Below are 49,436 nucleotides of genomic sequence, written 5' to 3'. Positions count from 1 at the left end.
ACCAGTACACAGCCGCGCACGGGGCGGGTCGCCGCCGCGGCGTGCCCGGTCGCGTGCACCCGCAGCGGCAGGCCCCGCGCGGTCGCGTACCGGATCGCCGTCCGTACGTCCTCGACACCGCGGGCGGTGAGCGCCGCGGCCGGTTCGGCCGGCGCCGCCAGGTTGAAGACCTGTGCCGCCTCCGCGTACGCCGGCTCACCGGGCAGGGCGATCCCCGTCATGACGTGCTCCCCTTTCCTCCGTGACCCCGGGCGCCGTTCACCGGGTCCGCTCGGCCGTCAGGAACAGGAAGGTGCCCGGACCCGACTCCTCGCGCACCGTCAGCCCCGCCTCGTCCACCCACCGCCGGACCTCGGCGCGCGTGAAGAGACGCAGGCCGTCGGTGTGTTGCGGGAAGCGGTGGGAGCGCTGGAAGTAGCGGTAGACCGGGTCGGCGGCGTAGGTGAACGTCATCAGGGTGAGGGTGCCGCCGGGACGCAGGCAGCGGCCCGCCTCGGCGATCGCCCGGGGCGCGGCGGCGGGGAACGCCTGGAGCGCGTTCCAGCACAGCACCGCGCCCAGCGACGCGTCCGCGAAGGGCAGGTCCGCCGCGTCGGCCAGCACCGCCGGCACCTCGGGCAGCCGCGCCCGCAGGACGTTGAGCATGGGCGGCGCGTTGTCGACGGCGATGACCCGGTCGGCGCCGACGGCCTTCGCCAGCGTCGTCGTCCAGCGGCCCGCCCCGGCCGCCAGGTCGAGCACCGGGCCGGCGACCGGCCGCACCTGGGCGGCGATGTACCGGTCCTCGTCGTCCGGCGTCACCGGCAGACCCCAGTTCATCCCGGACACCCGCAGGAACGCCGGGCGGGCCACCGCCTCGTAGAACAGGCCCATGCTGGGCATCTGCGACAGCTTCAGCAGGAAGTCGTCGCGGCCGCCGTCGCCCGCCCCGGGGGTGAGGTCGAGCAGTCCGCCGGCGGCCGGGTACACCGCCGCGCAGCCGGCGCACCGCGCGCCGTCGTCCCGGAGGTCCAGCGCGCGCCGGCAGGACGGGCAGCGGAGCGCGGCGGAGTGCCGGGCGAGGAGGCCGGTGCCGGAGGCGGCGTCCGCCACCGCGCGGTCCCGGGGCGGGAGCACGGGGGCGGGGACGGTGGCGACAGGCCCGTTGCACACGGACCAGTACGCCTTGGCGCCGGAGTAGCCGCGGACGGTGCGGGTGTCGTTCTCCCAGGCGGCGGCGGCCTGTTCGGGGGTCAGCGCGTCGATCCAGGCGCGGTCGAAGCCGCGCTCGTCGTCGGTGAGGCACCACGCGGAGGGGGACGGCCAGACCCGGCCGAGGTCCGGTGCGCGCGGGTCGAGGCGCCGCAGCGCGCGGTCGAGCCGCGAGGTGTCGTCCGCGTCGAGACCGAGGGGCGCGACGGCGGCGAGCACGCGGTCGCGGTCGTCGGGGAAGTGCGACAGGAGGTAGAGCAGCGCCGGCGTCAGCGGGTGGCCCGCTGTCTCCGGGCGCAGCAGGTCCAGGTACAGGCCGAGGCCCGCACGGACCGCCCGGAAGGTCTCGGTGCCGGGGGAGGCGGGCCGGCCCTCGGCGAGCAGGCCGAGCAGGACGGCGAGATGGCCCTGGTGGGCGTCGTCGGCGAGGGGCAGCCGCGCCACGAGGGCGCGTGCGCCGTCCGCCGCGTCCTCGGTGAGGGCGCCGTCCCGCCACAGGGCGGCGGCCAGGCGCTGGAAGGGGGCGTCACGGGCGTCGGGCGGCGCGTCGGTGAAGGCGTCCAGCAGGGCGGCGACCGCCGGCCGGACCGGGGGAGCACTCATCGGACCGTGTCCTTTCCTCGGAGGCGGGCCGCTCCCGGGGCGTCGCCCGGTACGGGGCACCCGCAGACCAGATCGTGGCACCGGCGCCGCGCCACGGCTTCTCTCCCCGTGCTCACCTGTGAGCGGAACAGGAACGGAACGGGGCGGGCGGACTGTCGATTCCGGTACCTCCCCGTTCGTCGTCACGATGGGGGACGGTTCCGCCGCCGTTGCCCGCGTGGCTGAAGTGGCCGCTGCGCGGCAGACGCGGAAGAATCGTCGAGGGCACGGCCGTTGCGCATGCCCGGTCCACGCCGGCGGTGCCGGCCGGAGGAAGCAGAAGGAGAAGAAATGCCCCAGTACGCGGTCCTGATCTTCGAGCAGGTGCCCCCGGAGGAACTGCCGCCGGAGGTCCTGGAGGAGCACGGGCGGGTCGCGGCGGGAGTCGAGCGGCTGGGCGCCAGGATCGTGAACGAGCAGGCGATGCAACGGCCGGGAACGGCACGGACGGTCCGCGGCGACATCGTCACCGACGGGCCGTTCATCGAGACCAAGGAGGCCCTGGGCGGTGTCTTCGTCGTCGAGGCACGCGACATGGACCACGCGGTGGCCGTGGCCAAGCTGGTGCCCATCGTCCGGGGCGGCGTCGAAGTACGGCCGCTGATCCAGGAGTAACGCCCCTCCATGTCCCCCGTGGAACACGCCGTCGCGGAGGCACACCGCCGCGAATGGGCCTTTGTGCTGGCCGCGACGGCGCGCGTGGCACGCGACCTCGACCTCGCCGAGGAGTGCGTGCAGGAAGCCTATGTGACCGCGCTGGACGCCTGGGCCCGCGACGGCGTGCCCCGCAACCCCGGCGCCTGGCTCACCACCACGGCCAAACGCAAGGCCCTCGACGCGCTGCGCCGCGAACAGACGCTGCGCGCCAAGCTGCCGCTGCTGGTGGAGCCCGACGTCGTGGACGACGCCGACGACGACCGGGGCGCGGTCCCCGACGACCGCCTCCGCCTCATCTTCACCTGCTGCCACCCGGCCCTCGCCAGGGAGGCGCAGGTGGCCCTGACCCTGCGGCTGGTGTGCGGGGTGAGCACCGGCGACATCGCCCGCGTCCTGCTGGTGTCCGAGACCACCATGGCGGCCAGGCTCACCCGGGCGAAGAAGAAGATCTCGGCCGCCGGCATCGCCTACCGCGTCCCGGACGAGGAGGACCTGCCCGAGCGCCTGGACGCCGTCCTCACCGTCATCCACCTGCTCGGCACCGCCGGGCACACCGCGCCGTCCGGGGACCGCCTGGTCCGCGGCGACCTGGTGGAACGCGCCCTGGACCTGGCCCGCATGCTGCGCGGCCTGATGCCCCATGAGCCGGAGGTCCCCGGACTGCTGGCCCTGCTGCTGCTCACCGACGCCCGCAGCGGCACCCGGACCGACGCCGGCGGCCGGCTGCTGCTCCTGTCCGAGCAGGACCGCTCGGCGTGGGACAAGGACGCCATCGAGGAGGCGCATCTGCTGGTCGTCGAGGCGCTGCGGGCCCCCGGCCACCCGGGCCGGTTCGCGCTCCAGGCCGCCATCGCCGCGCTGCACGCCACCGCGGACAGCTACGCCGAGACGGACTGGCCCCAGGTGCTGACGCTCTACGACGCGCTGATGCGGGTGTGGCCCTCACCGGTCGTCGCCCTCAACCGGGCCGTCGCCGTCGCGATGGTACGCGGCCCCGGCGCGGCGCTCGCCGAGGTCGAGTCCCTGGAGGACGGGGGACGGCTGGCCAACTACCGCTACCTCCAGGCGATCAAGGCGGATCTGCTGCGCCGGCTCGACCGCCGCTCCGAGGCCGTCACCGCCTACCGCGCGGCCCTGGACTTCGCCGACAACGAGGCCGAACGCGCCTTCCTCACCGAGCGCCTCACGGAACTCGCGGGCGGCTGACCGCCGGGGCGTGCCGTCACGGCCCGCCCTCCGGGCCGACGGCGGGGAGGTGAACGGGCCCCAGGGAGCACATGCGGAGATGCGCGGGGCAGCGGCCGGGCCGGACGATGCAGGGGCAGGGACGAGCGGCCCGGTGCCCCGTCCCCCGTAGTGGAGCACCTCGAACCGAACGGGGTCACACCATGCGACCTTTCCGCGTCCGCGTCCCCCAGGAGGACCTCGACGACCTGCGGGCCCGCCTCGACCGCACCCGCTGGCCCGACCAACCGCCCGGCACCGGCTGGGAACGCGGCGTCCCCGCGGACTACCTGCGGGAACTGGCCGGGTACTGGCGGACGGAGTACGACTGGCGGGCCGCGGAGGCCCGGCTGAACGGCCACCCGCAGTTCCGCACCACCATCGACGGCGCCACCGTGCACTTCCTGCACGTCCGCTCCCCGGAACCCGTCGCGACGCCCCTGCTCCTCACCCACGGCTGGCCGGGCTCGGTCTTCGAATTCCTCGACGTCATCGGCCCGCTGACCGACCCCCGCGCCCACGGCGGCGACCCCGGCGACGCCTTCCACCTGGTGATCCCGTCCCTCCCCGGGTACGGCTTCTCCACCCCGCTGCGGCAGACCGGCTGGCACGTCCCCCGCATCGCCGCCGCCTGGGCCGAACTGATGCGGCGGCTCGGCTACCCGCGCTACCTCGCCCAGGGGGGCGACGCCGGCTCGGTGGTCTCCCTGGAACTCGGGCGGTGCGACCCGGACCACGTGATGGGCGTCCACGTCAACATGCTGATGACGTTCCCGACCGGGGAACCTGGCGAACTCGACGACCTGAGCCCCTCCGACCTGGAACGCCTGGCCCGGCTCAGCCGCTTCGAGACGGACCTGTCGGGCTACATGAAGGTGCAGCAGACCCGGCCCCAGACCCTCGCCTACGCCCTGACCGACTCACCCGCCGGCCAACTCGCCTGGATCGTCGAACGGTTCCACGACTGGACCGGCACCGACAAGCTCCCCGAGGACGCGGTCGACCGGGACCGGATGCTCACCGTCGTCACGCACTACTGGCTGACCGCCACCGCCGGCTCCTCGGCCCAGTTCTACTACGAGGGCGCCGCGGCCGTGCGCAGCGCGGCGAGCGGACAGCGACCGGAGCCCCCGGCCGTCCCCGTGGGCGTCGCCGTCTTCCCCCGTGACATCTTCGTGCCCCTGCGGCGTCTCGCCGAACGCCAGCTGCCCACCCTCACCCACTGGACGGAGTGCGACCGCGGCGGCCACTTCGCCGCGATGGAGCAGCCCGGCCTCCTGGTCGGCGACATCCGCGCATTCGCCCGCTCGCTGCGACGGCCCCCCACCGGCGGCCGGTGACCCACGGAAGGACGCCATGGCCCCCTCGACCCTGCACGGACGCTTCGCGCTCCAGGCCCGCCGGACCCCCGACGCCACGGCGGTGTCGGCGGACACCCTCCGCCTGACCTACCGCGCACTGGACGAACGGGCCAACCGGCTCGCCCACCGGCTCCGGGGCCTCGGCGCGGGACCGGACGTCCCCGTGGCCGTACTGATGGAACGCTCCGCCGACGTCGTCGTGGCCTTCCTCGCCACCCTCAAGGCCGGCGGCTGCTACCTGCCCCTGCACGAGGCGTACCCCCTGGAACGCATGCAGCAGATCATGGACCGGGCCGGCCGGCCCGTCCTGCTCACCGACGCGGCCATGCGGGAACGCGGACTGCCGCGCGCCCGCGAGACCCTCCTCCCGGCCGAGGACCCCGCGCTGCCCGCACTGCCCGCCACCGACCCCGGCGCGCCGGTGCGCCCGGAACACGCGGCACACGTGATGTTCACCTCGGGCTCCACCGGGCGGCCCAAGGGCGTCGTCGCCACCCACCGCGGCGTCCTCGACGCCGTACTGGACTCCTGCTGGGACGGCGGCCGGCACACCCGCGTCCTCCAGATCGCCCCGCACGCCTTCGCGGTCTCCTCGTACGAGATCTGGGTGCCGCTGCTGCACGGCGGGCGCGTCGTCGTCGCCCCGCCCGGAGCGCCCCTCCAGGCCACCACCCTGCGGCGCCTGATCACCGAGGAGGAGATCACCGGCATCCATGTGACCGCCGGGCTCTTCCGCGTCCTCGCGGACATCGCGCCGGACTGCTTCACGGGCGTACGCGAGGTGCTGACCGGCGGCGACGTCATCGCGCCCGCCGCGGTGCGCCGGGTGCTCGACGCCTGCCCCGGCACCGTGGTCCGCGCGATGTACGGCGCGACCGAGACGACACTGTTCGCCGTCAGCGCGCCGATGACGGCCGAGGACCCGCCCGAGGAGTACGTCCCGGTCGGCCGCCCCATGGACGGCGTACGCGCCCACCTCCTCGACGACACCCTCACCCCGGTGCCCGACGGCGCCGCCGGCGAACTGTACCTGGCCGGCGAGCGGCTCGCCCGCGGCTACCTCGGCAGCCCCGGGCTGACCGGCGAACGCTTCGTCACCGACCCGTTCTCCGGCGGGCGGATGTACCGCACCGGCGACCTCATGCGCCGCACCCCGCAGGGCACCCTCGTCTTCGCCGGCCGCGCCACCGACCAGATCAAGATCCGCGGCTTCCTGGTGGAGCCGGGCGAGGTCGAGGCCGTCCTGGAGCGCCACCCCGGCGTCGCCCAGGCGGCGGTGGCGGTACGGGAGCACGGCACCGGCGGCAAACGCCTCGTCGCCTGCTTCGTCCCCCGCACCGAGGACTGCGACGCGGCCGCGCTCCGCGCCCACGCCCGCGCGCTGCTGCCCTCGTACATGCTGCCGTCCGCCTACGTACGGATGGACGCCCTGCCGCTGAGCCCGAACGGGAAGCTGGACCGCGCCGCCCTGCCCGACCCCGCCTCCCCGGACGCGCCGGCCTACCGGGCACCGCGCGGCGAGCGCCAGGAGACGCTGTGCGCCCTGTTCGCCGAAGTGCTCGGCACGCCCCGGGTGGGCCTGGACGACGACTTCTTCGACCTCGACGGGCAGTCCCTGCTGGCGGCCCGCCTGGTCGGCCGCATCCGGGCCCGGCTCGGTGTCGAACTGTCGGTCGGCGATGTGTTCGACGCCCCCACGGTCGCGGACCTGGACGCACGGATCGCCGCCCTCACCGCCTCCCGATGACCCGCGGGACACGTCCGTCCCGCCCCCCGAGACCACCCGCCAGGACTGGAGAGACATGGAAGTGACGCAGACGCCCGCCGTCCCCCTCTCGCTGAACCAGGAATTCCTGTGCTCCTACGACAAGGGGGACCACGCCGGGGCCTTCGGCCACCGGCACACCCTCGTCTGCGGCTGGCGGGTCACCGGAGCACTCGACCGCGCGGCACTGCAAGGCGCCCTGGACGACGTGGTGGCCCGCCACGAGGCGCTGCGCACCTCGGTCGGCCGCGACGGCCGCGACCGGCACCAGACCGTCCACCCGCCGGGCCCGGTGCGGCTGACGGTCACCGACCTGGACGGCGCGGACGCCGCCTCGCGCGACGCCCGCGCCGAGGAATTCCTCAACGCCGTCGACTCCCGCACCTTCAGCGTGCGCGAACTCCCGCACCTGCGGGCGTTCCTGGGCCGTTACGACGCCACGGACGCCGTCCTGGTACTGGCCGTGCACCACACCGCGACCGACGCCTGGTCCATGGACGTGATCGCCCGCGACCTCGCGGCCCGCTGCGCCGCACGCCAGGGACACCCCGTGGCCGCGCTGCCGGAGCCGGTCCCCTACCGCGCGTTCGCGCTGGCGCAGCAGGAGTCGGGCGGCAACCCCGCCACGGCCGCCGCCCGCGCCCACTGGCGCGCGGCGCTGGCCGGCGCCGAGATCCCCGCCCTCCCCACCGACCGCCCCCGCGACCTGGCGACGGAACCCGCCTACGGGGTGCACCGCTTCGCCTGGGACCCCCAGCTGTCCGCCGCGGTCCTGGACTTCGCCAGGAGCGTGCGCAGCTCCCCGTTCATCGTCATGCTGGCCGCCTACAACCTGCTGCTGCGCCGGCGCACCGGGGCCGCCGACGTGGTCGTGCCGACCTTCACCTCCGGCCGCTACGAGGAACGCTTCCTGCACACCGTCGGCCCGTTCTTCAACTACCTTCCGCTGCGCACCGACACCACCGGCTGCCGGACGTTCCGCGACCTCGTCGAGCGCACCCGGGCCGGCTGCCTGGAGGCGTACGCGCACGACATCCCGTTCGCCCATATCGTCGCGGAGGTGCCCGGACTCGTCCGGCAGTTCGCCGACCCGGCCCGCGCCGTGGTCGCCTTCGAGGGGCTCCAGTACCCGCCCGGCACGGCCGGCGGCGACGGGGGCGGCTCGGAGTTCACCGCGATACGGCGGCGGGTGCGCTCCCAGGAGGTGAGCTCCGCCATCCCCGACGGGGTCCTGTGGGCGATGGACGTGCTGCCCACCAAGGAGATCGTCGGCAGCGTCAAGTACGACCACACGGTGTTCGACCGCGCCACGGTGACGGCCCTGGCGGACGGGTTCACCGCCGTCCTGCGCCACGGGGTCGCCGACCCCGGCACCCCGTTGGAGGACCTGTGAACACCAGGGAAGCGGCACCCCCCACGGACGCGCCGGCCGGGCCCGGCCCCACCGCGGAGGAGGTCGTCGCCCGCGCGGAGGCCCTCGCCCCCACCCTCGTGGCACGGCAGGCCGAGACCGAGCGCCGCACCCACTACGCCCGCGACACCCACGAACGCTTCGCCGACGCCGGCTTCTACCGCATCCTGGTGCCCCGCCGCTACGGCGGACACGAACTCGGCGTGGAGACCTTCGCGCGGGTCGCGATGGCGCTGGCCCGCGGCTGCCCCTCCACCGGCTGGATGTACCTCTTCGGCGCCGCCCACGCCCTCGCCGTCGGCACCCTCTTCGACGAGCCGGCCCAGGCCGAACTCTTCGGGTCCGGCGACTTCCTCTGCCCCGCCACCGTCGCACCCTCCGGCACCGCACGGCGCTCCCCGGACGGCGGCTGGAGCGTCAGCGGCACCTGGAAGTACTGCTCCGGCGCCCCGTACGCCACCCACTTCCTCGGCCACACCCTGGTGACCCCGCCCGACGGCGGCCCCCCGGCACCGCTGCTCTTCGTCGCACCACGGGAGAAGTGGCGGCTCCTGGACGACTGGGGGCACCAGCTCGGGCTGCGCGGCAGCGGCTCCCACGGCATCGCCATGGAGGACGCCCGCCTCCCCGCGCACTTCACCCTGCCCGCGCACCTGAGCCAGGTCTCCGTCCCCGACGGGCTGCCGGGGCGTGCCCTGCACGGCCCCGAGTACGGCGGCGGCCCCCTCAGCTTCATGCTGCTGGAACTCGGCATCCTCGCCGTGGGCATGGCCAAGGGCGCCCTCGACACCTTCGAGGAGCTGATGCGCACCCGCAAGACGATCTTCCTGCCGATCACCGACCGCACCGAGGACCCCGACCACCAGTTCCGCTACGGCGAGGCCGCCGGGATGATCGAGGCCGCCGAGGCCGCCGTGCTCCACGCGGTCGGGCAGTGGAGCGCGCTGTGCGCCGGGGACCCCGCCGGCTTCACCAGGGAGCGCGAGCTGCGGCTCGCCATGATCGGCCGGGAGGCGGTCCGGCTGTGCTGGCGGGCCGTCGAGGGGCAACTGCTCCCCATGGCCGGCTCCAGCGCGGTACGCCACGGCGAACGCCTCGAACGCGTGTGGCGCGACATGTCGATGCTGCACAGCCACGCCGGCCTCGGCGTCTTCCTGTCCGGCCGGGCCAACCGCGAACTGGCACAGGAGCGGTTCGGGACCGGCCCCGCCTAGGACCCGCGCACGTCCCGGCCCGGCGCGCACGTCCCGTGCGCCGGGCCCCCGTCCGATCCGCCCCCGGGCGTCCCGCGCGGACGCGGCCCGGTCCCGCGGCACGCCGCCGGGACCGGGCCGGTCCGTCCCGCGGTACCCGTCCGGGCAGACCTGTGGGAGACCTCCATGAGGAACCGCTGTCCCGTCGCCCTCGACCCCAGCGGCCGGGGCCTGCACGCCGAGGCGGCCCGTCTGCGCTCGATGGGCCCCGCCGTCCGGGTGGAGCTGCCCGGCGGCGTCCTGGCGTGGTCCGTCAACAGCCACGCCGTCGTCAAGCAGTTGCTGGCCGACCCCCGGGTCACCAAGAGCGCCCGGAACCACTGGCCGGCGTTCATCAACGGCGAGATCCCGCCCGACTGGGAGCTGATCAGCTGGATCGCCATGGACAACATGGTGACCGCGTACGGCAAGGACCACGTCCGGCTGCGCCGGCTCGTCGGCAACGCGTTCACCCCCCGGCGCACCCAGGCGATCCGGCCCCGCATCGTCCAGCTCACCGGCGAACTGCTCGACGGCCTCGCCGCGGCGCCGGAGGAGGTGGTGGACCTGCGGGAGCGGTTCGCGTACCCGCTGCCCGCCCGGCTGGTCGCCGACCTGATCGGGATGTCCGAGGAGGCCAGGGCCGAGACCGCCAAGGTCATCGACATGATGGTGGACACCACCGTCACCCCCGAGCAGGCGCAGGCCGTGCTGAAGGGCTGGCGCGGCGCGATGGCCGAACTCATCGCCGCCAAGCGCCGGGAGCCCGGTGAGGACATCACCAGCGACCTGGTCGCGGCGCGGGACGAGGACGGCTCCCGGCTGAGCGAGGAGGAACTGGCGGACACCATCTTCGCCGTCCTGGGCGCCGGCTCCGAGACCACGATCAACTTCTTCGACAACGCCATCACCGCCCTGCTCACCCACCCCGACCAGCTCGCCCTGGTGACGTCCGGGCGGGCGTCCTGGGACGACGTGATCGACGAGACGCTGCGGGTGGAGTCACCGCTGGCGCACCTTCCCCTGCGGTACGCCGTCGAGGACATCGCCCTCGACGGGGTGACCATCCGCCGCGGCGACCCCATCCTCGTCAACTACAGCGCCGTGGGCCGCGACCCGGCCCTGCACGGCGCCGACGCCGAGGTCTTCGACCTCACCCGCCGGGACAAGCAGCACCTCTCGTTCGGCCACGGCCCGCACTTCTGCCTCGGCGCGGGCATCGCCCGCTCGGTGGCCACCATCGGCCTGTCCTCGCTCTTCGGCCGCTTCCCCGGCCTGCGCCTCGCGGTCCCGAAGGACGAGCTGCGGGCACTGCCGACGTTCATCATGAACGGCCACCGCAGCCTCCCGGTCCGCCTGGGACCCTGACGCCCCGCCCCGCACACGGAAGCGCCGCCCCGGAATCCACCGGGGCGGCGCACCTGTGCCGAGACGGTCAGCCGCCGCGCGGGCGCGCACCCGCCGCGGCACCGGGCCGCGCGGCCGGCGATGCGGCCGGCCCGCCGCCCTTCCCCCCGCGCAGGACCCGCCACACCGTCGCGGGCCGGGTGAGGACCTGCGGCGGATCGATGAGCCCGGCCACCCGCATGAACGTCCGGGTCAGCTCGCCGTCGCGGGTGGCCGCGGCCCGGACCCTGGCCATGTACGCGTTGGCGAGCCGGATCCGCGCCGTACGGCGCCCCCGCACCTGCGGGAAGCCGAGGTCGCCGCCGGCCGAGATGTCCCACGCCACATCGATGGTCCGGGCGATGTCCCGGAAGAACTCCGCGGGGCGCGGCGGGCCGTCTCGCAGATGGCCCCGCAGCGCCAGCGCCTCCAGGGCCGCGACGGTCATGCCCTGCCCGTACACCGGGTTGAAGCTGCACACCGCGTCGCCGACCGCCAGCAGCCCCCCGGGGAAGCGGGGCAGGCGCTCGTAACGGCGCCGGACGCTCGTCGGGTAGCGGATGACGACGGGTTCGTCCAGCGCCTCCGCGTCCTTGATCACCTCATGGATGTCCGGCACCGGCAGCGACCGCACCCACGCCAGATACCCCTCGGGGTCGGTCGGCGCGCTGTCGCCGAGCACACCGGTCAGCGACAGGACGCACCGGCCGCCCCCGATCCGGGAGAAGAACGCGCCGCGCGGATGCGCGGGCGACGACACCGGGTTGATCGACAGGTCGCCGTGCAGCACCGACTCGTCCGGCAGGCGGTAGTGCCGGGTCGTGTACGACAGATCGACCTTGATCCGCTCCTCGGACGGCCTGCCGTAGCCCAGCTCCTCCAGCCACACGGGCGTACGGGAACCGCGGCCGGTGGCGTCCACCACCACATCGGCGTCCACCACCTCCTCCGCGTCCCCGCGCGCCAGCCGGACCCCGGTCACCCGGCCGCGGTCCGGCGACGCCACCAGGCCGACGACGGAGCACTCCTCCGCGAACGCCACCCCGGGCAGCGCCGCCACCCGCTCCCGTACATGGCTCTCCAGGACGGGACGGGCGGCCGACACGCAGGTCAGCCCGGTACGGGCCGGTTCGAGCCGCCGCCCGTCGAAGAACCAGCGCAGTTCGCCCAGATCGCCGGTCGGCACGCCGGCCGCCGTCATCTCCTCGGTGAAGCCCGGGAACAACTCCTCCAGGACCTGCTGGCCGCGGGCGAGCAGGCCGTGCACATGACGGCCCTGGGGAACGCCCCGCCGTGCCGTCGTCACCCCGCGCAGCCGGTCACGGTCCACCACCAGCACCGCGGCGTACGACTCGGCGAGCACCCGGGCCGCGAGCAGGCCCGCCATGCTTCCGCCCAGCACGACCGCGCGGTCTCCCACCGGCTTGCCCATGGCAAGCACCTCCTGTGTCGTCGGACGGGTCAGGCGCTGCTGCCGGGGCTGTTCTGATAGGCGGCCAGCAGCCACCGGCCGTCCTGTCTGGCCAGGACCCAGGACGCCCGGACGGCGCGCTCGGGGGCCACTTCCGTCTCACCGGGGGCGAGGATGCCGCCCTTGGTGATCAGGATCGCGGAGTCGGGGCCGGGGAAGCGGACGTCGACGGGCTGCCCGGTCACCCGGGTGCCCCGGAACCGCGACCGGAAGGCCGCGGCCATGAAGGAGCGGATCTCCTGGCGGCCCTTGCTGTAGACACCGGGCAGGATCATCGTCGCGTCCTCGGTGAACACCGCGGCGAACGCGTCGGCGTCGTGGTCGGCCCAGGCCGCGACGATGCGCTGGGGGACGGCCGCCGCGGCGGCCCGGTCGGCCTCGGACGGGCCGGTGGTCCGGGAAGGGGTGCTGCTGCTCATCGGGCGTACTCCGTTTCCGGTGGAAGGGCTCTCAGACGTAGGAGGTGTCGGGTTCCAGCCCGCACAGCACACGGCCGTGCAGTTCGGTGTTGGTGTCGGGGTGCATCAGGGCGTGGAGGCTGAGGGCGTGCGCGTCGCGGGCGATGCGCTGCATGGGGGCGTGCCGGTAGAGGGACGAGGCGCCGCTCGCCGTGGCCAGGACGTCGACGGCCTCCTTGGCGCGCAGGACCGCGGCTCCCATGCCGGCGCGCGCGGCGACGCGTTCGCCGAGGGACCACGGCGCGCCCTCGGCCGTCTTGGTGTCGACGAGGGCGGCGAGCCGGTGGGCGTGGAACTCCGCCTCGTCGGCGTACTGTGCGGCACGCGCGACCTGATGGTGGGTCAGCGGCGCCTCCGCCTGGTGCGCGTAGCCCGTGTAGGTGATCCTGCGGTCCGGCATCCGCTCCAGGAACGCCTCCTTGGCGGCGAGCGCCAGGCCCAGCATGGTGCCCACGGACGAGGCGGAGGCGACCGGGAGCAGCGGCGCGCGGTACATCGCCGTCCCCGCGCCGCGCACCGAGGCCGACCGCCCCTCCAGCACCGCGGGCAGGGGCAGCACCCGCGGCTCCGGTACGAACACGTTCTCGGCGAGGGTGGTGACGCTGCCGGTGCCCCGCAGCCCGGCGGTGTCCCAGTCGTCGTCGACGCGCAGATCGGCCATCGGCACCAGGGCCATGACCGGCGGCGGCGCGCCGTCCCCGCCGGTACGCACCGCGATGACGACCTGCCAGTGGCTGTGGTGGGCGCCCGTGATGAACGACCAGCGGCCGTCGAGGGTGACACCGCCCTCGCACGGAGTGGCGGTGGCGCTGGGGCTGAGGGTGCCGCAGATACGGACGTCGGGGGTGGCGAAGACCTCGTCCTGGACCTCGTCCGGGAACATCCCCGCCATCCAGGTGGGAATCCAGTAGACGGACGTGGCCCAGGAGACCGATCCGTCGGCGCGGGCCAGCTGCGCGGCCACCTCGATCAGGGTGCGGGTGTCGGCCTCGTAACCGCCGTAGCGGGCGGGGACGCGCAGCTTGAAGAACCCGGCGTCGGCGAGCGCCTCGACGCTCTCGTCGTGCAGACGCCGGTTCTCCTCCGCCCATCCGGTGTGGTGCCGCAGCGCCGGTACGAGACCGGCGGCACGGGCGACGAGTTCGTCGCGCGTCGGTGCCTTGCGGGTGAGCACAGCGATCCTCCTGGGGTGGGTGGGAACGGCGGTCAGTGCAGTGCGGCCGTGTAAGCGTCGAGCAGGCCCTGGGCCTCGCCGGTGGCCCGCGTGAAGCGGTCCTCCGGGACGGCGTCATGGAGCAGGACGTCCTCCATCGCCCGCGTCATGAGCACCTGGATCGCCGCGAACCGGCCCAGCAGCGCCCCGCGCGCCGCCGCCCCCGGAGTCCGGGCGAGCTGGTCGCTGCCCACGCGGTGGGCGGGACGGCGCGCGAACCATCCCTCCCGGTCCAGAAGGCCGAGCGCCCCCTCGGTCACCGGAAGGAAACTGTTCGCCTGGTGCCACGCGGCGGCATTGCGCGGATTGTTGAGGAACTGGAGGAAGGCGAGCGCGCCGTCACGGGTCCTCGCGTCCAGTCCGGCGGTCAGCCAGAGCGAGGTGCCGGCGATCATATGGCCCGCGCAAGGAATGTCGTCGTTGTGGGGGAGAGGGGAGACCGCGAGCCCGAAACGGCCCTCCTCGGCCGCTGCCATCATCGCGGTGACATCGTTCGAGGAACTGATCCGGAAAGCCACCCGCTGTTCGGCGAACGCCCGGTGGGTGCCCGCCCAGTCGGCGATCTCCCCGGTATAGAGATAACGGCCGTCCCGATGGAGCCCTTTCCACCAGGTGACCCAGGCCAGCATTTCCTTCGACGCCAGGTCCAGGCGGCGCGCCCGGCCCGCGCGCCCGTTGCCGTGGTCGGCGAGCGGCCCGCCCTGCACGGCGAGCGCCTGCTGGAAGCAGATGCCGTGATTGGCCCAGGTGACGGCGTGGGACGGCCCGCCGGGCAGGGCGGCGACCGCCGCGCAGGCGTCGGCCAGTTCGCCCCAGGTGCGCGGCGGCCGCGGCACGCCCGCCGCCTCCAGCAGGTCCGTGTTGCTGAACAGCAGACTCGTCGTGGCCACGGTCGGCCAGGACCGCAGTGAGCCGTCATACGTGTAATAGGCCCGTACGGCCGGGACGATGTCGTCGTGCACGGTCGGCTCGCCGAGGATCTCCGCCCGGCCGCCGATCTCCTCCTCCACGGACGCGAACAGCGGCCCGCCGTCACGCGACACCGCGTCGTGGGCCTCCTGCGAGGCGTCGTAATAGTATTCGGCGATCGCGGGCGGATTTCCCTCCGCCGCGGCCCGCGCGATGTCCCCGGGAAGGCGCTCGTAATGCACCCCCCGGATGTTCACCGTGTATTCCGGATGGGCCCGCTCGAATTCCTCTCCCAGGCGTGTCAGCCGGGCCATGTAGCCCGGAAAGGTCAGATCGGCGAGCCAGACGTCGATGACGGATTCCCGTGACATGCGGCCTTCCCTAACGTCGGAGCGGGGCGGATGTCGCAGCGGGCCGGGCCGGCCCCGTACCGGTGATGACGGACCCGATGCCGGACAGATAGGGCGCGACCACGCCCGGCAGCACCTTGCAGTCCAGGACGAGGACGCCCGGACACCCCCGCTCGCGCCAGGCGCGTACGGCACGGAGGTCACCGGGCGCGCGCACCGTGACGGCGGCGGCGCCCAACGCCCGCGCGACCCCGGCGAAATCGGTGGGGCCGAAGACGGCCGCGCCCACGTCCACGCCCAGCGGGCGGTAGAGATGGACCTCCGCACCGTAGGCCCCGTCGTCGAAGACCACCACCAGCGCGGAGACGCCCGCCCGCACCAGCGTCTCCAGCTCGGGCAGCCCCATCAGCGCGCCGCCGTCCCCCAGCGCCACCACCGTGGTGCGGTCCGGCCGCCCGACGGCCGCGCCGACGGCGCCCGCGAAACCGAGCCCGATGCTCTGGAACGCGGCCCCCGTGAACACGAACGCGGACGGATCGGCCACCGGCCAGTACATCGCCGGCCACCCCACGAAGTGCCCGCCGTCCGTGACCAGCGTCCGCTCCGGCGGCAGCAGCGGCGCCAGCGCCGACGCCAGCGTCCTCGGATCGACGCGGTCCCCGGTGCTCCTGTCCTCGTACGGCTCGTCCGCCCACCCGGCGCGCCCGGTCTCCGCCGCGACCTCCGTGCGCCACGGCGCCGCGTCCGCCCGGCGGCGGTCCACCGCGTCGAGCAGCTCCGAGGCGGTCACGGACGCGTCCCCGCGCACGAACCGGTCCACCCGTCCCGCCGTGGCGGCCGGCGCGTCATCGACCTGGACGACCACGGCGGCCGGACCGAGCAGCGAACCACCGTGCAGCGTCCACTCGTTGAGGCTCGCCCCGAACGCGACGACCACATCCGCGTCGCCGATGATCCGCGCGGTACGCGGGGCGGAGAAGCCCCCGCAGACCCCCAGGGACCAGGGATGGCCGTGGAACATCCCCCCGGCCATCACCGTGGTCGCCAGCAGCGCCCCCGTGCGGTCGGCGAGATCCGCCAGCGGCTTCGCGGCCCCGGAACGCCAGGCGCCCAGGCCGGCCAGCAGCAAGGGACGCCGCGCACCGGCCAGGACGTCCGCCGCCCCCTCGACGTCTGCCGGCGGCGGCGCCGTCCGCACCCGCGGCCGTGGCACCGTGACGACGGGCCCATCGGGCGCCGGGACCGTCGCCAGATCGCTGGGCAGCAGCAGGACCACCGGCCCCCGCCCCGCGCGCGCCCGCTCCAACGCGTCCGCGGTCGTGGCACGCGCGGTGTCCGGCGAGGTGATCCGTACGACCTCCGCGCCGAGCGCGCCCGCGAACGCGGTCTGGTCGATGTCGATGCGCCGCCGCCCCCGCAGGGGCTCGTCGCCGCACAGCACCAGCACACCGCTGCGGTGCTTGACCGCCTCCGCGAGTCCGGTGGCCGCGTTGGTGACACCGGGACCGTAGGTCGTGGTGCAGACCGCCACGTTCCCGGTGGCCCGGAAGTACGCGTCCGCCATGGTGATCGCGCCGCCCTCGTGACGGGCCGACAGATAGCGGGCCCCGGCCGCGACCAGCTCGGCCACGGCCACGAAGTTCCCGTTGCCCACCACGCCGAAGACATGTCCGACCCCGCGTTCGGCGAGCGTCCGCCCGACCGCGGCTGCGAGTGTCGCCCTCATCCGTCCCCCTGCCGCTCACGACCGGCCTACGCCAGCTCGAAGACCACTTCGCCGACCGCCATCCCGATCCGCTCGGTCCGCAGCAGCCGCCAGCCGCCCTCCGCGAACACCGGCGCCCAGTCGTCGAGCGCGGGGATGAAGGTGCCCATCAGGTCGTGCCCGACCTCGAAACCGAGGGTGAAGACGGGGAGCCGGTCGTCCGGCACGTCCGTGGTCCGGGTGGCGTCGCCGAGCAGCAGCCGCCGGGCGGCCGGGAACACCTCGCGCAGCCGGCGCAGCGTCCGTACGCAGTTCTCCCGGGGCCAGAAGTCGTGGCCCATCATGAAGCAGGTGAGCAGATCGACGTCGGCGAACTCGGGCCGCGGCGCGAGCCGGGTGACATCGCCCTCCAGGAACAGCGCCCGGTCCGCGAGACCGCGCTCGGCCAGACCCTTCCGCGCCACCTCCAGCGACGGGCGGGCCAGGTCGATGCCGATCCCGCGGGTCCCCGGATGCCGCTCCAGCATGTCCGCCACCCGCCCGCCGCTGCCGCACCCCAGATCGGCGACCTTGGTGAACGAGAAGTCGAGGCGCTCCACGGCCGCCCAGAACGCCGGCGCGTAGCACAGCTCGTTGATCTCCCGGCAGGCGAACGCGATCGCGGCCGCGTCCCGCCCGTACGCGCCGTCGGAACGGTCCTCGTCGCGCAGCACCGAGGGCATGGAACGGAACAGTTCGGCGCTGCCCCTGCTGAGCCAGTGGAAGAACGCCTTGTTCCGGTGGACCTCCGCGAACGTCGCGGCCGTGGTGACCGTGGTGCCCTCGCGCCGGACGATGCCGACGGACGCCAGCGCGCGGAACATCGCGAGCGTCGCGACCGGGTCGAGGCGGTGCCGGGCGGCGAAGTCGTCGGAGTCCAGGGTGCCGCGGGCGTGCAGTTCGTCGAGGGCCCCGACCTCCCAGGCCGCGCCGACCGCCCAGGCGGCCACCGCCGAGTTGAAGATGAAGGCCGCGTCCCCGCGCGCCGGCCCGGCCGCCGTCTCACCGCTCATGGCCCGCCCCCTCGGGCCGGGAGAACTGTCCCGGAGCGCGTCCGGGACCGGCCGGCCCCCGGTACGCCTGGGCGATGTCCAGCCAGCGGTCGGCCTCCGCGCCGTACGCGGTCAGCGCGAGATCGGCGCGGTGCCGCCGCCGGGTCGCCAGCAGACACAGGTCCAGCGCCGGCCCGGTGACCCTGTCGGCCGCGCCGGGCGGACCGAACTCCCACAACGCCCCCGAAGGAGCGGTGAGTTCGAGACGGAACGGCTCCTCGGGCGGCGTCAGCCCACGCGACTGGTAGCCGAAGTCCCGGGTGAGCACCGCGAACGCCGCGATGTGCCGCAGCCGGTCGGTGGCCTCCTGCTCCTCGCCGAGGGCGTCGGCGATGTCCTGGCCGTGCGCGAACAGCTCCATCAGGCCGGCGCGGGCGAGGACGGCGGGCGGCAGCGGCCGCACCAGCCACGGCACCGGACGGTCCGGGGGCGCGGCGGCCAGCGCCTTGATCCCGAAGTCCCGTTCCTCGCGCCACTTGGCGAGCAGGTCCGCCGGGGGCAGCGCCAGATACGCGGCGAGGGCGGCGTTCACGGCGCCGTCGAAGTTCCCCGCGGCGCGCGCCGTCAGCGCGCGGAACGCGTCGGGGTCGGAGGCCGCCGTGCCGGCCAGCCGGAAGATGAAGGCCAGATGCCCCACCTGGTGCGCGACGGTCCACCCGGGAGCGGGCGTCGCCAGGTCCCACCGCGACGCGTCCAGCCCGGCCACCCGTCGGTCGACGTCTTCCCCTGCCGCGGTCAGATCGGCTAGCACATCCTGTAATTCCGTCATAGGGCTGTCCTGATCCGTGAGTAGCGGTCCCGTGCGCGCAAAGGCACGCCCGGACTGTTCGAGCGCGGGAGTCACATCGCTTGCGGCACCACCTGGCCCGCACCGGCCGGCCCACGCCGGGGAGGCCGGAGCACGGGGGGACACCGCCCCGCCGACACGCGGGGATTCCTTCACGTCATCGACGTGGATACAGCGTGCACCAGCGAAGATCGGGTGTCTTCTCCCTCCGTGCTCTGACGCCGGACGGGCACGACGAAGGCGCCCGGCACGAGGCCGGGCGCCTTCCGCGGCAGGGCTGTGCCTACGTACGGGTGGCCCGGAAACGGAACGAACCGATGCCCACGGAGACCTGGACGTTCTCGAATCCCGCGGCGTGCAGGCGGGGAGCGAGGGTGGCGGGAGGGACGGGGACGCAGGTGTCGAAGAGGTGGACGAGACGGAAGCGGGTGCTGCTGAGGGCGTCGGAGCCGGCGAAGACCCCGCCGGGGCGCAGCACCCGGTACGCCTCGGTGAAAAGCCGGTCCTGGAGGGCGGGGGAGGGGACGTGGTGGAGCATGGTGAAGCAGAGGACAGTGTCGTAGTCCTGGTCGGGCAGGGGCATCGCGGTGGCGTCGCCGTGATGGACCGTGACCCGGTCGCCATGGGCGGCGCGCAGCCGCTCGGCGGAGTCCCGGTCGTACTCGATGACGCTCAGGCGCCGGGCCTCGCGCATCAGCACCCGGGTCGTGGCACCGAACCCCGGGCCGATCTCCAGTGTGTCCTCGCCGCATGCGACGTCCTTCAAGGCCCACGGCAGCAGGCGCTGCTCCACGGCCCGGGACCACGAGGGGGAGTTGCAGTACCAACGGTGGAAGCGGTTCATCGGCATACGGCGATGCTAGGAAGCACACAGGATGTCCACCACACGACGGAAGGACAAGTGATGTCGCCGGACGGACAGACCGCGGAAAGCACCCCGGCACGGAGGACGGACGGGGCACCGCCGTCCACGGGCGCCGAGCTGGTGCCGGCCGGACCCGCGGCGGCGGCAGCGGCCGTGGTCGTGGGCAGCTTCGCCATGGACAGCGGGCACTGGTTCCTTCGGCACGCCCACGAGCACCATCAACTCGCCTGGTCCCGCCGGGGAGTGATCGCCGTCCGCGCGACCGGTACGACCTGGGTGCTGCCGCCCTCGATGGCGTTGTGGATCCCGGCGGGCATCGAGCACGCCACCGGGGCCCCCGGGGCGGCACTCTTCCGCAGCCTGTACTTCCGGCCCGAACTCTGCCCCGTGGACTGGCGAGAGCCCACGGTCGTCGCGGTCGCGCCGCTGCTGAGGGAGCTGATCGGATACCTGGCGGACGACGGCCTCACCCCCGCGGCGCGGGGGCGCGCGCAGGCGCTCGTCCCGGACCTGCTGCGGCCGGTGTCGGTGGCGACGGTGCTGGCACCGCTGCCGCGCGACCCCCGCGCCCGCCGCGTCGCGAAGGCCCTGCGGGCCGCCCCGGCGGACGCGCGGACCCTCGCCGAGTGGGGCGCCGAGGTGGGGGCGAGCGGACGGACCCTGGCCCGGGCCTTCGCCACGGACACGGGGATGCCGTTCGGCCAGTGGCGCACCCGGGCCCGGTTGCAGGCGGCGATGCCGCTGCTGGCCTCCGGCGCGACCGTCGCGGCCGTCGCGGAACGGGTGGGCTACGCCTCACCGAGCGCGTTCGTCGCGGCGTTCCGGCGGGTGGTGGGGGTGCCACCGGGGGCGTACTTCGCGCCGTAGCGGAGGGGTGTGACCTGCGCTGTTCGCGGCGACTGCGCCGGCTGGGCCGTCGTGCTCGCCGGACCCGGACCGGTGCGGCCGGACGCCCACCGCACCGGTCCGGACGGGGCACGGTCAGATCGTGGCCGTGTCGATCACGAAGCGGTAGCGGACGTCGCTCGACAGGACCCGCTCGTACGCCTCGTTGATCTCCTGCGCGCCGATCAGCTCGATCTCTGCGCCGATGCCGTGCTCGGCGCAGAAGTCCAGCATCTCCTGGGTCTCGGGGATGCCGCCGATGCCGGAGCTGCTCAGGCTGCGGCGGTTGCCGAACAGGGTCTGGAGGACGATCTGGACCGGCTCCTCCGGCAGGCCCACATTGACCATGCTGCCGTCGGTGCGCAGCAGGGACAGATAGGCGGCGAAGTCCAGCGGGGCGGAGACCGTGTTCAGGATCAGGTCGAACGTGCCGGCCAGCTCCTCGAAGGTGTTCGGGTCGCTGGTGGCGTGGTAGTGGTCCGCGCCCAGCTTCAGACCGTCGTCCTTCTTGCGCAAGGACTGCGAAAGAACGGTGACCTCGGCACCAAGAGCGTGCGCGATCTTCACGGCCACGTGGCCGAGACCGCCGAGGCCCACGACGGCGACCTTCTTGCCGGGGCCGGCGTTCCAGTGGCGCAGCGGCGAGTAGGTGGTGATACCGGCGCAGAGCAGCGGGGCGGCCACATCGAGGGAGAGCGCGTCCGGGATGCGGACGACGTACTCCTCGTCGACGACGATCTTCTGCGCGTAACCGCCGTAGGTGGGCTGCCCGTCCTTGCCGGTGTCGTTGTAGGTCCAGGTCGGGCCGCCGTTCGAGCAGTACTGCTGGAGCCCGGCCCGGCAGTTCTCGCACGTGCGGCAGGAATCGACGATGCAGCCGACGCCCACCCGGTCGCCGACGGCGAACTTCGTCACACCGGCGCCCACCTCGGTGACGACGCCCGCTATCTCGTGGCCGGGGACCATCGGGAAGGCGCCGGGCCCCCAGCCGTCGTGGACCTGGTGGATGTCGGAGTGGCAGATACCGGCGAACTTGATGTCGATCAGGACGTCGGACCCGCCGACCGCGCGCCGCTCGATGGTGGTGCGCTCCAGCGGGGCCTTCGGGGCGGGCGCGGCGTACGCAGCAACAGTGGTCATACCAGGGATCTCCTAGAAGGACGGTTCGCGCCCGGCTCTCTTCCACCGGGCACGCTCCCAGACTGTCTCATTCCCCAGGGTTCACCCAGGTCACGGCCTTGCGTACGACTGCTGTGCCTACCACTGGCGGGGTCAGGATGCGGTACGTACGACCAGGAATACTGGACGTATGGAACGCAGCGACGGACAGGGCGTGCACGGCGGACGACCGGCGGCCGCGGCCACGGGCACCGCGGGGCGCGCCCTCGACAGGCGGGCCGAGCTGAGCGAGTTCCTGCGCAGCAGGCGGGCGCGGCTGAAGCCGGGGGACGTGGGGCTGCCGGACCTCGGCCGGCACCGGCGGGTGCCGGGACTGCGGCGCGAGGAGCTGGCGCAGCTGGCCGGGGTGTCGGTCGCGTACTACACGCGTCTGGAGCAGGGCAACGGCCGCAACGTCTCGGCGGAGGTGCTGGACGCGATCGCCCGCGCGCTGCGGCTGACGGACGCCGAGCACGCCCACCTCACCCACCTGGCGAAGCCCAGGACGCACAAGAAGAAGCCGGCGGCACGGCAGCAGCAGGTGCGTCCGGCGCTGCGGCAGCTGCTGGACACGATGGACGGCGTCCCCGCGTACATCGTCGGGCGGCGCTCGGAGATCCTCGCGTGGAACCGGATGGCGGCGGCCCTCTTCGGCGACTGGTCACAGCTGCCCCCGGCCGAGCGCAACTGGGCCCGCCTGGTGTTCCTGTGCCCCGAGTACCGCGATCTCTTCGCCGACTGGCAGCAGAAGGCGATCGACATCGTGTGCGCCCTGCGCATGGACGCCGGCTGCTACCCCGACGACCCGCGGCTGTCGGCCCTGGTGGGCGAACTCTCGGTCAAGAGCGAGGAGTTCCGGCGGCTGTGGGCCACCCACGACGTCAAGGAGAAGAACCACGGCGTCAAGCGGCTGCACCATCCGCTGGTCGGCGACCTCTCCCTGCACTTCGAGTCGTTCCGCCTGGCGGACGACGCGGACCAGTCCCTCCTCACCTACCACGCCCAACCGGACTCCCCCTCCGCCGACTCCCTCCGCCTCCTGGCGAGCTGGGGCACGGACGCCGGCCGCGCGGGCTCCGTGGTCTAGGTCCTGTCGCGGAAGCCCCGCCTGCCTCGCACGCACCGGACGCCGCGAGGCCCGCCCTCCGGGCGGACGACGCGACGTTCGCCACAGGCCCTAGGACCCGCCCGTCCCCCTCCACACCGTCCCTCGCGCCTCGTACTCCAGCAGAGTCTCGACCGCGCTGGCCGTCGGGGAGCCCAGTTCGCGTTGGGTGAGCCACAGGGCCAGTTCCAGGCCCGAGGTGATGCCCTGGGCCGTCACCAGGTCGCCGTCGTCGACGACCCGGGCGGGGGTGAGGATTCCGCCCGCCTTCTCCAGGTCCCTGAGCGCGCCGTGGTGGGTGGTGCACCGGCGGCCCGTGACCAGGCCGGCCGCGGCCAGGAGCAGGGCGCCCGTGCACACCGAGGCGATCGTCAGCCCCGGGCGCGGGGCCTTCCGGAGGGCCCTGGGCAGTACGCCCCGGTCGATCTCGGCCCACACCCCGGGCCGGTCGCGGTGGGCGTAGCCGCCGCCCGGCACCACGATCAGATCCGCGTCCTGCGGCGCCCACCGGTGGTCGACCGTGACCCGTGTCCCGTAGGAGCAGCGCACGGCCCCGGACGGGGAGGCGGTCACCAGACGTACCTCGGTCCGGCGCGCGCCGCCCTGCGCCGCGGCCGCGGAGAACACCTCGTACGGTGCCGCGAAGTCGAGTTCCTCCACCCCGTCGAACAGCACGATGTGCACCCGGAAGGGGCGCCCCCGCCCCGCGTGCTCCGCCGCGGCCGCGGTACGTGCCCCCGCCCCCACGGCGAACGCGCCCGCCCCCGCCGTGGCGGCCCGCAACATGCTCCTGCGCTCCATGACGCCTCCTCATGCGGCCCGCGCCGTCCGCCCGGGCCCTGGTGGCAAGCCTGCTGTCCCGGGGGACGGGGCGACAGCGGCCGCGGTGACCAGGAGCGTTAGGTTCCTGCCATGCACTCCGTCGCCGTCCTCGTACCGCGTGGTGCCGTCGGCTTCGACGTCACCGTCGCCTGTGAGGTGTTCGCCGTCGTACGGCTGCCCGACGGGACGGCGCCCTACCGGGTGATGGTGTGCGGCGACGCCCCCGTCACGGCCACCGCGGCGGGCGCCGACTGCTTCGGCATCGTCCCCGCGCATCCGCTCGGCGCCGCCCTGACCGCGCGGACGGTGATCGTGCCCGGCGTCGACGGGCGGGTCACGCCGGACCCGGAGGTCATCGGCCTGCTGCGTACCGCGGCCCGCCGGGGCCTCACCGTCGCGTCGATCTGCACCGGCGCGTTCCTGCTCGCCGAGGCGGGGCTGCTGGACCGGGCCCGGGCGACCACCCACTGGCGCGCCGCCGACGCACTGGCCCGCGCCTACCCGACGGTCCGCATCGACCCGGAACGGCTGTACGTCGACGGCGGGAAGGTCCTCAGTTCGGCGGGGGTCGCCGCGGGGATCGACCTGTGCCTCCATCTCGTCAGCCGGGACCACGGCGCGGCGGTGGCGGCGGACGCGGCACGGACCCTGGTGGTGCCGATGCGGCGGGACGGCGAGATGGCCCAGCGTTTTCGGCCTCCCGGGCACGGCGGCGCCGGCGCGGGGGAGGACCGGCTGCGTACGACGCTGGACTGGCTCCACCGCAATCTGCACCGCCCCCTGACCGTCGCCGACATCGCCCGGCACGCCGGGATGAGCGTGCGGCACCTGCACCGCACCTTCCGCGCCCGCACCGGCACGTCCCCGCTGAAGTGGCTGCTGTGGGCCCGTGTCGAGAGGGTGCGGGAGCTGCTGGAGACCACGGATCTGCCCGTGGAGCGCATCGCGGACCTCAGCGGTCTGGGGTCCGCCGTGTCGCTGCGCCACCACTTCCGCGGCCGGACGGGGACAAGCCCGGCGGCGTACCGGAGCGCCTTCCGCGAGGGGCGTGCCACCGTCCCGCCCGCGGGCCGCTGACCGTGCAGCGGCCTTCGACGCAGGCTTTCCCTGGCCGGGGCGCCGGGTGGGCGACTGCTTCGTCATGGTTTCCGCCGTACTGGGACGGGCCGTTTTGCGTCATGGCCGCCGGGGGAGGCACCATCGGGTGATCCGGCGGTTCCGGTTCCGCGTGCCGGGGTGGTTCCCGGTAGAGGACACAGGGCCGCACCCCCGCTAAACGTTGCGTGTATACGCCGTGTGTACAGTGCGGGGGTGATCACCTCAATCCCCCCACACCCCTCCCTCCGGCCGCCCGTACCAGGGACGCGTCCCGCCCGCCCGGACGCCCGGATACGCCGGGAGGTCAGCGGCCGATGCTGACCTCCGCACCCGCACCGTCCCGCCTCCGCCGCTGGGACTGGCCGGTCCTGGCGGTGTGCGCCGTGGTGGCCCTCGCGGTGGGCCTCGCCTCCCCGCCCCGCACGGCCCAGGAGGCATGGGGACTGACCGCCGCCCTGGGGTACGGCTGCGCCGCCGTCGCCGCGGCGCGAGCGTCCCAGGCGTGGGCCCGCGTCCCCGCCGTGATCGCCGCCCTCGGCTCGGCCGTCGTACCCCTCACCTATCTGACGGTGGTCGGCACCGCGCAGATGGAGGTCGGAGTGGTCGAACGGGGAGCGGACCTGCTGCTCTCCACCGGAAGCCCGTACCACCCCGCCCCGCACACGGTGCCGGACTTCAACCCGTACCTCCCGGGCATGTCCCTCTTCGGCCTGCCGCACGTCCTCTTCGGTGACACCCCCCTGACCGGCGCCCGGCTCTGGTTCGGCCTCGGCTTCCTCGCCGCCGCGCTCGGCGCCGTACGGGTCCTGGCGAAGGACACCGGCCACACGCCGCGCGGCATCACCGGCGGCATGGGCGTCCTGTGGCTGATCGCCTGCCCCGTCGTCGCGCTGCCGCTCGCCATCGGCGGCGTCGACCCGCCCGTCATCGGACTGCTCTGCCTGGCCCTGGCCTTCGCCCACCGGGGCGACGCGGGCCGCGCGGGCCTCGCCCTGGGAGCGGCGGCCGCCCTGAAGTGGACCGCCTGGCCCGCCATCCCGGTCGTCGTCGCCCTGTTCGCCGTGACCCGGGGCGGGCGCGCCGCCCTCCGGAGCGCGGCGGGGGCCCTGGGGGTCGCCGTGCTCTGCACCCTCCCCTCGGCGCTGGCCGACCCCGGGGCGTTCCTGGAGAACGTCGTCCGCTACCCGCTGGGCCTCAGCTCCACCACCTCGTCCGCCCAGAGCCCCCTGCTCGGCCATCTGATCGTCTCGCTCGTCCCGAACGGCAAGACCGTCACCGTGGTCCTCATCGGGCTGAGCGCCCTGGGCGTGGGGATCTCGCTGCTGGTCCGCCCGCCCCGGACCATCGTCGCCGCCGCCGACCGGCTGTCGCTGGGGCTGATCCTGGCGATCCTGCTGTCGCCCGCGACCCGCATCGGCTACGCCGTCTTCCCCGTCGTCCTCCTCGTCTGGCCCCGCTTCGCCACCGCCCTGGCCTCCGGCGCCCGCGAGGACGAGCCCGCGACGCCCCCGGCGGACGGACGGGTGGAGAGCGCCACCGCGGCCCTCGTCCCGAAAGCCTGACACCACGCCACAGGGTGTGCCCGCGTCCCGGAGGGGCGGGCACACCCTGTGGCGTATCGGGCCGGACGGCTCCGGCGGGCGTCAGGGCCGGTCGGTCCTGCGGCGCCGCGCCAGCGCGACGGCGCCCGCGCCCGTCACGACGAGAGCGGCGGCACCAGCGGCGAGGTACGGGGTGGCGTCGGTACCGGTGTGCGCCAACTGCCCGCCGCTGGGCACCATCCCGGCCGGGGCCGGCGGCTTGGGCTGCGGCGGGGTCACCGGGGGAGTGGCCGGCGGGCTGGACGGCGGCGTCGGCGACGGGCTGGGAACGGCGTTGTCCCACACCGTGACCACCTGCCGCTCACCGGCCTTGGCCTCGATACGGCGGGGCTCCTTGTCGAGGTCGTAGCCCTCGGGGGCCTTGGTCTCCACGAGCCAGTACGTCCCGGCGGGCAGGTCGACGGGCTCGGACTTCCCGTCCTTGCCGGTGCTGACCGTGGTGATCACCTTGCCCGGCTGCCCGTTGTCGTCCGCGTGGATCTCGTAGGTGGCGGGCGAGGAGACCGGCTTGCCGGTGCCGCGGTCCTTCTTGAGCGTGATCACGATGGCGGCGGGCCGGAAGTCGATCTCACCGGTGACGGTGAGCGGCGTCCGCTCGGCCAGGAAGTAGACCAGCCGCTGCATGGGCTTGTTGTGCACCGTCTTGTCGGTCTTCCAGAACGTCGGCGAGTTCACCGACACCTCGGCCGCGAACGTCGCGCCCGTCTTCGTGCCCGGCTTGTCCGGCGTGAAGCGGAACACCGCCGCGCCCTTGTCGTCGGTCGTTCCCACCTCGCCCGGCGCCTTCGGCTCCGCGACGTTGGTCAGCTCCGTGGTCCCGACACGGACACCGGACACCGGCTTGTCGCCCTTGGCGACCTTGACGGTGAGGGACTTCTCCTCGGGGGTCCGCTCGTACGGGAAGACCTTCCCCGACCCCTCGACGCTCAGCGTGGGACGGCCGGCGGTGACCGACTGGATCTCGGTGCGCAGCGCGTTGAAGCGGTCCACGACCGGGCCCGTGTCGACCTTGGCGTCGGCCCCGTACCCGGCGACGGCGCCCTTCGGCATGCCCTTGGTCAGCCAGGTTTGCCACGGTATCTTCTCGCCGTTGAACCCGTTCTCGTCGACGCCGTCGCGCGCGGCCAGCGCCCAGGTCAGCAGGGAGGCGGCGGCCGAGTCGTTGCGGCCCTTGACGTCGTCGTCGGCGTTGCCGAACCGTGCGGCCAGCTCCGCCAGCTGGGCCTTGGTGTCCTCGGACAGCTCCGGCGGCGCGCCGGTCTTCTTGTAGCCGTTGTGGTCACCGTCCGGCCCGTACAGCGCGATGTCCAGGCAGAGTGCGTGGCTTCCGTCGTCCAGGACGTGCGTACCGGCCCACATCGCGGTGTGCTTCCCGGTCCGCAGGTGCCAGCCGACGGCCCTGCCCTTGTGGCCCTCGCGGTCGGTCGCGGAGGCGGTCGCCGCGGGCAGCAGCGTCGCGCCGACGATCCCCGCCACCACGGCCGCCGCGCCGATGGCCGAATATCTCTGTTTCCGAGCTCTGTGCATCGTTCCCTGTCCCCTCTCGCCGGGGCCGCCCGGTACGGGCGCAAGCCCTCCGTCCGCGGTCACGCGGCACGTTGTTCCAGGGACGACGCGGGAAGATCCGCCCGTCCCCGTCCGCCCGCGCCGCGGACGGGGACAGCGAAGTACGGGGATCACGCCAGTGTCAAAGGAACCGCGTCAATTCCGGCCCGCCAACTTCCCCCGGACGGGGGGGCGGTCAACCGGCCGCCGGAAGGCGCGGCACGCTCGCCAGCAGCCGGCGGGTGTACGCGTGCGACGGCGCGCCCAGCACCCCGGCCGTCGCCCCGGACTCCACCACCCGCCCCCGCTCCAGCACCGCGGTCCGCTCGCAGAGCGCCGCGACCACCGACAGATCGTGGGAGACCATCACCACCGTCAGCCCCGCGGTCTCCTTCAGCTCCGCCAGCAGATCGACGACCTTCACCCGCGTCGTCACATCCAGCGCCGAGACGGGTTCGTCGGCGAGCAGCACCCGCGGGTCGCACACCGTGGCCCGCGCGATCGCGATGCGCTGCCGCTGACCGCCGGAGAACTCGTGCGGATAACGGGACGCGGCGTCCCCCGGCAGTCCCACCCGCTCCAGGGCCCGCCCCACGAGCCGGTCCGCCTCGTCCCCCGAGGCGACACCCAGCGACCGCAGCGGTTCCCCCACGATCCGCCGCACCCGCTGCCGCGGGTCGAGCGACGCGTACGGGTCCTGGAAGACACACTGCACACTCCGCCGGAACCGCCGCATCCGCTCCCGGTCCCCGAGCCGCAGCTCCTCCCCGTCGAAACGCACCCGGCCGGACGTGGGCCGCGCCAGCCCGAGCAGCATCCGCAGCAGAGTGGTCTTGCCCGTACCCGACTCGCCGACCAGCGCCAGGCTCTGCCCCGCCGTCACCTCCAGCGAGACGTCCGCGACCACGGGGGCCGCGCCGCGCCGGTAGGCGTACGACACCGCGTCCAGTTCCAGCACCGGCGACGCCATCACACACCTCCGACGGAGTCGAGCGCCGACTCCAGCTGCCGGGCGCTGTCCACCAGCGCCCTCGTGTACTCCTCGCGCGGCGCGGCCACCAGCTCGCGTACGTCCCCCGACTCCACCGCGCGCCCGTCCTTCAGCACCAGGGCCCGGTCCGCGACCCGCGCCACCACCGCCAGGTCATGGCTGACGAACACCACGGCCATGCCCCGCTCGCGGACGAGGGTGTCCAGCAGACCGAGCATCTCGGCCTGCACGGTGACGTCCAGCGCGGTCGTCGGCTCGTCCGCGATGAGCAGCGCCGGGTCGCAGGCGAGGGCCATGGCGAGTGCCACCCGCTGCCGCTGCCCGCCGGACAGCTCGTGCGGGAACGCGCGGGCCGTACGGGCCGGATCGGGCAGCCGCACCTGCTCCAGCGCCGAGGCGACCGCCTCCCGCAGCGCCGCGCCCTTCAGGCCCCGCCGTCTGCGCAGCGGCCCGGCGATCTGCCGGCCCACCCGCATCAGCGGGTCGAGCGCGGTCAGCGGCTCCTGGAAGACGACCGCCGCGCCGCGTCCCCGCACGCCGGCCAGCGTCCGCTCGCTCGCGCCGACGGTCTGCACCCCGTCGAGCTCGACGCTGCCGCTCGCGGTCATCCCGTCCGGCAGCAGACCGAGCACCGCCAGCGTCGTCAGGGACTTGCCCGAGCCGGACTCCCCGATGAGCCCGAGGCGTTCGCCGTGCGCCACGGAGAAGGAGAGGCCGGAGACGAGGGTCCGCCCGTCGTCCGTGCGGATCGTCAGGTCCCGTACGTCGAGAAGCACGCTCATGCCGCCGCCCTCCCGCGCCGGGCGGTCGGGTCCAGGACGTCCCGGAGCCCGTCCGCGACCAGGTTCACGCCGATGACCAGCAGCACGATCAGCACCCCCGGTGCCAGCGCGCCCGCGGGAGCGGTGGTGAATGTCGCCTGCGCCTCCTGGAGCATGCGGCCCCACGAGGCGTGGGGCGGCGGCGCGCCGAGGCCGAGGTAGGACAGGCCCGCCTCGGCGAGGACCGCGAGACCGAACTGGAGCGCGAGGTTGACGGCCAGCGTCGGCCAGATGTTGGGCAGGACGTGCCCGGCGACGATCCGCGGCCAGGACGTCCCCGACGTACGGGACGCCGTGATGAAGTCCTGCGCGAGGACCCGCTTGACCAGGACGCGGGTGAGGCGGGCGACCACCGCGCTCTGCGCCAGGCCGATCGCCAGCACCGCCGAGCCGAGCGTCGCCGAGCGCGCCGCGACGATCAGCATGGCGAGCAGCAGCGTCGGGAACGCGATGAGGATGTCGAGCAGTGCCGAGAGGGTGTCGTCGAACCAGCCCTGCGCGAACGCCGCGAGGACCCCCAGCGTCACCCCGAGGACCGCCGCGATCAGCACGGAGCCGACTCCCGACTCCAGCGCGATCCGCGATCCGGTCATCAGCTGAGTGAACAGGTCGCGCCCGAGCTTGTCGGTGCCGAGCAGATGCCCGTCACCGGGGCCCGCGAGCCGCCCGCCCGAGGTGTCCGACGGGTCGAACGGCAGCCAGACCAGCGAGAGCAGCGCGAGCAGGACGACGAGTCCGGCCAGGACGGCCCCCGTCCACAGCGTCAGGGAACGGCGCCTCACCGGACCCCACCTCCCGACAGCCGCCCCCGCAGCCGCGGGTCGACGATCCGCTGCACCAGGTCGGCGGCGAAGCCGATGAGCAGCACCGCGAGCGTCGACACGAACAGCACCCCCTGGATGACCGGGTAGTCGTGCTGCGCGATGCCCGTCGCGAGCAGGGAACCCAGACCGGGCAGCGCGAAGACGGACTCGACGACCACCGCGCCGAGCAGGGTGGAGGCCAGCTCCATACCGAGGACCGAGATCACCGGGACGGACGCGTTGCGCAGCCCGTGCCGCCACATCGCCCCGCCGAACGAGGACCCCAGCGCCCGCGCCGTCCGCAGGTACTCGCTGCCGAGCACGTCGAGCGTCGCGGAACGCACGTAACGGGTCAGGGACGCCGCCATCACCAGCGCCACCGTCACCACCGGTAGCACCAGCGACCGGACGGCCTCCCCGGGCGTGTCCCACCCCTCCGGGGGGAAGCCGCCCGCCGGCAGCCAGCCCGCGTTCAGCGCGAGGACGGCTATGAGGATCATGCCGAGCCAGAACACCGGCACGGCGATGCCGAGCTGGGCGACACCGTTCAGCAGCGCCCCGTACCAGGTGTGCTGCCGGTACGCGGCCAGGAACCCGGCCGGCACCGCGAGCAGCACCGCGAGCACGAACGCCGCGAGCGTCAGCGGCACCGTCACATCGAGGCGCTGCGCCACCTCGGGACCGACGGGCAGCGAGCTGACGAAGGACGTACCGAGGTCACCGCCGGCCAACTGCCCGGTCCAGTGGGTGAACTGGGCGGGCAGCGGCCGGTCGGAGCCGATGGCGTGCCGGGCCGCGGCGATCTGCTCCGGCGTGGCGCCCACCGAGGTGAGCGCGTTCGCCGGGTCGCCGGGCAGCATCCGCAGCAGTACGAAGAGGACGACGCTTGCGAGCGCGAGGGAGACCAGCAGGAACACCAGTCTCCGCGCGAGGTACCTGATCATGACGAGGGCGGGGTCCCGGTCAGCTCTTCTTGATGCCGTAGGCGAAGAACTGCGAGTTCAGCCCGTTGACCGGGTAGCCCGACAGCCTGCTGTTCGCCACGACGATCTGCGGGTACAGGTACAGCCAGTCGCTCGCCGCGTCCTCGGCGATCCTGCGGCCCACCTTCTTCAGCAGCGCGGTCTGCTCGTCGGTCGTCGCGGACCGCTCGGCCCGCTCGACCCAGTCCTGCACCTGCTTGTCGTCGTAGCCCCAGTAGAAGTCGGGGTTGCCGTACCAGACGAGGTCACGGTCGTTGACGTGCTCCTGGAGCGTGGCCGTGAAGTCGTGGTTCTTGTAGACCTTCGTGTACCACTCGTCGGGCGTGATCGTGCGGATCGTGACGGTGATACCGACCTTGGCGAGCTGCGACTTGATGAAGGTGGCGGCGGTGGGGTGCGGGTCGTAGTTCGGGGTGTCGAGCGTGAACGAGAAGCCGTCGGCGTACCCCGCCTCGGCCAGGAGCTTCTTCGCCTTGGCGGTGTCGTACGCGTTGACCTTGGTCAGGTCCTCGTACCAGGGGTCGGTGGGCGGCACCATCGAACCGATCAGCTTGCCGTAGCCGCCCCAGACGGAGTCGAGGAGCTTCTTGTCGTCGATGGCCGCGGAGACCGCCCGGCGGACCCTGGCGTCGTCGAACGGCTTGGCCCTGTCGTTGAAGGCCAGGACCAGCTTGGTCGTCGAGTTGCCGTCGTTGACCTTGTAGTTCCGGTTCGAGGTGAACTGGTCGAGGGCGTCGGGCGACTGCTCGCTGGTGACCACGTCCACGGCGTTGGTCAGCAGCGCGTTGTTCAGCGCCGTCGCGTCCTTGTAGTAGTGGAAGACGACCCGCTTGTTCTTCGCGGCGTCGCCCCAGTAGCCCGCGAAGCGGTCGAGACCGAGGGCCGAGCCGCGTGTCCACTTGTCCAGTGTGTACGGGCCGGTGCCGTCCTCCGTCGTCCGGAGGTCCTTCGCCTCGGAGTTGATGATCCAGACGTAGGAGAGCTGGTAGACGAAGGAGATCGACTTCTTCGACAGGGTGACCTTCACGGTCCGCGCGTCGGGGGTGGCGATGTCCTTGACGACCTCCAGGTTCGCCTTGCGGGCGGACTGCGAGTCCTTCGCGAGGATCTTCTCCAGGCTGAACTTGACGTCCCGGCTGCTGAGCTTCTTGCCGCTGTGGAACGTCACCCCGTCGCGCAGGGTGAAGGTGTAGGTGAGGCCGTCGCCGCTGACCCGGTAGTCCTGGGCGAGCAGCTTCTCGACCTTGCCCTTGTCGGTGAGCCGGAACAGGCCCTCGTAGACATTGCCGTTGAGGGCCTCGGTGGCGCCCTGGCCGCCGCCCCCGGTGTTGTCGAGGTTCTGCGGCTCGTAGAGGGAGCCGATGTTGACGGTGGCGTTCTTGTCGTACGCGCCGCCCGCCGCGCCGCCGCTCTTGGCGCCGCCGCACGCGGCGAGGGTCACGGCGAGGGCGGCGGTGAGCGCGGCGGCGGCCAGGGGCTTCTTGCGGAGGTTCATGGGGTGCCTTCGTACAGGGGCTGCGGAGCGGGACGGTCAGGGGGAGCCGGTGGCGCCGTCGCGGAAGACCGGGAGCTTCTCGCCGGCCTCGACCGGCAGGCGGAAGCGGTTCTGCCGCGGCGGCATCGGACAGTTGTACTGATCGGAGAAGCCGCAGGGAGGCACGAAGGCGCGGTTGAAGTCGAGGAGGACGCGGCCCTCGCCGGTGTGCCGGACGAAGAGGAAGCGGCCCGCGCCGTACGTGGTGACGCCGTTGGTCGGGTCGCCGAAGACGAGCAGCAGGGTGCCGTCGTCGTCGAAGGCGCTGAGGGTGTGCTCGGTGCCGCCGACGGTGAGGGTGATGTCCCCGGGGACGACGAGGTCACGGGTGCCGCCGTTGTCCCGGATGTGCTCGAACGCGACGCGGCGGGCCCCCTCGACGGGGGTGTAGGCGGCCTCCAGGACCCAGGCGGGGTCGTACGGGAAGGCGTCGATGCGCGCGAAGCGGGCGAGGGCGGGGGAGTGCGCGTCCCAGAAGCGCAGCCCGTGCTCGGGCCGGCCGTCGGCCGCGTTGACGCGTTCGACGGCGGTGACGGTGCGGGACGCGGGCTGCCCGGCGCGGGCGGCGTCGAGGTCGGGGCGCTCACCGGAGGGAAGCCAGCGGGTCTCGACCAGCGCGAGGTTGCCGGTGGGAGCGGTGACGAGGCGGTGGCGCTCGGCGCGCCACGCCTCCCACTCCTGGACGCTGTCTCGGGCTATGTCGGGCATGGCGGCACTCATTCGCGTAGGGACGTCAGCATCCACGCCGGCGGCCACGCTGGGTGAAGCTTGCATCAAAGGATCTTCTTTATCTCCCATAAGGGAAGCTAATGTCAAATGCCGCCAAGTGGTGAGACGCGGGGCGACACGGGCGTGCCTGAGGCGGCGGCCGGGAGCGGAGTGTGTTTACGAGGGGCCGGGGCGGGCGTGCCGCCCCAGTGCTTGTCCGGCAGAGATGTCAGTGGGAGCTGAGATCGTGCCTCCGTGAGTGAACTGGTTGAGCATGTCGACGAGCATGACCGCGTACTGGGTGTCGTCGACCGGGATGAGGCGGTGCGTGAGAACTGGCCGCATCGCATTGCGACGACGATCTGCCGTGATCACGATGGGCGGATCTTGGTGCTGCGGCGGGCCGAGACGTTGTCCCGGTTCCCGGGCTACTACGACGTGATGGTCGGCGGCGCCGTGAACGTGGGTGAGTCGTATGAGCAGGCGGCAGTCCGCGAGCTGAAGGAAGAGCTGGGCGTTCGTGTGCCGGTGCGTTCCCTGTTCAAGTTCCTTTGCCGGAAAGGGATCAGCCCCGTCTGGTTCGGGGTGCATGAGGCCGTCGTGTCGGAGGCTCTGGTGCCGGACCCGGTTGAGATCGACTGGCACGACGGGATGACAGTGGACGAACTGCGTGACGTCGCTGATGAATGGGTCTTCGTTCCGGGAGGGCGGGAGGCCCTGCGCCGATATCTGGAGTCCGGGTTCGGAAGCGGTGCGGGCAAGGCGGCGGCCGGATGATCGGCGATGCGGGTCGCCGCGGTCCAGGGCAAGCATCGGCTGCAGGAGCCGGGACGGTGGTTCGCGGCATTGGAAGGCGCCTGACCTAGGATTCCCCGGCCCGGTGGGAGTCGACGGACCCGTGCCCGAGGTAGCACGTCTCCGGAGTTCTGGTGCTGTGACCGGGCTGGTTCCCCGTGATCGGAAGGCGGCTCGCGGGGCGAGCGCACGTGAAACGGCTGGTATTACTGGGGCATGCAGGAAGAGACCGCACGCTCCGCGATCGACACGTTCATCTCCGCGTTCAACGCCTCGGACGACAGCTATGTGACTGCCCTGCTCTCCCAAGCCCTGACCTCGGACGTGGTCTTCTGGGGGCCGTTGGGGCGCAGCGAAGGAATCGCGGCGGTCGAGCGGTTCGTGCTGGACATCCGGCGCCACCCGGCGGGGACCGGCACGATGGTGCGCTGCTCGGCGGTGGACATGCCTCACGACTGGGCCCGGTACCAGTGGGTCTTCACCACGCCGGACGGAGGCCCCCAGCTGGCGGGAACGGACGTCGTCCATCTGCGGCGGAGCCTCATCGACCAGGTCATCGTCTTTGCGGGGGAGATCGGACCGTCCGCCTCCTGAGTCGGCCTGCTGCCGCTGTCCTTCTCCCGAACGTGCCCCTTCGGCGCTCTGGGCTGCGGTGTTGAGGGGGGCGTCCGCCCCAGCGGATGCCTTCCCGATGGAGGCGAAGCGGGGTGCCTCCAGGAGATCCGCGTACCGGGCAGCCGGCCGCCGGTCCGGGCCGTCGGCCACGGCCGGTCGTCCCGGTCGCCGTGCACCGGTCGGCCGTCCCGGTCGCGGTCCGCAGGCCACCGGCCGGGGGCTCGACGGTTGATCAGGCGTCGTGGCCGAGGTAGGCGGTGACCAGTTTCGGGATGCCGTCGGCCAATGTGTCCCACGGCATGGCGAGTGCCTCCGCCATGTCGGGCGAGGTGGCGACGCGCCACTCCAGGAGGGACTGCACGGCGCGCAGAGTGAGAAGGATGTGGCCGCGTGTGATGTGCGGGGGCCGGTCGGGAAGCGCCATGAAGGCGTCGCACCGCTCCTGCGCCAGCTGGTCGAGTCGCTGCTGAGCGGCTTCCCGCAGGGCTGGGATGGCGGCCGCGTACACGACGAACTCGCGGACGAGGCAGGTGTGGTCCCGGAACAGGGCGGCCAGTTGTTCCGCGTACAGGGAGACGGCCCGGACGAAGTCCGGTTGCTGCGCCGCGGCGGGCAGGAACTGCTCCCGCTGGATCCGGGCGACCTCGTCGAGCCAGCGTTGCTGGGTCGAGACGAGCAGGTCCTCCTTGTTGGCGAAGCGCTGGTAGACGGTGCCCACGGCCACGCCGGCGCGGGCGGCCACCGCGGTGAGGGTGAATCCGGCGATGCCTTCCTCCGCGATCAGCTGCTGAGCGGCTTCCAGGATGCGTTCCATCGCCGCTTGGCTGCGTTTTTGCCGGGGAGGGCCGGGGCGTGTGGTCATGGGGCCATCCTCACACAAGCGGAAGTGAATATGGATTCATGTTCATGTTACGGTGGTGGAACCAGACGGTGGCCGTGACAGGGCCACCGCTCGAACCAGGAGGTCGCGGTGCTCACCTACGCCGCTGTCGCCGGAGCCGGTCTTGTCGTCGGCGTGATGTACGCGCTGCTGCGCGTGCGCTCCCCGGCTCCTCCGCTGATCGCTCTGACCGGACTGGCGGGAATGCTGATCGGCTACGGAATCCCGGGAGCCCTGACATGACCGGCGTCCGCGCGACAGCCGGGCGCTACGCCTTGTCCCTGGGCGCGGGCATCGCCGCCGGACTGCTGTATTGGCTCATGGGCGTGCGCTCACCGGCCCCGCCGTGGCCGGCACTGCTCGGCCTGCTCGCCATCGTGGCGGGCGAGAGCGGGGCGCGCGGTCTGCTGGCACGGATCCGCTCTGCGCGCACCCGGCCAAGGCCCCACCCCGGTCCCGACCACGCGGGCCGCGGGACGCCGACTGCGTCGGCCGCCGCACCCGACCCCGCGATGACACACGGAAAGTGAGAACAGGAATGCCTTTCACCGGCCTTGACGCTCTGCTCGACCCGGCCCCGCTGCCGCTGGAGACCGGCTTCGAGCGTGATGCGGACGGAGTCCTCCATATCGCCTGCCGGACCGACCTGCACGGCGTCAGCGGCGAGATGTTCGAGTGGTGGTTCCGCTCCCGTCCCCTCACCCAGCAGTACATCTGGTGGCACCCGATCGACCACGTCGCCAGCGACTGGGCCGAAGGAGTCGAGGGAGAGCTGCCCGGCTCGGTTCACCTCGCCGAGGAACGCTTCGGGCATCTGCCCGCACAGCAGGTCGCCGTTCAGTTCCGTGACCCGGAGGAGTTCTTCACCCCCGCCGCCTACCGGCAGGCACGCAGCGAGGGACGGATCACCGGCGCGGTCTGCGGCCGCATCGGCATGGGCTTCGATGCCGAACGCGACGAGGACGGCCGGGTCCTGGGCAACCGGCTCATGCACCTGTGCCGTGACACGCCCTGGGGCAGCGCTCTGCGCAGCAACTTCTACTTCGGTGTGGATCTCGTCGGCAAGCTGACGCCGCAGCAGATGACCGAGACCTTCACGGATGAGTTCGGCCGCGAAGTGCTGCGGCACTGCTACAACGAGTTCACCTTCTTGTCGCGGTTCCTGCCCTCGCTCCACGCGGGCGAGCACCGCGACACCATTCCGGTCCCCGAACCCTGGTGACCCGCACCGGAGACAGTCCGACACGTGTTGTCGCCGGGGGCGCCGTTGTCACCGGTCCGGTCCAGCACGTCGCCGGCCGGCCCGGCGGCCACGGGTCGCGGTTCGCCGGGCGCTGTACGACGATGTTGCCCGTCGCGACGTACGAGGTCGCCGGCCGGTGTCACGTCCCCATGGGGTGCCGGCCGCGGCCCGCAGGGGCTGCCCAGCATCGGCAAGGCGGTGTCGGCCGCCAGCCGTTCACCCGCACGCATGCGGCGAAAGGAAAGCCATGAGTGAGGCTGCCGAGAATGTGTTCTGTTTCGGCGGAACCGATGTCAACTGGGTCATCCTCCGCGAGGGCACGGATCTGACACTGATCGACGGCGGATGGCCGGGCGACGTCGCGGCGGTGGAGGACTCCATACGGTCGATCGGCAGGAAGCCCGAAGACGTCCGCGCGATCCTGCTGACCCACGCACACATCGACCACATGGGAGCGGCCGAGGACTTCCACCGCCGATTCGGGGCCCCCGTCTACGCCGACCCGATCGAAGTCCACCACGCGCGCCGCGAATTCCTCGAACAGGCCGGCGCCGCCGACGTGGACAAGGGGCCGGTGCCGCAGACGCGGGAGTGGTGGGAGAAAGTGCAGAAGGTCGGCGCCACCAAGGAACTGAAGATCGACGACGTCAGGCCCGTCGGCGCCGGACCGCTCGACATCCCGGGACGGCCGGTCGCGGTGCCCACCCACGGTCACACCTCCGGTCACGCCGCCTTCCACCTGCCGGACTCCCACACGGTGATCACCGGAGACGCTCTGCTCACCGGGCACCCGACCTCGCTGTTCGACGGACCACAGCTGTGCCCCTGGTTCTTCGCCCATTCGCTGCCGGACGCGCTGGCGGCACTGGATGCCCTGGAAGTCCTCGACGCCGACATCGTTCTTCCCGGCCACGGCGACCCCCTGCGCATGCCCATCGCGGAAGCCGTCGGCATCGCCCGCCGGCACGCACACGACAGCGGCTACGTTCCATCACGGAAGGCATGAACCACCATGGCACGCATCGACCTCCCCGACCCCGCCACGATGCCGGACGCGGACCGCGCCGCCTACGACCGGTTCCCGGCGAACCTGACCCGCGGGCTGCTGTGCACGACGGCCGGGATCGCCGACGGCTACCTGTCCCTGGGCACGGCCTTCCCGCGATCCCCCCTGGACCCGAAGCTCCGCGAGATGGTCATCCTCCGGGTGGGCGCACTCAGCCACAGCGCCTACGAGCGGATGCAGCACATCGGCATCGCCCGGTCCGTCGGCGTCACCGACGCCGAGGTCGCCGCGCTGGAATCCGGCCGCTTCGACGAGCTGACCGAGGAACAGGCGGCCGTCCTGCGGTTTGTCGACGAGTTGTACGCCAGCCCGAAGGCCACCGCCACCTTCGATGAGGCCGTCAACGCACTGGGCGAGCAGGGAGCGGCCACGGTCACCCTCCTCGTGGGCCACTACATGATGACCGCCCGGTTCCTTGAGACCCTCGGCATCGAACTCGACGCCGAACCCACCAGTTGGGAGTCGGCCCGCACGTAGGCATCCGATCGGGGCCGCGGCCTCGTAGGAGACGACCTCCCCCTTCACTCCGTCGGCCGTGCCGGCATGCGCCCGGACCGGCTTTCTCAGTACAAAGGAGACAAACCCAGGGAAGGCCAGCCTTTGTGACTGGCCGGTCCCTCCGTATCGCCGGTGGTCAGGTGCACGGCGGCGTCGTGACCGCAGGAGGTGAAGGGTGCTCGCGTACGCCCAGGCACTGGGTGCCGGAATCGGCCTCGGGATCATGTACGCGCTGATCAGGGTGCCCTCCCCGGCGCCCCCCACGGTCGCCCTGACCGGACTGGCCGGCATGTTGATCGGCTTCGGCATTCTCGAAGCGGTCGCATGAGCCGCGCCGTCATCCGTTACGCGCGCTCCCTCGGTGCCGGCATCCTCGCCGGATTCCTGTGCCGGCTCATGGGCGTGCCCACCCCGGCCCCGCCGTGGATCGCGCTGGTCGGACTGTTCGGCATCGTCATCGGCGAATCCGGAGGACGTCTGCTTCTCACCCGGCTGCGCCGCCGCCCCGCCGCTTCGTCCGGTGCCCCCGCTCCGGACGGCGGCGGGTCCGCACGCCACGTCAACGACTGAAAGAAGGGCGTTGCCATGCTGCCCGTGACCTACTACCCGGTCGCCACCCAGGATCTGTTCCGGCACAACAGTGAACGGATCAAGGGCAAGCCGTACGCCAAGTATTTCAACGGCGACCTGTGGCTCCACGACGACGTGATGCCCGCCATCCAGCGTGCCATGCCCTCCGACGCGGCCCTCACCAGCTCGCCCGAGGACCTCAACACCCTGCTGGACACCGGCTACCACAAGGTCGAGACCGGCTTCTGCGTCACCGACGACGGCCACCCGTACGTCACCAGCCTCACCCGCTTCCCCGGCTGCACACCGGAGATGTTCACCTGGTGGTTCTGGTGGCATTCCGTCGAGCCCGAGCGCTACTCGCTGTGGTACCCCTACAACCACCAGCAGGCCATCCCCCGTGACCAGGACGTCCTCACCCGGCCCGGTGTCGCTGACGTCGATCGCTACATCGGCAACACCCACGACATCATCGAGTACATCGGCCCCATGCGCTCGGAGCTGACCATCCAGTTCCGCCACCCCGCCGAACTGGGCTTCGACGCCGACCGCTTCGCCCGGTCCGGGATCAGCGCCCACGCGTGCGGCAGGCTCAGCATCAACAACGGCGTCATGCTCCACCTCGTCCGTACCACGGCCGACGGTTTCGAACTGCGCAGCCGCTACATCTTCGACCGCGGCAAGACCTACAGCACCGACGAGGAACGTGCCGAGGCGCTCGGTTTCGCCTACGAGATGCTCTTGCACGACCAGACCGAATTCACCCACCTGTCCACCTTCCTGGCGTCCATCCACCAGGAATTCGGCCACCAGGGATGAGCCGCCCGGGGGTCCGCCGGACGAAGAAGCGGCGCCTTCCCCACCCGTCGGCCGCGACGCCGGGGCGCGGTCGCGCGGGGCATCCTCCGGGGAATGGCCGAAACGCACCTCTTGCCGAGGTGTTCGAACAGGCGGACGATCATGTCCGTAATCCGAAAACCGACCCGATCGACCAGGAAAAAGGCCGGTGGCATATGACGTCCCCGCCGAAACCTTGATCAACATTTCCCAAACAAAGGGAATTCTCAAGACCGCGCATTTGGACATTCAGCTCCGCTTGCTTGACCCGTCACTTTCGCCGTCGATAAGTTCACTCTCGATCGAACAGAGGTCAGGAAAGAGCGGGCCTTTCGGCCGAGGGGTGGTTGTCGTGTCCACGGATGCCGCAGACATACATTTCGACCAGGCGCTCACCGCTTACGAAACGGTGGCCGCCGACTACGATTCACTCGCCGTGGACCCCCTCTTCGCCCGGTGGGTCTCCTTCTACCAGGAACTCATCGAGAAATACGGACCGGGCGGCCGGAAACTGCTCGACGTCGGATGCGGCACCGGAAACAGCTCGGTCGCCTTCCGGGACCTCGGATACGACGTGACCGGCTCCGACCTCTCCCCCTCGATGATCGAACTCGCCCGCTCCAAGCCGGCCGCCGCCGGAATCACCTTCGAGGTCGGCGACCTCCGGGACATGCCCGACCTCGGCCCGTTCGACATCGCCACCTGCATGGGTGAGCCGCTGAGCTATCTCACCGACGACACACAGCTTTCGCAGGCTTTCCGCGGCGTGGCCCGGCAATTGGCCGACGGCGGGATATTCGTTTTCGACATGAATACGCTGGGCAGTTATCAGCGTGCCTACGCGGTGACCCGCGTCGTCGACCTGGACGACCATTTCGACGTCTGGCAGGGCGGGCCCGCACCGGTGGAGCCCGACGCCATCATCGACGTCACCCACACCTATTTCCGGCGCGGCGGGGAGAACTGGCGCCGTGTCACCTCCCGGCACGTCTACCGCCACCACTCCGACGCCACGGTGCGGCGGCTGCTGGCCGAAGCGGGACTGCGTCTGGTCGCGGCGCACGGCCTCACGGCCGGCGAACTGACCGACTCCGGCGACGAGATCCGCGGCCGGAAGATCCTCTATGTCGTGAGCCGCTAGCGCCGCGCGGCTCCGCCCCTGGTCCGGCCGGCCACTCCGGTCGTCCTCGGACGCCCGGGCACGGGAACCCCCGGGCCGGCCGTTTTCGGAAACCCACGGAAAACAAGGAGGTGGATCATGCGCAAGATGATCGTGAACGTGAAGCCGGTTGTCACCGAGGAGAAGTACGTCGTGGTTCACGCCGCGTGACGTCGACTGCGGCCGGACCCCCGCCCGGGGCCCGGCCGCAGTCCAGGCATGAGGAGCAGCATGTCCATCCGCAGGGCCCGCAGCATCGTGTGCTACTGGCACGAGAACGCGTTCGTCGTGGAGAACTTCCGGACCCGCACCACCGTTTCCCTGGACCCCATGGCGGCCGAGCTGCTGAACGAACTGGGCGAATGGACCGACGCGGATAAGGTCTCCTCCCACTTCCCGGACTTCGACCCGGAATCCGTACGGCAGTCCCTCGCGGCACTGGAGGAATCCGGGCTCGTCGTACGCCGAGGGGAACCCGGAGCGGAAAAGGACGAGGCGATCGGGACCGCCTGGCCCGAATGGAACATCTGCGCCCGCTACGCCCACGCGATGACCAAGAACGCCCCGTACACCGAGGACACCCCGGAACTGCGCCGGGAACTCGCGGAGCGAGGAGAAAAACCGGCGCTCTTCAAGACGTATCCCGGAGCCGACACCGTTCTGCTGCCCCGCGCCCCCCGGCGGACCGGGAAATCCTTCGAGGACGTGCTCTACGGCCGCCGTACCCACCGCGCCTTTTCCGACGAGGAGGTGCCGCTGGACGACCTCGCGGCCCTGCTCTCCTCCGTCTTCGGCCCCGCCGCGTTCATCGACGCGGACGCCTACGGCGGACTCATGCAGCGCACCAGCGCCTCGGCCGGTTCACGGCAGGAGATCGAGGCGTATGTCCTCGTGCACCGCGTCGCCCATCTGGCACCCGGCATTTACCACTACAACGTGCTCACCCACGGCCTGGAATTCCTCGGCGACCGCCCGCCCTGGCACGAGGTGGCACAGCTCAGCGTCAACCAGCGGGGCATCGAGGACGCCGCCTTCGTCGTCGTCCTCACCTCGCTGGTCGAGCGGATGCGCTCCAAGTACAAGACGGCGCGCACCTACCGGATCATGCTGATGGACGCCGGACACCTCGCCCAGACGTTCGCCATGGTGGCCACCTCGCTGGGGCTGGGCCCCTTCCAGACCGCGGCGTTCGCCGACACCGACGTCGAGGACCTCCTGGGCGTCGACGGGGTCGAGGAGACGGCGCTGTACCTCCTCGGCGCCGGGATGCCGGCCGACCCCGGGAGGCACGGGACCGACGGCCTGAAGCGGCCCGCGGGCCTGGAGGCGTTCCGCGCGACCCGGATCGGCCCCTGAGACGGCGCGGCACCGGTGCCGCGTCCGGCCGGCCCGTGCTCCACGGGCCGGCCGGACGCGGCGGACGGGCTCAGCGCACCGTCCAGATCCACCCCAAAGGAGTCAGGCCCAGCGCCCGGGCCACGGACCGGGACGCGTGATTGGCCGTGGTGGTGCTGTAGAACAGCACCTCCTTGTTGCGGCGCTCCCGCCGCGCCCACGCCGCGACCACGGGGGCGGCGATACGCCGGCCCCGGAAATCGGCACGCGTCCAGATGCCCGCCTCGGCCGCGACGTCGCTCTGCGCCGGGGTGTGGCCGATCGACACGGGCTCGTCACCGTCCAGCGCCATCGACCACTCGCCGATCACGCCCTTGGTCAGCTCGTCCCACTCACCGGGCTCCCAGTTGTCCGGACGCTTCAGACGCCGTGCGGCCTGCTTGCCCTCCTCGTCCGACACGATCACGGGCAGCGGCGACGGGGCCGGTTCGGGCAGCGGGTCGGGGAAGACGAAGCTCGGCCCGCCCTCGACGGACGCGGCCGAGCCCCCGAGGGCCTCCGCCAGCCGGACCAGCGCCCGCGGCGGCCTCTCTCCCGCGTACGCCTCGTCACGGTCGTCGTCGGGAAGGGGGTCGGTGACCCCGGCGCCCAGGGCGAGCAGCCTCGCCCCCGGCGACCAGGACCACACCGCGCGCACCTTCTCGTCCCTCACCGTCCCCGGGGCATCGCCCCTCCCAGGGGTAAGTCCATGGATCGTGTCCACCTCTAGCCGCAACAGCCGGCCTTCGTCCAAGTGCATGCGGCCAGGCTAACGCCGCCCATCGCCCTGGCCCGCGCAACCGCGCGCCCGGCGATCGATGCGCGCCACCGGGCCACCACCCGTTCGTGGCAGGCCCGTTGCCCACTCGGAGCGCCGTCAGCTCCGCCCGTGCCAGGAGTCCCACAGCGCCGCGTACGCCCCACCGGCCGCCACCAGCGCGTCATGCGTCCCCGTCTCGGTGATCCGCCCGTTCTCCATGACGGCCACCCGGTCGGCGTCGTGCGCGGTGTGCAGACGGTGCGCGATGGCGATGACCGTGCGCCCCCGGAGCACGGCGGCCAGCGCCCGCTCCGTGTGCCGCGCGGTCGCCGGGTCCAGCAGCGCGGTCGCCTCGTCGAGGATCAGGGTGTGCGGATCGGCCAGCACCACGCGGGCCAGCGCCAGTTGCTGCGCCGTCGCCGCGTCCAGCGTGCGGCCGCCCGCGCCGACCTCGGTGTCGAGCCCGTCCGGCAGCTCGGCGTCACGGTCGATGCCGACGGCCGCGAGCGCCGCGTACAACTCCTCGTCGCCGGCCCCCGGCGCCGCGATCACCAGATTGTCGCGGACCGTGCCGATGAAGACATGACGCTCCTGGGTGACGAGAACGACCTCCTTGCGCAGCCGCTCGGTGTCCAGCCGGGCGACCGGAGCCCCGCCGACCGTGACCCGTCCGGCGCGCGGGCCGTCGATACCCGCCAGCAGCCTGCCGAGCGTCGTCTTGCCGGAGCCCGAGGGACCCACGAGGGCCAGCCGTTCACCGGGACGCACCGTGAGATCCACCTCGTGCAGGACGTCGGGCCCGTTGTCGTACGCGTAGCAGACCCCCGCGACATCGATGCCGTGCCCCCGGGGAGCGGGCGCCGCGCCCTCCCCGCCGGGCCGTGGCTCCTCCGCGGCCCGGGCGACGCCCTCGACGCGGGCGAACGACGCCCCGCTGCTCTGCATCTGGTCGATCCGCAGCAGGATCGCCTCCAACGGGTCGGACAGCTGCCGCAGATACTGCGCGCAGGCCACCACCGTGCCCAGGCTCACCGCGTCCCGGCCGTGCAGCAGACCACCCGCGAGCAGCACTACCACCACCGGGACGATGTAGGAGACGTCCATCACGGGGAAGAGCACACTGCGCAGGAACAACGTGCGCACGCGGGCGCGGCGGCTGGTGGCGATCGCCTCGTCGCACGCGGCGGCCCGGTCGTCCTGGAGACCGAGGGCCTCGACGGTGCGCGCGCCCGTCGCGGTGGTGGTCAGCACCTCGGAGAGGGCGGAGTTGGCCCGGCCCTCGGCGAGGTAGGCGCTGTGGGCCCGGCGCAGGTACCACCGGGCCGCGCACCAGATCCCGGTCAGACCGAGCACCCCGCACACCCCCAGGACGGGGGAGAGGACGAAGACCATGACGAGAGTGAACACCGCCCGCACCACATTGATCAGCACATCGGGCCCGGCGTCGCGCAGCATGCCGGCCACCGCCGCGATGTCTCCGGTGCCGCGCGCGCTCAGATCACCTGCCCCCGCGCGTTCGACGACGCGGGCGGGCAGGGCCAGCACCCGCCGCACATAGGTCTCCCGGACCCGGGCCATGGTCCGCTCGCCGAACCGGTAGCCGACGAGCCGCGCCCAGCGGGCCAGCAGGAACTGCGCCAGGGCGAAGACGAGGAGGGCGGCGGCGAGACGGTCGACGGCGGTGACCGGGGCCCCGGCCCGGACCCCGTCGATGATCTTCCCGAGGAGCCAGGGGCCGACGAGTCCGGCGGCGGCGGCCGCCGCGTTCAGGGTGATCACCGCGGTGAAGGCCCGGGCGTCACGGCGGATCAGCCGCGCGGCGGCCCGCCGGACGCGGGCCGGCCCCGCCACCGGAAGCAGCGGCCCGTCGGCGGGCCGGGGGACCGAGGTCATCGGACGGCCCCCCGTACCGGCGCGGCGTGCCGCACGGGCGGCCCGGCCTCGTCGTCCTCCGCGCCCCGGGAGACCAGGGCACGGTACGCGGCCGAGGACGCGAGCAGGTCCCGGTGGGTGCCGGTGGCGACGACCTTCCCGCCGACGAGATGGTGAACGGTGTCGGCCTGGGCCAGCATCAGCGGCGACGTGCTGGTCACCAGCGTCGTCCGCCCCTTGCGGGCGTCCCGCAGCCGGACCGCGACGGCCGCCTCGGTATGGGCGTCGACCGCCGAGGTCGGCTCGACGGCCAGCAGCACCTCGGGGTCGGCGGCCAGCGCCCGCGCCAGCCGGACGCGCTGCCGCTGGCCCCCGGAGAGGTTCCGCCCGTGGGCCTCGACCGCCGAGTCGAGTCCGTGCGGCAGCCCCTGGACGATGTCCTGCGCCATCGCCGCACACAGGGCACGGTCGACGGCGGCGTCGTCCGCGCCGCCGCGCCCGCGCACCACCTCGCGCAGGGTGCCCGCGAACAGATCGGCCTCGTTGTCGGCGACCAGGATTCGCTCCCGTACCCGCTCCAGCGGCACCCGGGCCAGTGGTACACCGCCCCAGGTCACCGACGACGCGGCGAAACGCCCCAGCCGGTCCACGACGGCCGCCGACTCGGGCGGGCGGGTCCCGGCCAGCACGGTCAGCTCACCGGGCGCCACCACCACCCCCGAGTCCGGGTCGTGGAGGACGGACGGCTGCTCCGGGGCGGCCAGGGCGTCCGGGTCCCCGTCCGCGGTGACCCCCAGCGGGGCCGGCCGCAGCGACAGGAAGCGGATCACCCGGCGCCCCGCGACCAGGCCACGGGTGATGTCATGACCGCTCTTGATCAGGAAGGAGACCGGGACCACGAGAACGGCGACATAGCCGTAGACCGCGACCAACTCACCCACACTGATGACACCTTGGGCCACCATACGGGCGGCGAGCCAGGTGACGACGGCGAGAAAGACGGTGGGCAGACCGACGCCGAGCGCCTCGATCCAGCTGCTGACGGCGCCGACACGGTACCCCTCCTCCCGCAGCTCCTGCGAGCGCCGCCGGTAGCGCGCGAGGTACAGGTCCTTGCCGCCGAGGCCGCCGAGCACGTTCAGCCCGCCGACCAGGTCGACGAGGCGGGCAGCGAGCAGGCTCTGCCGCTCCCGGTACACGGAGTCCGCCTTCTGCAGACGCCCCAGCAGCGGCCCCAGCGCGACGGCCAGCACCACCGTTCCCACCAGCACCACGGCGGCGAGGGAGACGGAGACGTCCAGGAGCAGGACGGCCGCCACGGCGTAGGCGGAGATCGCGCCGACGCCGGGCCCCAGGATGGTCAGCGCGTTGCCGATCGCGACGACATCGGCCATACCGATCGTCACGACCTCCCCGGCGGTCACCTGCCGGGACAGCGCCGCGCCGAGCCGGGCCGCCTGCGCCTCCACCAGGCGCGCCGTACGGAACGCGGCGTCCATACGGATATGGGTCATCCTGCGGTGCAGCCCGATCGACCACCACGCGTTGAGGCAGCCCACGCACAGCAGCAGCGCCGACCACCCGGCCAGCACCGGCCAGTCCTTCGGCGCGACGCCCTCGTCGATCGCCCGGGAGAGCACATAGGGCGGGATCATCTGGCCGGTCATCCACAGAACGCCCAGCAGCGAGCCCGCCGCGGCCCGCAGGGGCCGCGTCCTGACGAGCCACCACAGGTACCTGCCGGTGCCGCGCAGATCCGGACCGGCCGGACGCGCGGGAGAATCCGTCATGCTCGCACCTCGGGATCGGCGGGGCCGCACGGGAACTCCCGGCCCCGGAAGAAGGATTCGGCTGGTGCCCGGCGGGGAGCGGCTACGCGCCCTCCTCCTCGCGCTGCTCCAGCTCCGCCGCCACCCGCTCCCACAGCGCCGCGCAGGTACGGGCCATGCTGGCGACGACCGCCGAACGGTGGGCCGGCACCCCGGCCGCGTAACGGACCTCCTCCTCGCGGAGTATCCGCGCGTCGAGCCAGCGCAGCAGAAGCCGGCCGCTCTCGCTGTACCGGAGCGTCGGATCGGTCCGCAGGGACGCCATCAACGAGGCGCAGTCCACGACCTCGATGCCCATCTGGCGTTCCGCCAGGGACAGCAGTTCCTTGCGGGAGGCCCGGCCGCCCGGCAGCGGGCTCTCGCCCCTGCTGCGGCGCTCCCGTACGTCCCGCGCGGTGCCGAGCGAGATCCCGGCGGACCTGGCTATCTCGCGCAGGGACGCCTCCGGCTTCTCGTCCAGGATGGCACTGGCCCGCATCCGGCCCTCGGTACTGTTCAGCGGCCGCACCCGGCCGTCCCGGCCCACCCGCGCGACGGCTGACGTATCGTCACCAAGGTGTTTCTGCCGGAGTTTCGCCACCGTCTTCGACGAGAGGCCGACCTTCGCGCCGATGGCACTGTCGGACCACTCGGGGTACGCTGTCACGACCTTGGCGGCCGCTTCCTTGCGGTCCGCGAGCGTCAGGGGCAGACCGTGCCGGACATTGGCCTCGACCGCCAGAAGGAACGCGGCGCGTTCGGAGCCGTCGAAGTACTCGACCGCGATTTCTCCCCGGTTGTTCAGACGGGCGGCATGCAGCCGGTGCATGCCGTCGATCACCTTCCTGGTGGGCCGGTGCACCAGGATCGGCGGAAGCTCGTCACCGATTTCCGCAAGAAGTTCCACGTGGGCCCGCGTCACGCCGTCGGCACGAAGGGAGGTCCTCGGCACCAGGGAATTCACGGGGACCAGCACCACGTTCTTCCCGTCGGCCGCCGAAGAGTCCGTACCGCCTGTCAGGAGCGGCGAGAACGAGGGCCCCGGACATAAGCCGTTCTCCACCGGTGTGTGGGGAGCCAATTCATCTTCCTTTCGGCGAACCGACTGCCACGAATTCACTGGTCCCGTTCCCGGGACAGCGCCGTCGAGGAAAAGTCACCCTAGCTTTCCGGAACGCGAATACCGAAAGATCGATACCCGCCATCCACGGAACGACACGCGGAGTTCCCACCCGCCGTCATCCGGTGATGATTTTTCGCCATCTCAGCCGGACGGTGCGGTGTGCCGGAATCCCGGCGCCCGCCGGCAAAAAGATGGCAAGGACGCGCCGGTGCGTGAAGGAGCGGCCACCTCGTGGCCGGACGGAACCTTCCCGCGGAAGGCGCTCACCGCAGCGCGGGTAAGGGGGGAAGGACGCCGCGGCGCGAATCCCTCAGCCGCGAACATCGGAGAGAACGCCGTTGGGTCTGGACGGCCTTGAGCTGATGAGCATCTTCGTGATCCCTCACCCTTGGACGGTCCCCGTGAAGATGTCAATGAAGGCTAGGGATACCTGAGCGGGCCAGTCAAGGCATCATCCGCTGGCATGTGCGGGGTGTCCCGCGTCGTGTGAAGAGGCGGGCGGGCCATTGACGGAATGGAGGTAATGGCTTGAGCCGGAGACTTTCCGGAGGCGGACGGCCGCTTTATCGGCGGAACTCGCGGCCCGGATTCGTCCGGCCGTACGACGGGACGCGCGTTCCGGCCGCCGGGCCGCACCGGAAGTCCCGCGACGGGCACCGGGCGGACCTGCGGATTCGGCTTTCGGCGGCCGGTTCGGCGAACGCCCGCGCGAGCGGGTTCGGCCACGACCGTCCGCCGGTGGTGAGGCACGGGTGGTGGGGGAGAAGGAACGGTTTCCCCGGGCGACGGCGGAACGGGCGGACGGTGGCGCGATCCCCGCGAACGCGGTACGCGGGCAGGCCGTGCGCGGGGGCACCGGCGGTCACCACGCCTTCGGGCGGTCCCCCAGACGGCGGGCGCTCACCACATCGCTGCCGTCGTCCACCACCACTTCCACCGGCCGCGCCCCACCCGGTGACGGCACCCGGTCGGCGAGACCGTAGGCCCCCACATTGGGGATCGCCCACACATCGCCGACCCGGGGGCCGGCGGCGGCGCCCGCACCGCCGGACACATCGAGGGGG

46 protein-coding genes and 2 pseudogenes are annotated in these 49,436 nt (G+C 72.8%); 23 read left to right on the top strand and 25 right to left on the bottom strand.

Annotation, left to right across the window (positions count from 1 at the left end; genetic code table 11):
• Together AC51EU_RS02800 and AC51EU_RS02795 are read right to left on the bottom strand one after the other, a co-directional pair.
• Positions 1 to 221: pseudogene (locus AC51EU_RS02800) on the bottom strand (FAD-binding protein); the annotation flags it as partial.
• A 37-nt stretch (positions 222 to 258) separates the two neighbouring features.
• A complete protein-coding gene (locus tag AC51EU_RS02795) occupies positions 259 to 1,794 on the bottom strand; it encodes a class I SAM-dependent methyltransferase (protein WP_496265003.1) in 1,536 nt (511 codons plus the stop codon).
• A gap of 330 nt (positions 1,795 to 2,124) precedes the next feature.
• Here AC51EU_RS02795 and AC51EU_RS02790 point away from each other — a divergent pair, with 330 nt between their 5' ends.
• From AC51EU_RS02790 to AC51EU_RS02760, 7 genes are all read left to right on the top strand, one after another.
• Entirely contained in the window at positions 2,125 to 2,448 is a 324-nt protein-coding gene (locus AC51EU_RS02790) for a YciI family protein (RefSeq protein WP_496265001.1), read from the top strand.
• Positions 2,449 to 2,457: 9 nt separating this feature from the next.
• On the top strand, positions 2,458 to 3,696 hold the full coding sequence (locus AC51EU_RS02785; RefSeq protein WP_496264999.1) for an RNA polymerase sigma factor: 1,239 nt from the start codon (positions 2,458 to 2,460) through the stop codon (positions 3,694 to 3,696).
• Positions 3,697 to 3,878: 182 nt separating this feature from the next.
• Complete coding sequence (locus tag AC51EU_RS02780; protein WP_496264998.1) at positions 3,879 to 5,054, top strand: epoxide hydrolase family protein; 1,176 nt, start codon at positions 3,879 to 3,881, stop codon at positions 5,052 to 5,054.
• Between the two features lie 16 nt (positions 5,055 to 5,070).
• A complete protein-coding gene (locus tag AC51EU_RS02775; RefSeq protein WP_496264996.1) occupies positions 5,071 to 6,822 on the top strand; it encodes an amino acid adenylation domain-containing protein in 1,752 nt (583 codons plus the stop codon).
• Positions 6,823 to 6,877: 55 nt separating this feature from the next.
• Positions 6,878 to 8,233, top strand: a complete 1,356-nt coding sequence (locus AC51EU_RS02770; protein ID WP_496264995.1) for a condensation domain-containing protein — start codon at positions 6,878 to 6,880, stop codon at positions 8,231 to 8,233.
• On the top strand, positions 8,230 to 9,465 hold the full coding sequence (locus tag AC51EU_RS02765; RefSeq protein WP_496264994.1) for an acyl-CoA dehydrogenase family protein: 1,236 nt from the start codon (positions 8,230 to 8,232) through the stop codon (positions 9,463 to 9,465). Before AC51EU_RS02770 ends, AC51EU_RS02765 begins: the two co-directional genes overlap by 4 nt.
• A gap of 165 nt (positions 9,466 to 9,630) precedes the next feature.
• Positions 9,631 to 10,851, top strand: a complete 1,221-nt coding sequence (locus AC51EU_RS02760) for a cytochrome P450 family protein (RefSeq protein ID WP_496264992.1) — start codon at positions 9,631 to 9,633, stop codon at positions 10,849 to 10,851.
• Between the two features lie 67 nt (positions 10,852 to 10,918).
• Here AC51EU_RS02760 and AC51EU_RS02755 read toward each other — a convergent pair whose 3' ends face one another.
• The 8 genes from AC51EU_RS02755 to AC51EU_RS02720 form a co-directional block, all read right to left on the bottom strand.
• Complete coding sequence (locus AC51EU_RS02755; RefSeq protein ID WP_496264990.1) at positions 10,919 to 12,301, bottom strand: FAD-dependent oxidoreductase; 1,383 nt, start codon at positions 12,299 to 12,301, stop codon at positions 10,919 to 10,921.
• Positions 12,302 to 12,330: 29 nt separating this feature from the next.
• On the bottom strand, positions 12,331 to 12,759 hold the full coding sequence (locus tag AC51EU_RS02750; RefSeq protein WP_496264989.1) for an SgcJ/EcaC family oxidoreductase: 429 nt from the start codon (positions 12,757 to 12,759) through the stop codon (positions 12,331 to 12,333).
• Positions 12,760 to 12,790: 31 nt separating this feature from the next.
• Complete coding sequence (locus AC51EU_RS02745) at positions 12,791 to 13,972, bottom strand: acyl-CoA dehydrogenase family protein (protein WP_496264988.1); 1,182 nt, start codon at positions 13,970 to 13,972, stop codon at positions 12,791 to 12,793.
• A 32-nt stretch (positions 13,973 to 14,004) separates the two neighbouring features.
• The gene (locus tag AC51EU_RS02740) at positions 14,005 to 15,291 is read right to left on the bottom strand and encodes an extracellular solute-binding protein (RefSeq protein ID WP_496264987.1); all 1,287 of its coding nucleotides are present in this window, start codon (positions 15,289 to 15,291) and stop codon (positions 14,005 to 14,007) included.
• A gap of 10 nt (positions 15,292 to 15,301) precedes the next feature.
• A complete protein-coding gene (locus AC51EU_RS02735; protein ID WP_496264986.1) occupies positions 15,302 to 16,996 on the bottom strand; it encodes a thiamine pyrophosphate-binding protein in 1,695 nt (564 codons plus the stop codon).
• A 26-nt stretch (positions 16,997 to 17,022) separates the two neighbouring features.
• Entirely contained in the window at positions 17,023 to 18,027 is a 1,005-nt protein-coding gene (locus AC51EU_RS02730) for a class I SAM-dependent methyltransferase (RefSeq protein ID WP_496264985.1), read from the bottom strand.
• Positions 18,017 to 18,835: a TIGR03084 family metal-binding protein gene (locus AC51EU_RS02725; RefSeq protein ID WP_496264984.1), complete on the bottom strand. Its 819-nt coding sequence runs from the start codon at positions 18,833 to 18,835 to the stop codon at positions 18,017 to 18,019. Before AC51EU_RS02725 ends, AC51EU_RS02730 begins: the two co-directional genes overlap by 11 nt.
• Positions 18,836 to 19,136: 301 nt before the next feature.
• Positions 19,137 to 19,703: a class I SAM-dependent methyltransferase gene (locus AC51EU_RS02720; protein ID WP_496264983.1), complete on the bottom strand. Its 567-nt coding sequence runs from the start codon at positions 19,701 to 19,703 to the stop codon at positions 19,137 to 19,139.
• A 54-nt stretch (positions 19,704 to 19,757) separates the two neighbouring features.
• On the opposite strand from AC51EU_RS02720, the gene AC51EU_RS02715 reads away from it, so the two are divergent.
• Positions 19,758 to 20,585: an AraC family transcriptional regulator gene (locus AC51EU_RS02715; RefSeq protein ID WP_496264982.1), complete on the top strand. Its 828-nt coding sequence runs from the start codon at positions 19,758 to 19,760 to the stop codon at positions 20,583 to 20,585.
• Between the two features lie 114 nt (positions 20,586 to 20,699).
• Here the strand turns inward: AC51EU_RS02715 and AC51EU_RS02710 are convergent, their stop codons facing one another.
• Entirely contained in the window at positions 20,700 to 21,743 is a 1,044-nt protein-coding gene (locus AC51EU_RS02710) for an NAD(P)-dependent alcohol dehydrogenase (RefSeq protein ID WP_496264980.1), read from the bottom strand.
• A gap of 169 nt (positions 21,744 to 21,912) precedes the next feature.
• Here AC51EU_RS02710 and AC51EU_RS02705 point away from each other — a divergent pair, with 169 nt between their 5' ends.
• A complete protein-coding gene (locus tag AC51EU_RS02705; protein WP_496264978.1) occupies positions 21,913 to 22,848 on the top strand; it encodes a helix-turn-helix domain-containing protein in 936 nt (311 codons plus the stop codon).
• Positions 22,849 to 22,938: 90 nt separating this feature from the next.
• Here the strand turns inward: AC51EU_RS02705 and AC51EU_RS02700 are convergent, their stop codons facing one another.
• Positions 22,939 to 23,667, bottom strand: a complete 729-nt coding sequence (locus AC51EU_RS02700) for a DJ-1/PfpI family protein (RefSeq protein ID WP_496264977.1) — start codon at positions 23,665 to 23,667, stop codon at positions 22,939 to 22,941.
• Positions 23,668 to 23,778: 111 nt separating this feature from the next.
• Between AC51EU_RS02700 and AC51EU_RS02695 the strand changes: the two genes are divergently transcribed.
• Positions 23,779 to 24,765, top strand: a complete 987-nt coding sequence (locus tag AC51EU_RS02695) for a GlxA family transcriptional regulator (RefSeq protein WP_496264976.1) — start codon at positions 23,779 to 23,781, stop codon at positions 24,763 to 24,765.
• Positions 24,766 to 25,100: 335 nt separating this feature from the next.
• The gene (locus AC51EU_RS02690) at positions 25,101 to 26,348 is read left to right on the top strand and encodes a glycosyltransferase 87 family protein (RefSeq protein ID WP_496264974.1); all 1,248 of its coding nucleotides are present in this window, start codon (positions 25,101 to 25,103) and stop codon (positions 26,346 to 26,348) included.
• Between the two features lie 81 nt (positions 26,349 to 26,429).
• Here AC51EU_RS02690 and AC51EU_RS02685 read toward each other — a convergent pair whose 3' ends face one another.
• From AC51EU_RS02685 to AC51EU_RS02655, 7 genes are all read right to left on the bottom strand, one after another.
• Positions 26,430 to 27,914 (bottom strand): SpaA isopeptide-forming pilin-related protein, encoded by a 1,485-nt coding sequence (locus AC51EU_RS02685; RefSeq protein ID WP_496264973.1) that lies wholly within the window; start codon positions 27,912 to 27,914, stop codon positions 26,430 to 26,432.
• 214 nt (positions 27,915 to 28,128) lie between these two features.
• Positions 28,129 to 28,902: an ABC transporter ATP-binding protein gene (locus AC51EU_RS02680; RefSeq protein WP_496264972.1), complete on the bottom strand. Its 774-nt coding sequence runs from the start codon at positions 28,900 to 28,902 to the stop codon at positions 28,129 to 28,131.
• Complete coding sequence (locus AC51EU_RS02675) at positions 28,902 to 29,705, bottom strand: ATP-binding cassette domain-containing protein (protein ID WP_496264971.1); 804 nt, start codon at positions 29,703 to 29,705, stop codon at positions 28,902 to 28,904. Before AC51EU_RS02675 ends, AC51EU_RS02680 begins: the two co-directional genes overlap by 1 nt.
• A complete protein-coding gene (locus AC51EU_RS02670; protein WP_496264969.1) occupies positions 29,702 to 30,526 on the bottom strand; it encodes an ABC transporter permease in 825 nt (274 codons plus the stop codon). Before AC51EU_RS02670 ends, AC51EU_RS02675 begins: the two co-directional genes overlap by 4 nt.
• Positions 30,523 to 31,491: an ABC transporter permease gene (locus AC51EU_RS02665; protein WP_496264967.1), complete on the bottom strand. Its 969-nt coding sequence runs from the start codon at positions 31,489 to 31,491 to the stop codon at positions 30,523 to 30,525. Before AC51EU_RS02665 ends, AC51EU_RS02670 begins: the two co-directional genes overlap by 4 nt.
• Before the next feature lie 19 nt (positions 31,492 to 31,510).
• Positions 31,511 to 33,025, bottom strand: a complete 1,515-nt coding sequence (locus tag AC51EU_RS02660) for an ABC transporter substrate-binding protein (protein ID WP_496264966.1) — start codon at positions 33,023 to 33,025, stop codon at positions 31,511 to 31,513.
• Between the two features lie 36 nt (positions 33,026 to 33,061).
• Positions 33,062 to 33,784: a DUF1684 domain-containing protein gene (locus tag AC51EU_RS02655; RefSeq protein ID WP_496264965.1), complete on the bottom strand. Its 723-nt coding sequence runs from the start codon at positions 33,782 to 33,784 to the stop codon at positions 33,062 to 33,064.
• Between the two features lie 243 nt (positions 33,785 to 34,027).
• Between AC51EU_RS02655 and AC51EU_RS02650 the strand changes: the two genes are divergently transcribed.
• Positions 34,028 to 34,549 (top strand): NUDIX hydrolase, encoded by a 522-nt coding sequence (locus tag AC51EU_RS02650; protein ID WP_496264964.1) that lies wholly within the window; start codon positions 34,028 to 34,030, stop codon positions 34,547 to 34,549.
• A gap of 234 nt (positions 34,550 to 34,783) precedes the next feature.
• A complete protein-coding gene (locus AC51EU_RS02645) occupies positions 34,784 to 35,161 on the top strand; it encodes a nuclear transport factor 2 family protein (protein ID WP_496264963.1) in 378 nt (125 codons plus the stop codon).
• A 253-nt stretch (positions 35,162 to 35,414) separates the two neighbouring features.
• Here the strand turns inward: AC51EU_RS02645 and AC51EU_RS02640 are convergent, their stop codons facing one another.
• Positions 35,415 to 36,044 carry a TetR/AcrR family transcriptional regulator gene (locus tag AC51EU_RS02640; RefSeq protein ID WP_496264962.1) on the bottom strand — a complete coding sequence of 210 codons (630 nt, stop codon included), beginning with the start codon at positions 36,042 to 36,044 and terminating at the stop codon, positions 35,415 to 35,417.
• Between the two features lie 108 nt (positions 36,045 to 36,152).
• Between AC51EU_RS02640 and AC51EU_RS02635 the strand changes: the two genes are divergently transcribed.
• The 10 genes from AC51EU_RS02635 (at position 36,153) to AC51EU_RS02590 (ending at position 42,791) form a co-directional block, all read left to right on the top strand.
• Entirely contained in the window at positions 36,153 to 36,305 is a 153-nt protein-coding gene (locus AC51EU_RS02635; protein ID WP_496264961.1) for a DUF1427 family protein, read from the top strand.
• A complete protein-coding gene (locus AC51EU_RS02630) occupies positions 36,302 to 36,592 on the top strand; it encodes a DUF1427 family protein (RefSeq protein WP_496264960.1) in 291 nt (96 codons plus the stop codon). The genes AC51EU_RS02635 and AC51EU_RS02630 overlap by 4 nt, the downstream gene beginning before the upstream one ends.
• Before the next feature lie 8 nt (positions 36,593 to 36,600).
• On the top strand, positions 36,601 to 37,284 hold the full coding sequence (locus AC51EU_RS02625) for a DAPG hydrolase family protein (protein ID WP_496264959.1): 684 nt from the start codon (positions 36,601 to 36,603) through the stop codon (positions 37,282 to 37,284).
• Positions 37,285 to 37,552: 268 nt separating this feature from the next.
• Positions 37,553 to 38,311, top strand: coding sequence for an MBL fold metallo-hydrolase (locus tag AC51EU_RS02620; protein ID WP_496264958.1), 759 nt, complete (start codon positions 37,553 to 37,555; stop codon positions 38,309 to 38,311).
• 6 nt (positions 38,312 to 38,317) lie between these two features.
• Complete coding sequence (locus tag AC51EU_RS02615; protein ID WP_496264957.1) at positions 38,318 to 38,848, top strand: carboxymuconolactone decarboxylase family protein; 531 nt, start codon at positions 38,318 to 38,320, stop codon at positions 38,846 to 38,848.
• Between the two features lie 196 nt (positions 38,849 to 39,044).
• Positions 39,045 to 39,197 carry a DUF1427 family protein gene (locus AC51EU_RS02610; RefSeq protein WP_496264956.1) on the top strand — a complete coding sequence of 51 codons (153 nt, stop codon included), beginning with the start codon at positions 39,045 to 39,047 and terminating at the stop codon, positions 39,195 to 39,197.
• Positions 39,194 to 39,439 carry a DUF1427 family protein gene (locus AC51EU_RS02605; protein WP_496264955.1) on the top strand — a complete coding sequence of 82 codons (246 nt, stop codon included), beginning with the start codon at positions 39,194 to 39,196 and terminating at the stop codon, positions 39,437 to 39,439. Before AC51EU_RS02610 ends, AC51EU_RS02605 begins: the two co-directional genes overlap by 4 nt.
• Before the next feature lie 15 nt (positions 39,440 to 39,454).
• Complete coding sequence (locus AC51EU_RS02600; RefSeq protein WP_496264954.1) at positions 39,455 to 40,258, top strand: DAPG hydrolase family protein; 804 nt, start codon at positions 39,455 to 39,457, stop codon at positions 40,256 to 40,258.
• A gap of 370 nt (positions 40,259 to 40,628) precedes the next feature.
• A complete protein-coding gene (locus AC51EU_RS02595; RefSeq protein ID WP_496264953.1) occupies positions 40,629 to 41,417 on the top strand; it encodes a class I SAM-dependent DNA methyltransferase in 789 nt (262 codons plus the stop codon).
• Positions 41,418 to 41,666: 249 nt separating this feature from the next.
• Positions 41,667 to 42,791, top strand: a complete 1,125-nt coding sequence (locus AC51EU_RS02590; RefSeq protein ID WP_496264952.1) for a SagB/ThcOx family dehydrogenase — start codon at positions 41,667 to 41,669, stop codon at positions 42,789 to 42,791.
• A 70-nt stretch (positions 42,792 to 42,861) separates the two neighbouring features.
• Here AC51EU_RS02590 and AC51EU_RS02585 read toward each other — a convergent pair whose 3' ends face one another.
• From AC51EU_RS02585 to AC51EU_RS02565, 5 genes and pseudogenes are all read right to left on the bottom strand, one after another.
• Positions 42,862 to 43,569, bottom strand: coding sequence for a GNAT family N-acetyltransferase (locus AC51EU_RS02585; protein WP_496264951.1), 708 nt, complete (start codon positions 43,567 to 43,569; stop codon positions 42,862 to 42,864).
• 117 nt (positions 43,570 to 43,686) lie between these two features.
• Positions 43,687 to 45,462: an ABC transporter ATP-binding protein gene (locus AC51EU_RS02580; RefSeq protein ID WP_496264950.1), complete on the bottom strand. Its 1,776-nt coding sequence runs from the start codon at positions 45,460 to 45,462 to the stop codon at positions 43,687 to 43,689.
• Positions 45,459 to 47,231 carry an ABC transporter ATP-binding protein gene (locus AC51EU_RS02575; RefSeq protein WP_496264949.1) on the bottom strand — a complete coding sequence of 591 codons (1,773 nt, stop codon included), beginning with the start codon at positions 47,229 to 47,231 and terminating at the stop codon, positions 45,459 to 45,461. Before AC51EU_RS02575 ends, AC51EU_RS02580 begins: the two co-directional genes overlap by 4 nt.
• A gap of 82 nt (positions 47,232 to 47,313) precedes the next feature.
• A complete protein-coding gene (locus tag AC51EU_RS02570; RefSeq protein ID WP_496264948.1) occupies positions 47,314 to 48,156 on the bottom strand; it encodes a hypothetical protein in 843 nt (280 codons plus the stop codon).
• A gap of 1,078 nt (positions 48,157 to 49,234) precedes the next feature.
• Positions 49,235 to 49,436 (bottom strand): annotated as a pseudogene (locus tag AC51EU_RS02565) (type III PLP-dependent enzyme); the annotation flags it as partial.

It is taken from the genome of Candidatus Streptomyces philanthi (genome assembly GCF_059553635.1).
This window is presented reverse-complemented; position numbering and strand designations above follow the sequence as displayed.

Bases quoted from the DNA above. Each gene is read 5' to 3' on its own strand.
- AC51EU_RS02630 (WP_496264960.1), top strand. From the start codon at position 36,302: ATGACCGGCGTCCGCGCGACAGCCGGGCGCTACGCCTTGTCCCTGGGC.
- AC51EU_RS02575 (WP_496264949.1), bottom strand. From the start codon at position 47,231: ATGACGGATTCTCCCGCGCGTCCGGCCGGTCCGGATCTGCGCGGCACC.
- AC51EU_RS02760 (WP_496264992.1), top strand. From the start codon at position 9,631: ATGAGGAACCGCTGTCCCGTCGCCCTCGACCCCAGCGGCCGGGGCCTG.
- AC51EU_RS02790 (WP_496265001.1), top strand. From the start codon at position 2,125: ATGCCCCAGTACGCGGTCCTGATCTTCGAGCAGGTGCCCCCGGAGGAA.
- AC51EU_RS02620 (WP_496264958.1), top strand. From the start codon at position 37,553: ATGAGTGAGGCTGCCGAGAATGTGTTCTGTTTCGGCGGAACCGATGTC.
- AC51EU_RS02585 (WP_496264951.1), bottom strand. From the start codon at position 43,569: ATGCACTTGGACGAAGGCCGGCTGTTGCGGCTAGAGGTGGACACGATC.
- AC51EU_RS02730 (WP_496264985.1), bottom strand. From the start codon at position 18,027: ATGAGCGGTGAGACGGCGGCCGGGCCGGCGCGCGGGGACGCGGCCTTC.
- AC51EU_RS02615 (WP_496264957.1), top strand. From the start codon at position 38,318: ATGGCACGCATCGACCTCCCCGACCCCGCCACGATGCCGGACGCGGAC.
- AC51EU_RS02700 (WP_496264977.1), bottom strand. From the start codon at position 23,667: ATGGAGCGCAGGAGCATGTTGCGGGCCGCCACGGCGGGGGCGGGCGCG.
- AC51EU_RS02795 (WP_496265003.1), bottom strand. From the start codon at position 1,794: ATGAGTGCTCCCCCGGTCCGGCCGGCGGTCGCCGCCCTGCTGGACGCC.
- AC51EU_RS02625 (WP_496264959.1), top strand. From the start codon at position 36,601: ATGCCTTTCACCGGCCTTGACGCTCTGCTCGACCCGGCCCCGCTGCCG.
- AC51EU_RS02710 (WP_496264980.1), bottom strand. From the start codon at position 21,743: ATGACCACTGTTGCTGCGTACGCCGCGCCCGCCCCGAAGGCCCCGCTG.
- AC51EU_RS02770 (WP_496264995.1), top strand. From the start codon at position 6,878: ATGGAAGTGACGCAGACGCCCGCCGTCCCCCTCTCGCTGAACCAGGAA.
- AC51EU_RS02645 (WP_496264963.1), top strand. From the start codon at position 34,784: ATGCAGGAAGAGACCGCACGCTCCGCGATCGACACGTTCATCTCCGCG.
- AC51EU_RS02690 (WP_496264974.1), top strand. From the start codon at position 25,101: ATGCTGACCTCCGCACCCGCACCGTCCCGCCTCCGCCGCTGGGACTGG.
- AC51EU_RS02660 (WP_496264966.1), bottom strand. From the start codon at position 33,025: ATGAACCTCCGCAAGAAGCCCCTGGCCGCCGCCGCGCTCACCGCCGCC.
- AC51EU_RS02580 (WP_496264950.1), bottom strand. From the start codon at position 45,462: ATGACCTCGGTCCCCCGGCCCGCCGACGGGCCGCTGCTTCCGGTGGCG.
- AC51EU_RS02685 (WP_496264973.1), bottom strand. From the start codon at position 27,914: ATGCACAGAGCTCGGAAACAGAGATATTCGGCCATCGGCGCGGCGGCC.
- AC51EU_RS02715 (WP_496264982.1), top strand. From the start codon at position 19,758: ATGTCGCCGGACGGACAGACCGCGGAAAGCACCCCGGCACGGAGGACG.
- AC51EU_RS02755 (WP_496264990.1), bottom strand. From the start codon at position 12,301: ATGGGCAAGCCGGTGGGAGACCGCGCGGTCGTGCTGGGCGGAAGCATG.
- AC51EU_RS02725 (WP_496264984.1), bottom strand. From the start codon at position 18,835: ATGACGGAATTACAGGATGTGCTAGCCGATCTGACCGCGGCAGGGGAA.
- AC51EU_RS02590 (WP_496264952.1), top strand. From the start codon at position 41,667: ATGTCCATCCGCAGGGCCCGCAGCATCGTGTGCTACTGGCACGAGAAC.
- AC51EU_RS02695 (WP_496264976.1), top strand. From the start codon at position 23,779: ATGCACTCCGTCGCCGTCCTCGTACCGCGTGGTGCCGTCGGCTTCGAC.
- AC51EU_RS02655 (WP_496264965.1), bottom strand. From the start codon at position 33,784: ATGAGTGCCGCCATGCCCGACATAGCCCGAGACAGCGTCCAGGAGTGG.
- AC51EU_RS02780 (WP_496264998.1), top strand. From the start codon at position 3,879: ATGCGACCTTTCCGCGTCCGCGTCCCCCAGGAGGACCTCGACGACCTG.
- AC51EU_RS02675 (WP_496264971.1), bottom strand. From the start codon at position 29,705: ATGAGCGTGCTTCTCGACGTACGGGACCTGACGATCCGCACGGACGAC.
- AC51EU_RS02665 (WP_496264967.1), bottom strand. From the start codon at position 31,491: ATGATCAGGTACCTCGCGCGGAGACTGGTGTTCCTGCTGGTCTCCCTC.
- AC51EU_RS02600 (WP_496264954.1), top strand. From the start codon at position 39,455: ATGCTGCCCGTGACCTACTACCCGGTCGCCACCCAGGATCTGTTCCGG.
- AC51EU_RS02750 (WP_496264989.1), bottom strand. From the start codon at position 12,759: ATGAGCAGCAGCACCCCTTCCCGGACCACCGGCCCGTCCGAGGCCGAC.
- AC51EU_RS02680 (WP_496264972.1), bottom strand. From the start codon at position 28,902: ATGGCGTCGCCGGTGCTGGAACTGGACGCGGTGTCGTACGCCTACCGG.
- AC51EU_RS02640 (WP_496264962.1), bottom strand. From the start codon at position 36,044: ATGACCACACGCCCCGGCCCTCCCCGGCAAAAACGCAGCCAAGCGGCG.
- AC51EU_RS02605 (WP_496264955.1), top strand. From the start codon at position 39,194: ATGAGCCGCGCCGTCATCCGTTACGCGCGCTCCCTCGGTGCCGGCATC.
- AC51EU_RS02735 (WP_496264986.1), bottom strand. From the start codon at position 16,996: ATGAGGGCGACACTCGCAGCCGCGGTCGGGCGGACGCTCGCCGAACGC.
- AC51EU_RS02720 (WP_496264983.1), bottom strand. From the start codon at position 19,703: ATGCCGATGAACCGCTTCCACCGTTGGTACTGCAACTCCCCCTCGTGG.
- AC51EU_RS02705 (WP_496264978.1), top strand. From the start codon at position 21,913: ATGGAACGCAGCGACGGACAGGGCGTGCACGGCGGACGACCGGCGGCC.
- AC51EU_RS02775 (WP_496264996.1), top strand. From the start codon at position 5,071: ATGGCCCCCTCGACCCTGCACGGACGCTTCGCGCTCCAGGCCCGCCGG.
- AC51EU_RS02785 (WP_496264999.1), top strand. From the start codon at position 2,458: ATGTCCCCCGTGGAACACGCCGTCGCGGAGGCACACCGCCGCGAATGG.
- AC51EU_RS02740 (WP_496264987.1), bottom strand. From the start codon at position 15,291: ATGTCACGGGAATCCGTCATCGACGTCTGGCTCGCCGATCTGACCTTT.